General features: G+C 44.2%; 43 protein-coding genes, 1 tRNA gene and 1 pseudogene (2 of these 45 cut by a window edge). 20 read left to right on the top strand and 25 right to left on the bottom strand.

Annotated elements, in window-relative coordinates; genetic code table 11:
* The 8 genes from mmsB to ACSUPM_RS06110 form a co-directional block, all read right to left on the bottom strand.
* Positions 1-316 carry the 5' portion of a 3-hydroxyisobutyrate dehydrogenase gene (gene mmsB / locus ACSUPM_RS06145; protein ID WP_201567351.1) on the bottom strand. The gene continues 638 nt to the left of window position 1, outside the view, so 316 of the gene's 954 nt are visible here — the first part of the coding sequence; it begins with the start codon at positions 314-316; its stop codon lies off the left edge, out of view.
* Positions 317-412: 96 nt separating this feature from the next.
* Positions 413-1,681: an enoyl-CoA hydratase/isomerase family protein gene (locus ACSUPM_RS06140; RefSeq protein WP_227692077.1), complete on the bottom strand. Its 1,269-nt coding sequence runs from the start codon at positions 1,679-1,681 to the stop codon at positions 413-415.
* Positions 1,682-1,739: 58 nt separating this feature from the next.
* Complete coding sequence (locus tag ACSUPM_RS06135) at positions 1,740-2,522, bottom strand: enoyl-CoA hydratase (RefSeq protein ID WP_201616098.1); 783 nt, start codon at positions 2,520-2,522, stop codon at positions 1,740-1,742.
* A gap of 132 nt (positions 2,523-2,654) precedes the next feature.
* Positions 2,655-3,815: an acyl-CoA dehydrogenase family protein gene (locus ACSUPM_RS06130; RefSeq protein WP_436880272.1), complete on the bottom strand. Its 1,161-nt coding sequence runs from the start codon at positions 3,813-3,815 to the stop codon at positions 2,655-2,657.
* Between the two features lie 176 nt (positions 3,816-3,991).
* The gene (locus ACSUPM_RS06125; protein ID WP_201567332.1) at positions 3,992-5,476 is read right to left on the bottom strand and encodes a CoA-acylating methylmalonate-semialdehyde dehydrogenase; all 1,485 of its coding nucleotides are present in this window, start codon (positions 5,474-5,476) and stop codon (positions 3,992-3,994) included.
* Between the two features lie 272 nt (positions 5,477-5,748).
* Complete coding sequence (locus tag ACSUPM_RS06120; protein WP_201567330.1) at positions 5,749-7,794, bottom strand: propionate--CoA ligase; 2,046 nt, start codon at positions 7,792-7,794, stop codon at positions 5,749-5,751.
* A gap of 245 nt (positions 7,795-8,039) precedes the next feature.
* Positions 8,040-9,710, bottom strand: a complete 1,671-nt coding sequence (locus ACSUPM_RS06115) for a fatty acid--CoA ligase (RefSeq protein WP_201577849.1) — start codon at positions 9,708-9,710, stop codon at positions 8,040-8,042.
* Positions 9,711-9,917: 207 nt separating this feature from the next.
* Entirely contained in the window at positions 9,918-11,042 is a 1,125-nt protein-coding gene (locus tag ACSUPM_RS06110; RefSeq protein ID WP_436880317.1) for an MFS transporter, read from the bottom strand.
* A gap of 801 nt (positions 11,043-11,843) precedes the next feature.
* Here ACSUPM_RS06110 and ACSUPM_RS06105 point away from each other — a divergent pair.
* The 4 genes from ACSUPM_RS06105 to ACSUPM_RS06090 all read left to right on the top strand — a co-directional run bounded on the left by ACSUPM_RS06105 (position 11,844) and on the right by ACSUPM_RS06090 (position 15,370).
* Positions 11,844-12,776, top strand: a complete 933-nt coding sequence (locus tag ACSUPM_RS06105) for a dienelactone hydrolase family protein (protein ID WP_436880271.1) — start codon at positions 11,844-11,846, stop codon at positions 12,774-12,776.
* 106 nt (positions 12,777-12,882) lie between these two features.
* Positions 12,883-13,629: a hypothetical protein gene (locus ACSUPM_RS06100; RefSeq protein WP_436880270.1), complete on the top strand. Its 747-nt coding sequence runs from the start codon at positions 12,883-12,885 to the stop codon at positions 13,627-13,629.
* A 188-nt stretch (positions 13,630-13,817) separates the two neighbouring features.
* Entirely contained in the window at positions 13,818-14,564 is a 747-nt protein-coding gene (locus ACSUPM_RS06095) for a hypothetical protein (protein ID WP_436880269.1), read from the top strand.
* Between the two features lie 62 nt (positions 14,565-14,626).
* The gene (locus tag ACSUPM_RS06090; protein ID WP_352287062.1) at positions 14,627-15,370 is read left to right on the top strand and encodes a hypothetical protein; all 744 of its coding nucleotides are present in this window, start codon (positions 14,627-14,629) and stop codon (positions 15,368-15,370) included.
* 171 nt (positions 15,371-15,541) lie between these two features.
* Here the strand turns inward: ACSUPM_RS06090 and ACSUPM_RS06085 are convergent, their stop codons facing one another.
* The 4 genes from ACSUPM_RS06085 to ACSUPM_RS06070 form a co-directional block, all read right to left on the bottom strand.
* The gene (locus ACSUPM_RS06085; RefSeq protein ID WP_352287059.1) at positions 15,542-16,051 is read right to left on the bottom strand and encodes an Rrf2 family transcriptional regulator; all 510 of its coding nucleotides are present in this window, start codon (positions 16,049-16,051) and stop codon (positions 15,542-15,544) included.
* A gap of 85 nt (positions 16,052-16,136) precedes the next feature.
* Positions 16,137-17,378, bottom strand: coding sequence for an NnrS family protein (locus tag ACSUPM_RS06080; RefSeq protein ID WP_025650664.1), 1,242 nt, complete (start codon positions 17,376-17,378; stop codon positions 16,137-16,139).
* 192 nt (positions 17,379-17,570) lie between these two features.
* Positions 17,571-18,008, bottom strand: a complete 438-nt coding sequence (locus ACSUPM_RS06075) for a DUF3429 domain-containing protein (protein WP_025650665.1) — start codon at positions 18,006-18,008, stop codon at positions 17,571-17,573.
* 66 nt (positions 18,009-18,074) lie between these two features.
* A complete protein-coding gene (locus ACSUPM_RS06070) occupies positions 18,075-19,418 on the bottom strand; it encodes a DASH family cryptochrome (RefSeq protein WP_436880268.1) in 1,344 nt (447 codons plus the stop codon).
* 167 nt (positions 19,419-19,585) lie between these two features.
* On the opposite strand from ACSUPM_RS06070, the gene ACSUPM_RS06065 reads away from it, so the two are divergent.
* Positions 19,586-19,816, top strand: a complete 231-nt coding sequence (locus ACSUPM_RS06065; RefSeq protein WP_025650667.1) for a hypothetical protein — start codon at positions 19,586-19,588, stop codon at positions 19,814-19,816.
* Positions 19,817-19,968: 152 nt separating this feature from the next.
* Here ACSUPM_RS06065 and ACSUPM_RS06060 read toward each other — a convergent pair whose 3' ends face one another.
* Positions 19,969-21,453 carry an aldehyde dehydrogenase family protein gene (locus ACSUPM_RS06060; RefSeq protein ID WP_101212690.1) on the bottom strand — a complete coding sequence of 495 codons (1,485 nt, stop codon included), beginning with the start codon at positions 21,451-21,453 and terminating at the stop codon, positions 19,969-19,971.
* A 531-nt stretch (positions 21,454-21,984) separates the two neighbouring features.
* Between ACSUPM_RS06060 and ACSUPM_RS06055 the strand changes: the two genes are divergently transcribed.
* The 5 genes from ACSUPM_RS06055 to ACSUPM_RS06035 all read left to right on the top strand — a co-directional run bounded on the left by ACSUPM_RS06055 (position 21,985) and on the right by ACSUPM_RS06035 (position 27,061).
* Positions 21,985-22,587 carry a TetR/AcrR family transcriptional regulator gene (locus ACSUPM_RS06055; RefSeq protein WP_350587839.1) on the top strand — a complete coding sequence of 201 codons (603 nt, stop codon included), beginning with the start codon at positions 21,985-21,987 and terminating at the stop codon, positions 22,585-22,587.
* Positions 22,588-22,912: 325 nt separating this feature from the next.
* On the top strand, positions 22,913-24,124 hold the full coding sequence (locus tag ACSUPM_RS06050; protein WP_201577780.1) for an iron-containing alcohol dehydrogenase: 1,212 nt from the start codon (positions 22,913-22,915) through the stop codon (positions 24,122-24,124).
* Positions 24,125-24,438: 314 nt separating this feature from the next.
* Positions 24,439-25,500, top strand: a complete 1,062-nt coding sequence (locus tag ACSUPM_RS06045) for an NADP-dependent oxidoreductase (RefSeq protein WP_436880267.1) — start codon at positions 24,439-24,441, stop codon at positions 25,498-25,500.
* A 216-nt stretch (positions 25,501-25,716) separates the two neighbouring features.
* The gene (locus ACSUPM_RS06040; RefSeq protein ID WP_025650673.1) at positions 25,717-26,394 is read left to right on the top strand and encodes a type 1 glutamine amidotransferase domain-containing protein; all 678 of its coding nucleotides are present in this window, start codon (positions 25,717-25,719) and stop codon (positions 26,392-26,394) included.
* A 31-nt stretch (positions 26,395-26,425) separates the two neighbouring features.
* On the top strand, positions 26,426-27,061 hold the full coding sequence (locus ACSUPM_RS06035) for a glutathione S-transferase family protein (RefSeq protein WP_025650674.1): 636 nt from the start codon (positions 26,426-26,428) through the stop codon (positions 27,059-27,061).
* A gap of 270 nt (positions 27,062-27,331) precedes the next feature.
* Here the strand turns inward: ACSUPM_RS06035 and ACSUPM_RS06030 are convergent, their stop codons facing one another.
* A complete protein-coding gene (locus tag ACSUPM_RS06030; protein ID WP_201566913.1) occupies positions 27,332-28,666 on the bottom strand; it encodes a D-arabinono-1,4-lactone oxidase in 1,335 nt (444 codons plus the stop codon).
* Entirely contained in the window at positions 28,654-29,913 is a 1,260-nt protein-coding gene (locus ACSUPM_RS06025; RefSeq protein WP_173239335.1) for an alanine racemase, read from the bottom strand. The genes ACSUPM_RS06030 and ACSUPM_RS06025 overlap by 13 nt, the downstream gene beginning before the upstream one ends.
* Before the next feature lie 623 nt (positions 29,914-30,536).
* On the opposite strand from ACSUPM_RS06025, the gene ACSUPM_RS06020 reads away from it, so the two are divergent.
* Together ACSUPM_RS06020 and ACSUPM_RS06015 are read left to right on the top strand one after the other, a co-directional pair.
* The gene (locus tag ACSUPM_RS06020; protein WP_201566914.1) at positions 30,537-32,225 is read left to right on the top strand and encodes an MFS transporter; all 1,689 of its coding nucleotides are present in this window, start codon (positions 30,537-30,539) and stop codon (positions 32,223-32,225) included.
* A gap of 97 nt (positions 32,226-32,322) precedes the next feature.
* On the top strand, positions 32,323-33,648 hold the full coding sequence (locus ACSUPM_RS06015; protein WP_201566916.1) for an HlyD family secretion protein: 1,326 nt from the start codon (positions 32,323-32,325) through the stop codon (positions 33,646-33,648).
* Positions 33,649-34,156: 508 nt separating this feature from the next.
* Here the strand turns inward: ACSUPM_RS06015 and pdxH are convergent.
* The 5 genes from pdxH to cysS all read right to left on the bottom strand — a co-directional run bounded on the left by pdxH (position 34,157) and on the right by cysS (position 42,082).
* A complete protein-coding gene (gene pdxH, locus ACSUPM_RS06010) occupies positions 34,157-34,810 on the bottom strand; it encodes a pyridoxamine 5'-phosphate oxidase (RefSeq protein WP_201566958.1) in 654 nt (217 codons plus the stop codon).
* Between the two features lie 235 nt (positions 34,811-35,045).
* Positions 35,046-36,413, bottom strand: a complete 1,368-nt coding sequence (gene glmM / locus ACSUPM_RS06005) for a phosphoglucosamine mutase (protein ID WP_201566918.1) — start codon at positions 36,411-36,413, stop codon at positions 35,046-35,048.
* A gap of 196 nt (positions 36,414-36,609) precedes the next feature.
* Positions 36,610-38,082 (bottom strand): IMP dehydrogenase, encoded by a 1,473-nt coding sequence (gene guaB / locus ACSUPM_RS06000; protein ID WP_101212703.1) that lies wholly within the window; start codon positions 38,080-38,082, stop codon positions 36,610-36,612.
* 403 nt (positions 38,083-38,485) lie between these two features.
* Positions 38,486-40,492 (bottom strand): mechanosensitive ion channel family protein, encoded by a 2,007-nt coding sequence (locus ACSUPM_RS05995; protein ID WP_201566920.1) that lies wholly within the window; start codon positions 40,490-40,492, stop codon positions 38,486-38,488.
* A 129-nt stretch (positions 40,493-40,621) separates the two neighbouring features.
* Positions 40,622-42,082, bottom strand: a complete 1,461-nt coding sequence (gene cysS / locus ACSUPM_RS05990; protein WP_201566922.1) for a cysteine--tRNA ligase — start codon at positions 42,080-42,082, stop codon at positions 40,622-40,624.
* Between the two features lie 232 nt (positions 42,083-42,314).
* Here cysS and ACSUPM_RS05985 point away from each other — a divergent pair, with 232 nt between their 5' ends.
* Positions 42,315-42,953 carry a cob(I)yrinic acid a,c-diamide adenosyltransferase gene (locus ACSUPM_RS05985; protein ID WP_025650684.1) on the top strand — a complete coding sequence of 213 codons (639 nt, stop codon included), beginning with the start codon at positions 42,315-42,317 and terminating at the stop codon, positions 42,951-42,953.
* A 148-nt stretch (positions 42,954-43,101) separates the two neighbouring features.
* On the opposite strand, the gene ACSUPM_RS05980 is transcribed toward ACSUPM_RS05985, so the two are convergent.
* Entirely contained in the window at positions 43,102-44,082 is a 981-nt protein-coding gene (locus tag ACSUPM_RS05980; protein ID WP_201566924.1) for a hypothetical protein, read from the bottom strand.
* A 427-nt stretch (positions 44,083-44,509) separates the two neighbouring features.
* On the opposite strand from ACSUPM_RS05980, the gene ACSUPM_RS05975 reads away from it, so the two are divergent.
* From ACSUPM_RS05975 to ACSUPM_RS05945, 7 genes are all read left to right on the top strand, one after another.
* Positions 44,510-45,238 (top strand): glycerophosphodiester phosphodiesterase, encoded by a 729-nt coding sequence (locus tag ACSUPM_RS05975; protein ID WP_025650686.1) that lies wholly within the window; start codon positions 44,510-44,512, stop codon positions 45,236-45,238.
* Between the two features lie 302 nt (positions 45,239-45,540).
* A complete protein-coding gene (locus tag ACSUPM_RS05970; RefSeq protein WP_227675027.1) occupies positions 45,541-46,938 on the top strand; it encodes an acyl-CoA desaturase in 1,398 nt (465 codons plus the stop codon).
* A 282-nt stretch (positions 46,939-47,220) separates the two neighbouring features.
* Positions 47,221-48,687, top strand: a complete 1,467-nt coding sequence (locus ACSUPM_RS05965) for a protein adenylyltransferase SelO (RefSeq protein WP_201566926.1) — start codon at positions 47,221-47,223, stop codon at positions 48,685-48,687.
* A gap of 354 nt (positions 48,688-49,041) precedes the next feature.
* Positions 49,042-51,384, top strand: coding sequence for an NADP-dependent malic enzyme (locus tag ACSUPM_RS05960; RefSeq protein WP_198552018.1), 2,343 nt, complete (start codon positions 49,042-49,044; stop codon positions 51,382-51,384).
* Positions 51,385-51,550: 166 nt separating this feature from the next.
* Positions 51,551-52,753, top strand: a complete 1,203-nt coding sequence (locus ACSUPM_RS05955; RefSeq protein ID WP_201566928.1) for a tRNA nucleotidyltransferase — start codon at positions 51,551-51,553, stop codon at positions 52,751-52,753.
* 33 nt (positions 52,754-52,786) lie between these two features.
* Positions 52,787-53,593, top strand: a complete 807-nt coding sequence (locus tag ACSUPM_RS05950; protein WP_201566930.1) for a pteridine reductase — start codon at positions 52,787-52,789, stop codon at positions 53,591-53,593.
* Positions 53,594-53,676: 83 nt separating this feature from the next.
* A tRNA-Ile gene (locus ACSUPM_RS05945) sits at positions 53,677-53,753 on the top strand.
* Between the two features lie 54 nt (positions 53,754-53,807).
* Here ACSUPM_RS05945 and ACSUPM_RS05940 read toward each other — a convergent pair.
* The 4 genes and pseudogenes from ACSUPM_RS05940 to ACSUPM_RS05925 form a co-directional block, all read right to left on the bottom strand.
* Positions 53,808-54,647: an IS3 family transposase gene (locus tag ACSUPM_RS05940; RefSeq protein WP_265088546.1), complete on the bottom strand. Its 840-nt coding sequence runs from the start codon at positions 54,645-54,647 to the stop codon at positions 53,808-53,810.
* The gene (locus ACSUPM_RS05935) at positions 54,635-55,150 is read right to left on the bottom strand and encodes a helix-turn-helix domain-containing protein (RefSeq protein ID WP_201577444.1); all 516 of its coding nucleotides are present in this window, start codon (positions 55,148-55,150) and stop codon (positions 54,635-54,637) included. Before ACSUPM_RS05935 ends, ACSUPM_RS05940 begins: the two co-directional genes overlap by 13 nt.
* 214 nt (positions 55,151-55,364) lie before the next feature.
* Positions 55,365-56,324, bottom strand: a pseudogene (locus ACSUPM_RS05930) (NAD(P)H-dependent flavin oxidoreductase).
* Between the two features lie 63 nt (positions 56,325-56,387).
* Positions 56,388-57,671, bottom strand: partial view of a long-chain-fatty-acid--CoA ligase gene (locus ACSUPM_RS05925; RefSeq protein ID WP_201566079.1) — the 3' portion only. The gene runs 357 nt beyond the window's last position; only the last 1,284 of its 1,641 coding nucleotides appear in the window; the start codon falls outside the window, past its right edge; it ends in the stop codon at positions 56,388-56,390.

Raw genomic sequence — 57,671 nt, 5'->3', positions numbered from 1 at the left:
GCAATTCTGCTAGTAAGCCGTTATCTCCATCATTACCTAAATAGACAGAATGGACGTGCTTGCCCGCAGGCAACATGCTAATGACGACTTGTGCATTGCTCGCAGCATCTTTAGGGCTAGCAGCCACACTGGCACCTGCTTGTTGCAAGCGCTGGGTAGCGTCTTCAGACAAATCATAGACAGAGAGCATATAACCTGCCTTTAATAAGTTCTCTGCCATCGGTGCGCCCATATTGCCAAGCCCAATAAAGGCTATATTTGGCTTGGCAGTATTGTTTGACTCTTTATTGCTTAAATCTGAATCCTTTGTACCCATCTCATCGCTCCTTGATGATTGCTTATGCAGACAGTGCTACACATAGTTTTACGTTTTTTAGTTTATACCTGATTCTTATAATGAGCTTACAAGCTCTTAGCGCACAAGCTGGCTGCCTAAGGCTTCATCACCCAACCAATCGCCTAACGGATGCTCGCCTTTAGCATAAGGATTCACAAAGTGCTGATGTATATATTCCTGCCCTTCGGTGCTTAGGCAGTCTGCTAATGAACGCGACCATTGTGGATTGCGGTCTTTATCAATTAATAGCGCACGTACGCCTTCTTTAAAGTCAGGATTGGCCGCACAATGTACGGCTACGTTGGCCTCTAAATACAGAACTTGTTCTAGCGATAAGTCCGTGACTTTATGATACAGCGCATAGGTTAAAGCGGCGGTAACTGGGCAACCTTGACGATATGTGTCTGCTGCCCGCTGCGTCCAGCTGTCTGCTGCAAAGTCTGAGTTTAGCTTTGCTAGCGCTTCATCGCTCTGTAGAAGTGCATCGATATCGCCCAGTCCGCCGCTGTTCATCAACTGCTGGATAGGATGCCAATATGTCGCTAATTTGCTAGCAGGCAATTCGGCTACTGGTTGCGCTGCCAATGCACGGCTAACGATACTATGAGCGCTATTGTTGCGACATTTATCGGTGCTACCTGCTGCCACTTGCCAATCGCTCTGTTTTAAGCTTTGTATGATGGCATCATAATCACTACTGGCAACGGCATACTCTGCAAGATTAGATAATAGGGCATCATTGCCATTACACATCGCACCTGTTAGCCCTAAAAATAAACCCGTTTTTGCCGGCATACGCTGTAAAAACCAACTGCCAGAGGCGTCAGGGAACAGTCCAATAGTCACTTCTGGCATGGCAAAGCGGGTGCGCTCGGTGACCAAACGATGACTACAGCCAGCCATCAAACCCATGCCGCCACCCATAATAATACCGTCGCCCCAGAGGATTAAAGGCTTTGAATAAAAATGCATCTGCCGATAAAGACGATACTCATGACCAAAAAACTCTGTCGCATAAGGGTTCGGCAGTGGCGCACTGGTAGACATACTGTCATACAGCTTACGGATATCACCACCAGCACAAAACGCCTTGTCACCTGCCCCTTTTAATACCAATGCCACTATCTGATCGTCACTTTGCCACTGCTCTAGCTGCTGGGCTAACAACTGACACATCTCAACACTGAGCGCGTTGAGAGATTTGGGCGTATTTAGTGTCATTATCCCAATGAGGTGGCCACAATCTGTCGGCTCAGTATTGAACAATACCGGCGCTTCTTGTGTATTTTTTTCTACGGCTTTTTGATTATTAATATCGTCCGTCGCTGTCGTAGCTGCTGTCATAAAAGTAACCTAAAAATTAAAAGGAAAAATATTAGCGCTAAGTCTGATTTAATTTGGCCTATTTATTTTGCCAAGTGGGTTTACGCTTTTCTAAGAATGCTTGTACGCCTTCGCGCTGATCGTTGGTATCGAACAACTTAACAAATGCTTCGCGCTCATGGATAAGGTTTTGTGCGGGCGGAGTATTTCTTGCGGCTTGGATAAGCTGTTTAGAATAAGTGACGGCAACAGGAGATTGCTTAGCGACTTTTTGCGCTAATGCTTGCGCCGCTAGTAAACCGCCACCTTTTGCCGTGACTTCCTCGACTAAGCCAATGCGTAATGCAGTCTCGGCATCGACGCGCTCACCGCACAATATCATACGTTTCGCCCAGCCTTCACCAACCAGTAAAGGCAGATTCTGCGTACCGCCTGCACACGGCAATAAACCCACGCCGGTCTCTGGTAAGGCCATCTGTGCATGCGCTTCTGCGATACGGATATCACAGGCCAGCGCACACTCAAGTCCACCGCCCATTGCATAGCCGTTGATGACTGCAATACTGACACCGCGATACGCTGATAGCGCTTCAAACGCTTCGCCAAAAGCAATAGCCATGCTAATTGCTCGCCCTTTATCACCGTCTGAGAAGTTATTTAAATCCGCACCTGCTGAAAAGAACTTCTCGCCGTCGCCATGAATAATTAAGGCGTAAACTTCATCGTTGGCATTCAGGTCAGTGACCAGCTGTTTGAGCGCTGGCAGACTGTCCATCGTCCACGTATGGGCTGGCGGGTTATTCAGTGTTACGGTAGCAATGTGACCGTCAATTGATAACTTGAGATTGGTATAATCCGTCATAAATAATCCTTTATTTTATCTGAATTTGGTACGATTTATTGGTTAAGCGCTAGGTAAAATAGCCATAGAAAATCATAGCTAACTTAAAATATTGCTATAAAAATATTGTCATAAAATAGTTGCGTACTTCGATTAACGCAATTGACTCAGTGCATCATCTTGCATAAGCTGACGCGAGACAATCACTCGCATAATCTCATTGGTGCCTTCCAAAATCTGATGGACACGCAAGTCTCGTACATGGCGCTCAAGCGGATACTCATTCAGATAACCATAGCCACCATGTAGCTGTAAGGCCTCATTGGCAACATCGAAACAAAGATCAGTGGAGAGACGCTTTGCCATCGCACAGTAGGTAGAAGCTTGCCCATCATTGTTATCGACTTTATTAGCCGCTAAATAAAGCATTTGACGCGCGGTAATCGTTTGGGTGAGCATATCAGCAAGCTTAAACTGTACGGACTGTAAGCTGGCAATCGGGCTACCAAACTGGCTACGCTCTTGCACGTAATTGGTCGCGGTCTCTAGCGCTGACTGCGCCGTACCTACCGCACAGATACCAATATTGATACGACCGCCATCCAAGCCTTTCATCGCAATGCCAAAACCTTGGCCTTCCTCGCCGATGAGATTTTCAGCGGGTACTTTGACATCTTTAAAACTAATGGTGCGCGTCGGCTGCGCTTTCCAGCCCATTTTATGCTCGTTTTTACCATATTCGATACCGGCGCTGTCAGCGTCTACCACAAATGCTGAAACCCCTTTTGGCCCTGCACCGCCGGTACGTGCCATGACCACTAAGACGTCAGTCGAGCCTGCGCCCGAGATAAAGGTTTTTTCGCCATTGAGTACATAATGATCGCCTTGCTTATCAGCTTTGGTGCGTAATGAGGCAGCATCAGAACCGGCGTTTGGCTCAGTTAAGCAATAGCTGCCAAGCCATTCACCGCTGACCATGTTGGGTAAATACTTTTTGCACAAGGCATCACTACCATACTCACCAATCATCCAGCCCGCCATGTTATGAATACTCATATACGCGGCGACTGCCGTATCACCCCATGCCAGCTCTTCAAACACCATGGCAGAGTCTAAGCGTGGTAGCCCTAAACCATCATATTCTGGGTTGGTATACAGCCCCAAAAAGCCAAGCTCGCCTGATTTCTTGATGACATCGATTGGGAAATGTGAGGTACGATCCCACTCAGCCGCATTCGGCTTTAGCTCTTTTTGAGCAAATTGCCGAGCGGTTTGGCGAAAGGCAATTTGGTCTTCGGTCAATGAGAAATCCATAAGATCATCCTTGTGCTTGCAAAGCAAATATGGTGAAGAAAGTTTGGTAAGTCATCAGTTCAATATTGTTTATACAGTATAGCAGCGACATAACGACATTCTCAAAATTATGCTCTACTAGTAAAGCACATATTAAGTAAGATTGACGTTATATCGCAAACATAGTGAATGAACGATTACATTGAAATAGTGGTATTCACGCCGCGGCTTGCCTCATCATCGAACCAGCGGGCAGTGACCGTCTTAGTTTGAGTATAGAACTGTACTGCCTGCTTACCATAAGGACCGAGATCACCAAGCTTACTAGCACGTGAGCCTGAGAATGAGAACATCGGTAGTGGCACAGGAATTGGCAAGTTAATACCGATTTGCCCCACTTGTACATCTTGTTGGAATTTATGTGCAGCAGCGCCTGACTGAGTAAAGATAGCGGTACCATTACCATGTGGGTTGGCATTCAATAGCTCAATCGCTTCATCAAGGTCGGCTGCACGCATAATACATAGAACAGGGCCAAAGATTTCTTGCTGATAAATTTGCATATCAGCGGTGACGTTATCAAAGATAGTCGGTCCTACGAAGTTGCCTTTCTCATAGCCTTCGACAGTAATGCCACGACCATCAAGAATCAAGCTAGCCCCTTCTTCTACCCCTGTACCAATCAGATGCTCAACACGCGCTTTTGCTGCTGGTGAAATGAGCGGACCTAAATCCTTGTCGTTTTTACCTGCTGAGACCACTAAGCCTTCTGCTTTGGCTTTGATATCGTCAATCCATTCACCTGCTGCACCGACTAACACCACGACTGACAATGCCATACAACGTTGACCGGCGGCACCAAAGGCTGCACCCGCTAGCTGATTGAGTGTTTGCTCTTTATTGGCATCAGGTAGGATAACGCCATGGTTTTTGGCACCCATCATGCACTGGGCACGTTTGCCAGATTTACTAGCGCGCTCGTAGACATGCTTGCCGACGTTGGTAGAACCAACAAACGAAACCGCTTTGATGTCTGGATGATCACAAATGGCATCAACCGTCGCCTTGCCACCATGTACCACGTTGAGTACACCTTCAGGGACACCCGCTTCTACTGCCAGCTCAATCAAACGCATGGTGACCATTGGGTCTTGCTCAGAAGGTTTTAGAATGAATGTGTTACCCGTGGCAATCGCCATTGGGAACATCCATAGTGGAATCATCGCTGGGAAGTTAAACGGGGTGATACCAGCACAGACGCCAAGTGGCTGCCAAATGCTATAAGTGTCTACGCCTGAGGCGACGTTTTCAACGAAGTCGCCGATTTGCAGATTGGCAATACCTGCGGCATGTTCGACGACTTCTAGACCACGGAATACATCACCGCGAGCGTCAGCGATAGTCTTGCCCTGCTCTGCTGTCAGGATTTCTGCCAGCTCATCCATATGATCGCGTATGAGTGCTTGATACTTCAAGAAGATACGCGCACGAGTAGTAATTGGCGTTTTGCGCCACGTCTGAAAGGCTTTCTGAGCGGCAGCGACGGCTTGATTGATTTCATCATCAGTGGTTTGAGGGACTTTAGCGATAACTTCTTGCGTGGCGGGATCGGTGATATCAATCCATTCGCTGGTATTAGAATCAACAAATTGACCATTGATGAGCTGCTGAACGTGGTGCATAAGATATCCTTATCTTTTTTGCAAGATTACCGTTTGACGGTATCTTCATATCTATAAAGAGAATTAGAAACGATAAGTTTCTACGAATAAAGCTTTATTTTAAAGTGATTTATTTTGTATCATTATTGACTATAACAATAAATCAATTTTAGGGTCAAGTGTTTTATGTGTACTGCTTGTCTCTACATTTAGGCCAAAAAAAGCCCATGATTGTGCATGGGCTTTTTCGGTATCAAAGGTGGCTGGTTTTTTTCAATTGATACGCCATTAGATTAATAATCTTTCATAGACTGTTTAATGGCGTCAATGGCCGTTGGATTGTCAAGCGTTGACATATCTCCCGTTTCATTACCTTCCGCTAAAGCACGAATAGTACGACGTAAAATTTTGCCCGAGCGCGTTTTTGGTAGCGCCTGCGGGAAATAAATCGCTGCGGGTCTTGCGATACCACCAAGAGATTTTACCACTGCCCCAATCACTTGCTGCTCAAGACGGAAGCGGTTTTCGGTCGTCGCTACTTGGTCATGATCTTTTAGCACACAAAAAGCAATGGGCAACTCGCCTTTTAACTGATCCTGAATACCCACGACCGCACACTCAGCCATCTCTGGATGCATGCTAATTGCCTCCTCAATCTCTTGGGTGCCGATACGATGACCCGCGACATTTATCACATCATCGGTACGACCGAGAATATAAAAATAACCTTCTTCATCCGTTACCGCATAGTCTGAGGTGGAATACTGTTGACCATCAAACAGACCGAAATAACTGCTGACAAAGCGCTCATCATTACGCCATACCGTAGTAAGACAACCGGGTGGTAATGGCGCTTTAATCGCTAGCAAACCCTTTTCACCAGCCGCGCAAGGCTCGCCGGTCTCTTCATTGATGACGTGGGCATCATAACCATACATGGGATAACCGGGCGAGCCTTGTTTGTGCGGTTTATGATTAAATTTGGGCGTATTGCTTAAAATCGGCCAGCCAGACTCTGTTTGCCAATAGTGATCTAAAATCGGTACCCCTAAATGCTTGGTCAGCCAATTGGCCGTTGACTCATCAAGTGGCTCGCCTGCTAAAAAGAATGACTTGAGGCTAGAGACATCATAGCGTGTCATCCACGTCTCATCTTGCTTTTTCAGCATACGCACACCCGTCGGTGCGGTAAATAGGATATTAACCTTGTTGGCTTCAACAATCCGCCACCAGATACCAGGGTTTGGACGATGCGGCAAGCCTTCATACATCACACTGGTCATGCCAGCGAGCAATGGCGCATAAATGGTATAAGAGTGCCCCACTGCCCAACCGATATCGGATATTGCCCAAAAGGTCTCGCCGGCTTTGCCATCGTAGATATAATCTATCGACGTTGTTAGCGCCACTGCATGACCGCCGGTATCACGCTGCACGCCTTTTGGTGTACCCGTAGTACCAGAAGTATAGAGCAAATACGATGGCGTATTGGATTCTAACCACACTGGCTCGACAATCGCATTGGCTTCACAACTGATACGGCGTTGGGTTGCATAATCGACATCGATAGCTTTTGGCTCATAAGGCAAGATACCTCGATTGACGACCAGCACATGCTCAGGCTTCACAGTGGCTTGTTCAACACCTTGATCGACGAGGTTTTTATAGTTGATAACCTTGCCACCGCGCAATCCTGAATCTACCGTAATGACCATTTTTGCCTCAGCATCGTCCATACGAATCGCTAGGTTGTGCGCGGCAAAGCCACCGAAGACTACAGAATGAACTGCGCCAATACGAGCACATGCTAGCATCGCATAAGCGGCCTCCAAAATCATTGGCATATAGATAATGACACGATCGCCCTTCTCGATACCATGACGCTGTAGCACATCGGCGAAGTAATTCACTTCTTTATACAAATCGTTATAAGTCAGGCGGCGCTTGGTATAGTCGGTATAAAACTCGACGTTATTGCCTAAATCGCTAAAGGCATCGACGACTGCTGGGAATGTTGCTACTAACTCTTGGTTAATCTCAGAGGATAGCCAAATAAAGGCATCTTGCTCTGCACGCTCTGCCAGATGGCGATCGACACAGTTATAGCAAAGGTTGGTCTCACCGCCGACGTACCATTTGGCAAAAGGCAAATTGCTGTCATCGAGGATTTGCTCAGGCTCTTTATGCCAGTAGATACGCTTGGCTTGCTCTGCCCAAAACTGCTCACGGTCGTTAATAGAATCGTGATAAATATCAGCAAAGCTTGGAGTCTGAGTGACTTGAGTTTGGCCATTTTGAGAAGGTTGGGTTGTGGCTTGGTTTTTGATTGGGTCGCTCATAATAGCTGTCCTTAGCGTAAACAAGATATGATGCAATATAATTGTAAATATAGCGGTGATAAATAATATCGTAATAAGGTACTGGTCATCCGTGCCAGAACTGAAAAACCGATACATTATGTATCGGTTTAAAATGTAGCAGAGCTAACAATAAAGGTCAACTATTAAGCGTCTAATCTGTTTGATTATCATCAGCATTCAAATACCTTAACAGCCTATAGCTTTAAAAAAGTGGGCCAGTAACGTTATACCTCGGTCTGATCGGCATACATCTCACGCATGACTTTTTTGTCATGTTTGCCTACAGAAGTTTTGGGCAACTCATCAACGAACTTAAACTGACTGGGCACACCATATTTAGGAATGATACCGCGCTCTACCGCTTTCTCAGCGATGGCTTTGATGTCCTCCACCTTGGTATCTTGGCAATCAGGCTTGAGTACCACCAAGGCCAATGGACGCTCGCCCCACTGCTTATCGCGAACGCCAATAACTGACACATCAGCCACTGCTGGATGCAGAGATAAAATCGTCTCAATCTCAAGCGATGATATCCACTCGCCACCTGATTTGATCACATCTTTTAGACGATCGGTGATTCTAATGTAGCCATCAGGACGGACATAGGCGATATCTTGAGTATGCATGTAGCCGTTTTCCCACAGCTCTTTGCCTGCATCGTCATTTTTCAGATAGCTCTGGGTCAACCACGGTGCGCGCAGTACCAGCTCACCTGTATTTTCTTCACCCGTACCCACCGATTGATTGTTTTCGCCCCATACCTGTGCATCGACCATGACCACTGGCTTGCCCGTCATACAACGGCGAGCAATATCCTCTTCTTCCGTCATTTCTGGTTCGTTGAGGCTAAACTCTGTCAAGCTAATAAGCGGCGCCGTCTCTGACATACCATAGCCCGTATAGACTTCGATATCTTGCGCCAATGCAGACTTTGCTAAACCTTCGGTCAACCTTGAACCACCGATGATCATTTTTAGACCATTAAAACTGGCCCCACGATCTTGTGCTTCTTTGAGTACCATTTGCAAAATCGTCGGCACACAATGGGTGATACTGACTTTTTCGTTAATGATCAAATCCAGCAAGGTATCAGGCGCATAGCGTCCCGGATAGACCTGCTTGAGACCGACCATCGTCGCGGTAAAAGGAAAGCCCCATGCATGTACATGGAACATCGGCGTCATCGGCATATAAACATCGCCGTTACTCACGCCTTGTTTGTTCGGCAACATACCTAGGGTGGCGGCTTCTGCCATACTATGTAGTACTAGCTGACGATGGCTAAAAAACACACCCTTTGGATCGCCTGTGGTGCCCGAAGTATAAAAGGTCGTCGCAATGGTATTTTCATCAAAGTCTTGGAAGTCAAAAGTATCATCAGCGGCTTCTAACAAAGCTTCGTACTCACCCGTTACGCGCTTTTGATTGTCACCAAAGACCCCTTCTACTGTCATGCCATTGTCATCTAGCCAGATGATATGCTCGATACTAGAGTTCTCAAACTGATAATCCTTCACCAGTGCGGCAAACTCAGAGTTCAGCATCAGCACTTTTGGTTTCGCATGATTAATGGTGTACAGCACTTTTTCTGGTGATAAGCGGATATTGACGGTCTGCAAAATATACTGCGACATCGGCACTGCAAAGTAGGATTCTAAATAGCGATGGCTGTCCCAATCCATGACGGCGACCACATCACCAGTAGCGAGATTCAAGTCGGCTAAAACGTTCGCTAAGCGATTGATACGATTAAACAGATCTTTATAAGTAAAGCGTTTTTTATCCGCATAAACGATTTCTTGATCTTGTGAGACGGTTTTGGCACGGTTTAACAATTGCTTGATCAGAAGTGGAAACTCATAAGCAGCTGGTGCGCTGTGGTAAATATTTGACATAAATCTGACGTCCTTGTTGAGTATTTTTGATAATTTTAATGGCTATTAAAGGGTTTGAGGCAAACTAAAATTATTGTTTTAATAAAAGATATGTTCGATAAGCCTGATACTGATAGTAAGAAAAAACCGCTTATATGTAAAGGCTGCTTGCGTAAGTACTGAAACAGCAACAGTGATTTTCCTGCCCTTTTTTATTGGCTATATAGGTTAAGTAGTACGAGTTTTGGTTTTTATCATGCCAAAGCTAGCGACTAATAATGCCAATACTTGCACGAATAATAATAACCATACGGTAAGCGACCATTGACCGCGCGCATAGGCGATGCCGCACAGCCATGCCCCTAAGGTACCGCCTGTATAATAGGCCATATAGTATAAGCCAGAAGCCAGTGAGCGCCCTTTTTTCACATTGACCGCGATATAGCTGATGGTCGCAGCCTGCGTGACAAACACGCCCGAGGACATAATCGCCAGTCCTACGACAATACCCCAAAGTGGTGCCACAAGCGTCAATAATACTCCAAGCATTGAAACAACCACGGCCACCCGAACGGTTCGTGCTGAACCAAATCGTCTTAGCAAGGTAGAGGATAATGGCGTAATGACCACCCCAATTAAATATACCGCAAAAATATTAGCCAGCGCCCCAGTACTAAGCTCATAGGGCGTGCCTGCTAGGTACAAATTGATAAAGGTAAAACAGCCAACTAAGGAAAATAGCACACAGGAACCAAGTAAACAGGCAGTGACCACATAACGATTGGTCAGGTGCTCGCTAAGTGTCTGTATCGCTGAGCGAAAGTTCGGGTTGGCTTCAAAGTGACGTGACGATGGTAGTATCTTACCCACCCAAAGCGCACCAATCAGCGTCATCGCTGCCATTACATAGTAGCCTGCGCGCCAGCCGATAAGCTCGTGTAAATGACCGAGCAAAAACCGTCCCATAAAGCCACCAAACACTGAGCCTGAGACGTAAAAAGACATCAATTCAGTGACTGCCCGCCCCTCAAACTCTTCACCGATATAAGCAATCGTCACCACAGTGATACCGGGCACGGACAACCCTTGTATAAAGCGCCACATACCCATCCAGCCAATGCTAGGGCTTTGCGCAATTAACGCCGTCGGAATCGCTAAAAACAGTAACGCGCCAACGATAAATGATTTACGCCCCACGGCATCAGAGAGCATACCCAAAAACGGTGACATGATAGCAATCGCTAACACAGTTGCTCCAACGATCATGCCCGCTTGGACTTCAGTCGCCGCAAAATCTAGCATCAGGACGGGTAGCACCGCTTGAATAGAATACACTTGTAAAAAAGCAAACATGCCAATCAAGCCAAAGGTGAGTTTTAAAACCCATGACGTAGAATCATTTGGCGAAGTGGAAGGCTGTGGGGCGGTATATTGGGTCTGATCAGTAGAATGATTCACAAGGAGGCTGACTATATTGGTTATGCCATGACAGTGATAAATACCTGTTATTGACTTGGATGAAAGATGGTTGATACAGCTATAGTCAAAATATCCTAAAAACGCGACGGTATTGCTTGCTGATATCAATTTTTTGTAGCCTCTGTCTGCACAGGCACAGCAAGCAAGGAAAATGGATATCAGTAGTGCGTGATGGTTCGATATTACTTTTCACTGACTATAGATACTAAAAGCGTTATATGATAAATCTATAGGATAAAATGGTATTTTTAAATAGTAAATACCTCTTAAATACTAAACACCTCTTAAATGATAAATATTTATCCTAAAGACAAGCGAGTTATGTTACCACATCAGACCTCATACTCAGTTTTAGATGTGTTATTGGCGCTACATTAGCCTTGTTATTTGACCAAAAAATATTGCCATTTTTCTTTATATCATAGCGCCGCCATTTATAGAAATACCTTTGCTTAAAATTAGCCGCGCTACTTAACATTAGCCACGCTTTACCTTCAAATTGGCATTGTAGCCTAGTCGCATTCGATACCGTGCAGGCGGTTTATGGCTTTGACAATTAAAAGATTAATGTCTACTATTATTTTGCCTTATCAGGTATAGCGTCAAAAATAGAATAAAAAACCAATAGCTAAGCCAATCAAAATTATACAACCCTCACATACAAGAATGTTTATCATGATAAAAAATACTGGGCTTGCAAAAGCTATTATTGTCACGGGCGCGTTGTTTTTTTCTATGCCGACTTTGGCTGAACTCAGCCTATCTGAGATTACAGTTCATACAGTAAATGAAGCATTACCAGAAGTACCAGCGATGCCATCAGACTGTATTGCAGATAGCGCAATCACGGCAGATGCTCTGTCAGATACTCGTGATAATGGTCCCTTCTCTGTCCGCACCAAACGCGTTTCGCGACAGTCAGCAAAGGGTTTTGGTGGCGGTACGATTCACTACCCGACCAACGCTAGTGGCTGCGGTCTGTTAGGCGCTATTGCCGTGGTTCCTGGTTACGTTTCTTACGAGAATTCTATCAAGTGGTGGGGACCGCGTCTGGCTTCTTGGGGCTTTGTCGTTATCACTATCAATACCAACTCTATCTACGACGATCCAGATAGTAGAGCCACACAACTGAATGCGGCACTAGACCAGATGATTGCGGATGACACCGTCGGCAGTATGATAGATCCTAAGCGATTGGGCGCTATTGGCTGGTCAATGGGCGGCGGCGGCGCGCTTAAACTGGCAACGGAGCGCAGTACAGTACGAGCTATTATGCCACTAGCACCCTATCATGACAAAAGCTATGGCGAGGTAAAAACGCCAACCTTGGTCATTGCCTGTGAGAATGACCGGATTGCTGAGACTAATAAATATGCCAACGCGTTCTATAAAAATGCCATCGGCCCCAAGATGAAGGTTGAAGTAAACAATGGCAGCCACTTTTGTCCAAGCTACCGCTTTAACGAGATACTCTTAAGTAAGCCTGGCATCGCGTGGATGCAGCGTTATATTAATAATGATACACGCTTCGATAAATTTTTATGTGCCAACGAAAACTATAGCAAAAGCCCTCGTATCTCAGCTTATGATTATAAAAACTGTCTGTAAATCGGTGTATAGGAATGGTGACATTCGCTTTAAGTATGCCTTTATTTGCGTATATTAGATTTAAGTACATTCGAATTCAGCTATGATTCAAAGAGGATTATCTACAATGAAAGACCAGATACATGATTTGGGTGCAGGTTTTTGGAATATCCGCGGCTCGTTCGTCAGACAGGGCATGATCGATATCGGCAATCAATCAGCCTTAGTAAAGTTACACTCTGGAAAGTTTTTGCTTTTGGATAGTTATACGCTCACTGGTGACGTCCGCGCGCAAGTGATGGCGCTGACCAATAATGGACAAGATATAGAAGCGGTGCTCAACGTGCATCCTTTTCATACCGTGCACTGTGCGCGAGTGGCAAAAGACTTTCCGCATGCTTTATTTTATGGCAGTGCACGTCACCATAAGGAAGTGCCAGAAGTAAACTGGAGTGAGGATTACGTTGAAAGTGCAGCGGTAGCTGAGCGTTATCCTGAGCTTGAGTTTTCTCAACCAAAAGGCATTTACTATATTTCCCCTGATGATGCTGTGCACTCAGGCTCGCTTTTGGTATTTCATCCTGCCAGCCAAAGCCTATATGTCGACGATACGTTTGAGCTCCCACCTTCAAAACGATTTAATGCGGTACAAGCGGGTATAAACTTACATGCCACGACTATAAAAGCACTGAAAGATGAGCCAAATGCGGGCAAAACTTATTGCGATTGGGCAATTAATTTGGCACACGACTGGCGCGATGTGCGTCACTTTTGCGGTGCGCACTCAGGTTTAGTCATTTTTGAAAAAGGTGAGTTTGAAACGGCGCTACTGGCTACTATCGACAGCGCCCGTCCTGAGCTTGAGAAGTCTTAAATTACCTGAAGAATCACAAGAAACACTTATAAATAACAAGTACTAATTACAGCCACTAATTATAAGCATTAATGACAGCCGCTAATTACAGCCACTCATCACCAACAATAATTACCCATAATTATCTTACCAAAACAGCCCAATTAGATTGCCACACTTTATCATTGATCAATTAAGGAACCATACTCATGGCAGACAAAATAGTAGATTTAGGCTCAGGATTTTGGAACATACGCGGAAGCTTTCGCATAGGCGGTGTATTGAATATCGGCACTCAATGCTCACTGGTCAAGCTGGCATCGGGACGCTTTATATTTTTGGACAGCTACAAGCTCACGGGTGATATTCTCGCCAAGGTTATGGCATTGACTAATGACGGTCAAGATGTCGAAGCAATACTCAATGTTCATCCCTTTCATACGGTTCATTGCGCACAGATGGCAAAGGATTTTCCGCAAGCTATTATGTATGGTAGTAGTCGCCATCAGAAAAAAATACCTGAGGTCCAATGGTCGGATGATTTGGTAGAGAGCGAAGCGGTGGCAAAGCGCTACCCTGAACTAGGTTTTTCTTTATCTCAAGGTGTCCATTATATCTCTGCTAACGAGATGATTCACGCAGGCTCATTATTGGTATTTCATCCTGCCAGCAAAAGCTTACATGTCGATGATACTTTTATGAATCCACCATCGAAGTTACTGCGCGCTGTACTACCTGAGATAATGTTACACCCAACGACCAAAAAAGCGTTAAAAAATGAACCAAATGCTGGTAAACAGTATTGCGACTGGGCAACGAGCTTGGCTCATGAATGGCGTGATGTCCGTCACTTTTGCGCCGCGCATTCAGAGTTAATAACCTTTGCAGACGGTGAGTTTGAAAAGGCGTTAGTCAAGGCAGTAAGCAAAGCGCGTCCTAAGCTTGAGCAGGCGTAACGTCGTAGAACCGTTATGATTAGTACCGTTATGATAAATAAAAATGAAAAGGAATAATAACTATGTCAGACGAGATTCATGATTTGGGCTCAGGCTTTTGGAACATACGCGGCTCGTTTAAAATAGGCGGTGTCGTTAATATAGGCGCGCAATGCTCTTTGGTACGCTTACAGTCAGGAAAGTTTGTATTCTTGGACAGCTATACGTTGACCGATGAGGTTCGTGCTCAGGTCATGGCATTGACCAATGACGGTCAAGATGTCGAGGCGGTGCTCAATGTCCACCCCTTCCATACGGTACACTGTGCGCAAATGGCCAAGGACTTTCCAAAGGCTATATTTTACGGTAGTAGCCGTCATGCCGAACAAGTGCCAGAGGTAGCATGGGCAGATGATTTGGTTGAAAGCGAAGCAGTAGCTCAGCGCTATCCTGAGCTGGCTTTCTCTTTACCCAAGGGCATTTATTATATTGCGCCTGATGAAAAGATTCATGCTGGTTCGCTATTGGTTTATCATCCTGCCAGCCGCAGCTTGCACGTCGATGATACCTTTGTGACGCCACCTTTAAAGCTACTAGATGCCGTATTGCCTGACGTACTGCTGCAACCTGATACCGAAAAAGCGCTAAAGAATGAGACTAATGCGGGCAAACAGTATTGTGAATGGGCAACGAGCTTGGCTCATGATTGGGATGTCCGTCACTTCTGCGCGGCACATACTCATATGATTAAGTTTGAAGCAGGCGAATTCACCGCAGCATTGTTAAAGACCATTGATAAAGCGCGTCCTAAACTAGAAAGCGCTTAAAGCTTATCAGTATCTAAAGTTTTCAATGCAAAAAGGCCGCTATTATCAGCGGCTTTTTTATGAATGTATTATTACAATAGTTGTATCTTCAAAACCTTGAACAGAATGATTTCGTAAAAAAACTATCAAAGAGAAAACTGTCGAAAACAAAGATTTTGATGATAAAGCAATTTAAGACAATAATGCGGCCAACTCCGCTTCATTATTCATCACATCAGCCAATGTATAGCGCTCAAGCACCGCAATAAAGGCAGTCAGCGCTTCAAAAAACACCCCTTTTAATTGACAAACTGGACTAATCACACAGCCTACCTTAGAGATAGGTGCGGACTCATCTATTAGCGTAATGGGTAATCCTTTTGCATGCGCTTGGCGCTCGCCATTGGGCAAATGCGTCGCAAAACATTCTACTAACGCAAAATCTGGTTCGATCTGCTTAATCAATACACCCAAGTTGATGTCTTTTGGCGCGCATGCCAGCCGAATACCGCCGTTTTTGCCACGGACGCTATCGATATAGCCAAGCTGACCGAGCTGATGAATAATCTTGGTCAAATGACTTTTAGAGATATTATAGCTGTTGGCGATATCACTGATGTTGGCCAGTGAGTACTGATCTGGTTTCACTGCTAAATAAATCAATGAGCGCAGTGCGTAGTCACTATAATTGGTTAGTCGCATTGATTCGCGCTCCTGTCTAGTTTGAGATTATTAAAAGTTAATGCTTTCATATTATACGTTTTCGAAATTTTTGCTCTAATGCATATTATCCAAATAAGCCGTCTGGTCTTGGTCGTGCTAGCATCGGTAAATAACTGATGCAGAACAGTACAAAGCAAGCAATCCACGCGCTTTGTGCCACCATAATCCATAACAAATAATGATTCATATCAACCAGCGGTAATAACACTCGGCTGACAAATACCAGTATCATCAGAATGTATACGACATTCACGCTCTTTGGTGGCTGATGAATACTGCGGCCCGTGTGTCCAAGCGATACCCGCGTCATCATCGCCACCGTCATCATCCCAACCCCTGCAATGGCCAATCCGTGCAGCGCAATACTATGCGCGTAGCCCAGCCAAGGCTGCAAAGCGTAGAGCAGGAAACTCAGACACATTCCCAAAAAGGCAATATATAATGACCACAGCAGTGGCTTTTGCCAAATACCGCGATTATACCATCCCAACAAACGAATGATATTGACCACGGCTACGCCAAGTGCCGTGATCGTCAGCAAATACTTATTAGGATAAAACAAATCGGCCAAAAAGAAAGCGAAGAAAAAAGCCAAGCTGGCAATATCCTGAATTTTACTATTTCGTAGCGTTATAGTGCCAGTGCCAGCCCCACTTAATCCGCGCTCAATAAAGAAAGGGACTACTCGCCGCCCAATAGTTAGCACTAAGCCAATGATTAAGTAAAAGCCCAAGTAGATACCTACTCTGGTCGTACTCATGTCTGCGCTTATAATACCCCAGTAGCACAGACCGTTACCCAGTGTTAGTAGCGCCAGCTTGGCCAAAATTCCCATTTGTTTGTATTGTTTGACTTGTAGCACTGCGCGAAATATAACGAAAGCCATCGAGCCGACAAACAACAAATCAAATAATGCCGCTGCATATAATAACCATGCACTACTTCCTGCAATGGTGACGCCAAGCCCAAAAGCCAACCATCCTAAACGCGCCAGCAACCAACAAGCAAAGATTGCCAGTAGCGAATAACCATGCGGCATCATCACTCCTGTCCATGTCTTTACTGCCGTCAGTAAAAAACCCGCCACCACAGCGAGTGCATAACCATAAATCATCTCGTGACCGTGCCAGTACAGCGGGTTTAAAACCTGAGCATCGATGTCGGTATGTCCGGTAAACACAAACGACCACAACACCATCATGATAATCGCAAATACTGCCGCAGCACTAAAAAATAGGCGAAAGCTGAGGTTAAGAATAGGATGTGGAGAGTATGGTGCTTTACTCGGTAGCTTGATAGAGTGCATAGCAGTCTTCTTAGAATTGATTTAAATCGCTTACTTAAAAGTTCATATTAAATGAATGTTATAAATTATACAATATGCGCAATGCACTTGATAGCTTATAAAATGATGAATGCATACAACAAAGGCGACTAGAGTGATAGCCTTTTTTAATGTCTATTTGATAAAGTAATACAGATGCTAAGCAAGCAGCCTTTAAATTTGTATAGCGGCTACAAACAAAGAAAAAACCACGATTAGGGTCACGTACTTTCTAACTTTAAAATACTTATTATCAATAATATCAGCGCGACGTAAACCATAATCAATGAGCAGCAGACAAATGAAGCCAATTATAAGCAACCAGATAAAACCCGTCGTTGATAGGCTTAAAAAGCCAAGCCATAGCAGCAGCGCAATAATATTGCTGAGTATAGGTAGCTTGACAGCCCACGGATGGTTATCAGCCAACCCCAGATGATTGCCCCAATGCGCGCCTGCCATAAATGAGGCAATGACTAACCCATAGACTGAAAGAATCTGCGTGGTTGCGCCCAGTACCCGTATAGCGTCAATGCCCATAGTGATAAAGATGGCGCAGGCAACGAACGGAATGACACCGGCAAACGTTAAATAGGGACTGGGTTTTTTCATAAGGTAAATCAATCTTTTATTAAGGTTTTGTATTTGGACATTAACTAAATTTCTATGATTATAAGATTATGTCCATTTATCGATAAACTCATTTTTAGGATCATGCTGTTGGGTTTGTTTCTTCAGATTAAACTGTCTACAGCCTCTAGGATCTGCCCCGACTCCTGCTAAGTATTGCCAGTTGCCCCAGTTGCTTGCTACATCATAATCGATCAGATGTTGTTCAAAATAAGTCGCGCCATAACGCCAGTCAAGTCCCAACTCATGGATAAAGCAGCTGGCAACTATTTGTCTGCCACGATTTGACATATAGCCCGTACGTCTTAACTGATTCATGCAGGCATTGACGATAGGATACGGCGTCGTGCCGTTTTGCCATTGTGTCAGACGCTTATTATTAAAAGTTGTCGTTGGCGTTTGATCGCTAATTCCTTGAAACAAAAATAGTTTATGCTCATGCGTAACCGCATACCAATAAAAATACTCACGCCAGAGTAACTCAAACCAAATCCAGTACGTCGAGTCATTAGCGATCACTTCCTGCTCGTACTGACGCAAACGGTTTAATAAGACTTTGACCGATAGTGAACCGTTAGCCAGCCACGGCGAGAACTTTGTTGAGTCAGTCCAAGTATCGAGCGCATTACGAGTGGTCTTATAGCGACTTGGCGCATCCGACTTGAAATAATTGTTTAGATGTACAAGTGCCTGCCCTTCTCCGCCTTTGAAGTTTGGCTCTAACTGTACAGATTTATCAAATGTTTTGGATTCAAAAATATAATGGCTACTATCTAGCGTTTTAGGCATAGGTGGTAACTTAGTAGGGGTTTGACAAATGGCAAGATCGTCTTGAGCGCTCAATAGATTATGCTCATACTCTACTTTTTTACGAAACTGAGTAAAGCTTTTGGGTAGCTCTTGAGTTGGCATTGAGGCAAAAAGCGTTGCGGTCGATTGATAGTGCCAAATGATTTGTGGATACTTATTTCGTAGCGCTTTATAAGCCAAATTCTGAGCGTAGTCGGCGGTGTTACTAACGCAGATATCATTAACATTTTGTGATTCAATAAGCTGACAAAGCTGGGTAAACGCATCTTCGTCTGCTTTTTTATCTTGATTTAAGTGCAACAACCTATTGCCTAAACGCTGTAGCGATGACTCTAAATCTACCAAACTTTCTAATAGGAACTGCTGGCGCGCCAATCCTCTCTCATCAAAGTGATAAGCTTGCCCCCAGTTTGGCGTTTGACTATCAGCCAACTCCGACGCATAAACCATTATCAAAGACCCACTATTAGCCAACACTGCAGCGTGACTCAAAGTCGCATTGTCATGCACGCGCAGATCATTATGAAACAGCATTAATACTGTTTTTTCACCTGACTCATTAGCTACTAACTGATTGCTCATGCTTATCCTTTAGAATTTAAAAGCCCCTACGCTATGACTATAATATTTTAAAAAAAGCGATACAGTATAGGACGTGTTAAATACCTGCCTTTTTGCAGCTACTGTAATCGCTAGCATTGACTCTACTTGAGTGGGCTGATTAAATGGTGGACACTTAGGAGAATACTATGACTGAAGAAAATGCACCTGCTGAAAAGCGTAAAATCGTTAATAAGTTTTTGATGACGCTGACCAAAGAACAGCCGCAAATGTATTATGCAACGACATCTGAGATCTCCCGTAGCATCCATACGATGATAAAAGAACATACCAATCGCCTATCAGTAGAAGAGCAAGCGCTCGTTAGAAAGATAACTATTGAAGAGATTGAAGCTTTGCTAGGTTTTCATTCTCGATAGCCTGTTTTTAGATAAAGCGATTCACAATGACAGCTGACACTCACAAAAAAAAGACCGCTATAAAAGCGGTCTTTTTCATTATTAACAATTCTAACTCGACTAGAACATACTATTAAAACAGCTAGTTAAAAAGACTAGCTAAAACGGCTAAATTAGAATGGATATTGACGCGGTTCGTTTTGCATTGATATCCAATGCGTTCTGGTAAACTCTTCCAGTATCCACTCACCATTGAAGCGACCAATACCTGAGTTTTTTTCGCCGCCAAATGGCATGTTGCTCTCATCATTGACTGAGATATCATTAATATGGGTCATGCCCGCTCTGATACCGCGAGCAAAGCGCAGACCTTTTTGCATATCTGCTGTAAATACCGCACTAGATAAACCATACATGGAGTCATTGGCTATCGATAACGCATCCTCCTCATCTTTGGCACGAATAATACCAACCAATGGTCCGAACACCTCATTACGTGACAAATCCATCTCGCGAGTCACTTCAGTAAAGATATGCGGCGGTACGACTTGACCTTTAATCTCACCACTCAAAATCATTTTGGCACCTTCTTCCTGTGCTTTAGCGATTTTTTCTTTCAGCGATTTGACTTGTTTTTCATTAATAATTGGACCCACTGCCGTATCTTGCTTGTTCGGATCACCAACGTTTAAGGTTTTAACATGAGCTAAGAAGCGCTCTACGAAGTCATCATAAATCTCGTCTTCAACGATAATACGGTTGATAGCGAGACAGATTTGACCTTGATGCAGGAACTTACCAAAGGCGGCGGCTTTTACCGCTTGCTCAATATCCGCGTCTTTTAATACCACAAATGGGCTATTACCACCGAGCTCAAGCGCGACTTGTTTGATGTAATCACCACCATTGGCCAGCTCACCGATGTGTTTGCCTACCGACGTAGAACCCGTAAAGGAGACAAAACTTGGAATATCGTGGGTAACGATGGCATCGCCTATTTCGCTACCAGCACCGACGACGACGTTGAGCAAGCCTTTTGGCAGACCCGCCTCTTCAAATATTTTTGCAAACAATAGACCACCAGTAATCGGCGTATCACTAGCAGGCTTAAGCACCACAGCATTACCCAATGCCAATGCTGGGGCAATTGAGCGTTGGGTTAGATGTAATGGAAAATTCCATGGGCTGATAACGGCAATGACGCCCATCGGCTCACGATAAATATAGTTTTCTTTACCAGGGGTGTTAGAAGCGCGAATCTCACCATGTACACGGCTAGGAAATGAAGCGGACTCCAAAGTAATCGCGCGCGCATTGCTAAACTCTGCCATGGCTTTAATACGAGTACTACCCGACTCCTTGATTAGCCAATCTACAATTTCATCTTGACGTTCATCAAAGATATTAACGACTTTATAAAGCACTGCTGCACGTTCGGCGGGCGTTTGCTTGGCCCAAGCTTGTTGTGCCTTGTTGGCGGCTTGATACGCTTCATCAAGTTGTTTTTCTGTTGCTTGCTGAATTTCGACCAATGTATCGCCATTAAAGGGATTGGTGTTGGTATTGACGCTATCGTCTTTACCCTGCTGCCATGAGCCTGCGATATATTGCAGATGAAAATCATTGTAAGCGTTGGTTTTATTGGTATCAGTTGACATAATTGTCCTTATTTATCTTATGGTTATGAGGTAGAACGGTTGAGCTAGCAATATGATAGATAACTAATAATATTATTAATAAATGATGCCCTTAATAAGTAACGTCATCCAAAAAATCTATGTGAAAACATTTTTGATAAAACTTCATTATTGAACGCACTATTCTAAAAGATAACGAGTAGAGATTAAAAATCTCGTCAACGTCTTTAAAATTTAGTATCTGATAAAATCTCAATCATAATCAGTTATCAATCATCAGTTATAAGCCGTTATAAAACGCAACTTGCTAGACGACTGGTCTAATGCTACCATAGGCATCATGAAAACGAGAATAATTTATCATTAAAGATTGTTGAATAAACGTAACGCCAAATAAAATACGTTGAAAGAGAGCGTTAAAAGTAATGATCTATATCTCGCCCAAACCTACCAATGAAGCACTTTATAATCGAATATGCTATTTGCACAACTTATTTTGCACAAACTATTCCATCCCAATTATCAAAAAAATCTCAGGAGGACATTATCTTTATGTCTACTATTACAACGACCACTTCATCAGATACTAAAGCCCACCTATTAGCCACAGGCTACCAGCTTATTGCCAAAAAAGGCTTCACAGCCGTTGGTATCAAACAAATACTGGATACCGCAGGGGTGCCCAAAGGCTCCTTTTATCATTACTTTGAATCAAAAGAAGCTTTCGGTGAGGCAATCATCGGTGATTATTTTTTTAATTATAAAAATCGTTTAGAAACGATCGGCGAACAAGATGTAAGTGCCCAGCAAAAACTGTATAACTACTTTCAAAACTGGTACGACACTCAGCAAAATGGCTGTGACCATGGGAAGTGCTTGGTCGTCAAGCTTAGCGCAGAGGTGGCAGATATGTCAGAGACAATGCGTGAGGCCTTAAACGCTGGCTATCAGCAAACCGTCACTTGGCTTGCCACACAAATAAAGACTGGTTGGGCTGATGGCTCTGTACCACAACTCGACAATATCGCTGCTGAGAGTATGGCAAAGCGCTGGTACTTTGCGTGGCTTGGTGCCAGCTTAATCGCTAAAACCAGCCAAACCAATACCCCACTTGCAGAAGTCTGGCAAATGACGACGTCGCAACTGGGTCGCTAACTGTCAGCACGCACCATCATCACACACTGTCACTCACGGTGCTTTTTCAACGAAGCCGCCTGTTTTTCATGAAGCTGTACGTCTCTAATTAGGTCTATGCTTCTGATAAATTAGATTATACATTTTTGATAAAAACGCACCGTGGTTATAAATAGTCATTCGTTAGATTCATACCATCTGCTTTACGATAGTTTTGTAACCATTCACGGTCAAGCTATAGACGACCGGTCTAATTCATGTACAATGCGTGCAGATGTTTAGAACACGCATCACGAATTTTAGTTTTAAAACGTAAGACATACACTCTATAACCTTTAGGAAAATTATGAACAACTTCCAATATTACAACCCAGTACGTATCGTTTTTGGTGAAGGCCAAATCAAACAACTATCAGAGCTAGTGCCTAGTGATGCAAAAGTACTTATCACTTATGGTGGTGGCTCGGCTGAACGCACAGGTACTTTAGACGAAGTCAGAAAAGCGTTATCGGCGAGCGGAAATCGTGAAATTTTTGAGTTTGGTGGTATCGAGCCCAATCCAGAATTTGTGACTTTATTGAAAGCAGCTGACATGGTCAATGAACATAACATTGACTTCTTATTAGCAGTCGGTGGCGGTTCAGTCATTGATGGCAGTAAGTTTGTCGCGCTTGTGTCTTCATTAACTGAAGAAGATGGGTCTGTCTCACGTGAGCAAGCATGGGATGCATTGACCAGCTATTGCAGAAATATCGACTCTGCCGTTGATTTAGGTGCTGTATTGACCATTCCAGCAACGGGCTCAGAGATGAACTCAGGCGGTGTCGTCAACTATAGCGAACGTCAGGCAAAACTGCCCTTTGGTAACCCATTGGCCTTCCCTAAATTCTCAATCTTAGATCCAACGAAAACCTTAACATTGCCTGAACGTCAAGTAATGAACGGTGTTGCAGATGCCTTTGTCCATGTTATGGAGCAGTATTTGACTTACCCAGTCAATGCAAAAGTGCAAGATGCTTTCGCTGAGAGCTTACTAAAAATCTTGATTGAAGAAGGCCCTGCCGTCAAAAAAGATCCAGAAAACATGGAAACGCGTAAAAACATCATGTGGACCGCGACCATGGCATTGAACGGTCTGATTGGTACTGGTGTGCCACAAGATTGGACGACGCATATGATTGGTCACGAACTAACTTCATTGCACGCCATTGATCATGCACGTACGCTCACCATCGTCTTACCCTCAGTGCTACGTGAGCTAAAAGACAGCAAAAAAGACAAACTGCTCCAGTATGCACGCAATGTCTGGAACCTTACTGATAGCACTCAAGACGATGACACCATCATTGAGACAGCGATTGTCAATACTGAGAACTTCTTCCGCGAGCTTGGTTTACCAGTCAGTTTAGAAGATGCTGAATTAGACCAGTCAGCAATTGACCCTATTATTAAGCAGCTCGAATCTCATAAAATGGTCAAACTGGGTGAGCACGGCACGAATGATCTTGACGTATCACGTCGCATCTTAGATCGTGCAGTGACCAGCAAAGCTTCGTAACCAATCAACACAGTAAACGAATGCTGCCTGAGATTGAATGGTATTTGGCTGAAACAACAACGCTCAAAATATTGATAGCCAAAATACCACTTTTTAGAATACCAGTATCTTTAATGACTGCAGTAACAGTAGCTATTCAAATATGAGTAGTTACTGCCCTTTTAATCCGCCATTAGCTTTCAACAAGCAAAGAGTCAATAACTATTAAAAAACGACTATGCAATATCTAACCGTTAAACCGTTCACTTTCTAAATATTAGTAGTCAACTGACAATCAATATCTAACACTCTATAAATAAAAAAGGAGCTTTACTATGAGCTTTGACAATAATTTTAATGAGCAACAAAACCAAGCAACAAACCGTCAAATTAAACTGGCCAGTCGTCCTACTGGTGAGCCAAAATCTGATAACTTCGATATGGCTACCAGCGATATTCCGACGCCAAATGACAATGAGATGCTACTGCGTACGGTCTATCTGTCATTAGACCCCTATATGCGTGGGCGTATGAGCGATGCAAAAAGCTATACCGATCCATTGCAAGTTGGTGACGTCATGACTGGCGGCGTAGTGGCGCAAGTGGTCGAATCTAATGTTGATAACTTTGCAGTAGGTGACTTAGTCGTCGCCAATTCTGGCTGGCAGGATTACAGCGTCAGTGATGGCGAAGGCATTCTCAAGTTAGACAAAGACATGCCCAACCCTTCTTATGGTTTAGGCGTACTTGGTATGCCGGGCTTTACTGGCTATATGGGTTTAACTGATATTGGCAAACCAAAAAAAGGGGAAACGCTAGTCGTCGCAGCCGCAACTGGACCAGTCGGAGCCACAGTCGGTCAAGTCGGTAAGCAATATGGGACGCGCACTGTTGGTGTGGCTGGTGGTCAAGAAAAATGTGACTTCGCTGTTAATGAACTAGGCTTTGATGTCTGTATTGATCATTATGCCGATGACTTCGCTGAGCAATTACAAGCCGCCTGCCCTGATGGCATCGATATCTATTACGAAAACGTCGGCGGCAAAGTGTTTGATGCGGTAATGCCATTATTAAATGCTCATGCCCGTATCCCAGTATGTGGTTTGGTCTCACAATACAATGCCACTGAACTCCCTGAGGGTCAAGATCGCTTAAGTGTATTGACAGGACTTGTCTTAAGCCAGCGCTTAACTATCAAAGGTTTTATTATCTTTGAAGAGTATGGCGATCACTACCCTGAATTCTTAAAAACCATGAGTAAATGGGTAGAGTCTGGCGACGTCAAAACCAAAGAATACATCGCTGAAGGCTTAGACGATGCACCAAATGCTTTTGTTCGTATGCTCAATGGCGATAACTTTGGCAAAACCGTCGTAAAAGTAGCGGACGTCGAGTAAGTGACGTTAATTAAGTCATTAAATAACGACTTCACAACATAATTCGTTACGACAACTACTGAAAGTGACACATTAACCATGAATACTGTTAGCAGTCATTGCTAATGACAATATTAAATTAATTAAGTACGAATAATTAATTCAGTATAAATAGTTAAGCATGACTGCTAGTACTCAATAATTTAAAAACAACATCAACAATAAATAAGGACACTTATGAATATTTTAATGGTACTAACCTCACATGATCAACTAGGCGATACTGGTAAGAAGACAGGCTTTTGGCTAGAAGAATTTGCCGCCCCTTACTATGCGTTTTTGGATGCTGGTGTCAATGTAACCCTAGCCTCTCCTGCTGGCGGTCAGCCACCTCTTGATCCTAGTAGCGATACTGAAGATGCGCAAACGAAAGATACGACGCGCTTTAAAGAAGACTCTGAGGCGCAGAAGCATCTTGCCAATACCAAAAAACTTGCTGATATGAAAGCGGAAGATTTTGACTCAGTATTTTATCCAGGTGGTCACGGCCCATTATGGGATTTGGCAGTGGATAAAAACTCTATTAATTTGATTGAGACGTTTGTGAAGCAAGATAAGCCGGTTGCTTTTGTTTGTCACTCTCCTGCTGCCCTCAAAAATGTCAAAATCGATGGCGAATATTTAGTGAAAGGAAAAACAGTCACTGGCTTTACCAATTCAGAAGAAGAGGCGGTTGGCCTTACAGATGTGGTACCTTTCTTAGTAGAAGATGCACTGATAGCCAATGGCGGTAATTATGAAAAAGCAGCTGATTGGGAATCGTTTGTGGTAGAAGACGGCTTGTTAATCACAGGTCAAAACCCAGCATCGTCAGAAGAAGCCGCTAAGCGTTTGATCGCAAAGCTTAACGGTTAATCCAATTGACAAAGTAAAGAAGAGTACTATTATGATTCGACTGCATCATCTAAACCAATCACGCTCGCTACGCATTTTGTGGCTGCTAGAAGAGCTAGGCGAGCCGTACGAAATTATTAGTCATCAGCGCGATGCTAAAACGCATCTGGCACCTAATAGCTTAAAAGCCGTACATCCCCTTGGTAAGTCACCGGTCATCGAAATGGATGGTGAAATATACTCGGAGTCAGGGGCCATTACTGAGCTATTGATCGAACGCTTTGCGCCAGAGCGTTTGCGCCCCGCTACTGATAGTGTGGATTATGGACATTATCTACAGTGGATTGATTTTGCTGAAAGCTCGCTCATGCTGCCATTGATGCTTGAGTTGTTTTCTAAAAAAGCAGGTATCAATGACAACGAGTTTTTGAACGGTTATATAGAGACAGAAAAAACCAGACTGTTCAAGTATTTAGATGCAGCGGTCGAGGGTAAGTCTTATATCGTCGGCAACCAGCTTAGCGGTGCTGACTTTATGTTGTCATTTGACTTAATTATTTTGGCCAGTCGTCAGAAATTAGACAACTATCCAAATATTAAGCAGTATGCATTACACTTGGCCAGTCTTGATAGTCATCAACGTGCGATGCGCTTAGAAGCGGAACACGATGAATCAATCCAGTCTTAAACTATTATTAATTTTATAAAAAGCAGCTCTTTAACGAGCTGCTTTTTTATGTCATAAACGAAAGACGTGCGATTTGCTTATCGTCAGTGAAAAGTAATATCGATACATCATGCACTGCTGATATCAATTTTTCTTGCTAGCTGTGCCTGCGCAGACAGAGGCTACAAAAAACTGAAAACTGATATCAGCAATACCGTCGCGTTCTTAGGATATTATGACTATAAATGAACGCTTAATCGTTTGACGAGACTGATTCGAAAAAGTCTAAAATTAGCGGTTGAGAAACTTTTCTTCAAGCCAGCGGTTCATAAAGACATTATCGGGATCGTATTGACGGCGAATCTCCAAAAATCGATTTAGCTTAGGATACAAGTTTTGTAGTTCTATATGGCTCAGTTTATTGACCTTACCCCAGTGCGGACGACCTTCCCATTTTTTCATATAGTGGTATAACCATTCAAATAGTGGCTCATCATTCATTCCTTTATACACATGGAATGATAGGACAGCACAGTCTTCTCCTTGAGTTGGACTCAACATGCCTGTTTCGCCTTTATGGGTGCGCACTTCAATCGGAAAATGTGAGCCCTTATTATCTTTTAGTAAAAGGTGATTGACCTCCGAGATACATTCATCAAAGTCAGAGAGTTTAATAAAGTATTCTGATTCGTTGAATTTGACGCCGCGCGGTGTCGGAAACACCTCATAGCTATAGCCTTCGCGCTTGGTGTTCGGTATCGAGCTCGCCGATATTTCACTGACTTTTTTGGTGAGAGCGGGCTTCATACGTGCCAGCTCACAAAGCAGATAAAAAGCGCCATTGAGGGTCACGGCACTATCAAACTGATCTTTAAACTTCTGCCAGCCACTCATGGGTTTTGGCGCTATCACAGACAGCGTTTTTTGTTGGAGCTTATTGGTACCTGGAAATAAAAACCATTCCAGATGGCGATGACTGTGGGCGGTCTCATGAAATCTGGCCAAACCCTCTTCAAAATCCAATACTTCATTGCTCTCTTTTAGGCCATAAAGGTCAACAACTTTGATGGTGAGCTTGGTAAATATGCCGAGCATACCTAGACTGGCATGCAAGGCATTGCCTAAATCGTCAGTTTCGGGATCACCGCGGTGATGAGTATGCAGCTCCCCGCGCCCATCTACCCATTCCCATGTCACGACTTGATTGGCGATTGAGCCCAAGCTAATGCCTGTGCCATGGGTGGCGGTACTTGCTGACCCTGCAATGGTCTGTGCTTGCACATCACCCATGTTTTCTAGTGCCAAGCCGTGTTCTTTTAGCGCTTCCCCAATTTCAGATAAATAAGTACCCGCCTGCAAAATCGCTAATTTGGCCTCTTTATCTACTGAAACAAGTCCGCGCATATTGTGTAGGCTGACGGCAATCTCTTCTGGCTTTGCACAGCCACTAAACGAATGCGCCGCACCCGTGACTCTGACTCGCTTTTTGTTGGCGCGGGCACTTTTGACAATATCTTGCAGTTCTGCAACGGATGAGGGCGTGAGCTTTTGCTCAGGCTGCGCAGTCACATAACCGACCCAATTCTGCCAGTCGTGATTGCCCTGCCACTGTCTTAATGAAAACATTTACCCTCTCCTCGATAAGTGGTCATGGTTTGCTCAGCTTTTGTAGCGTTTGATAGTGCTTCAGTATTTGAAAAATGCGCAGGTGCAGGTATGTCAGATTTTCGATAACAGCTTAGCTCATTAAAGTGTTCACACAGCTCGCCCGCTTTTGCATGTCGACACCAGACAGCATCACCAATCTTTAGCTCATTTTTACCATTAGCAGATTTTTTACCAACTTTACTAGCCATCATCGGCGTTTGTACTTCGCCGAAACCTTCGTCAGCTACTATTGATAAATTGGATGGATAATACACCACAGGGGCTTTGTCCACTCCCGTGGCACCTGAAGCGATAAACCCGCCACCATGACAAGTAATTACGCCTTTTTCGGGCTGACGTGTGACGGGTAACACAAATCCTGCCGCTGGCTGAAATTCCATCATGCTGTCCATGTAGTCAAAATATGCAGGCTTATAATATGCCGAGCCAACAGTGATTTCGGTGATTTCAGGCTGGCGAGAAGTAAAGTCCATACTACCGCTGCCACCGCCGTTAACGATTTTTAGCTTATAACCTTGTTTTTTGAGCCAACTGACCAGCGAGCCACGCCGCTGACTGACTTGTTTTTTTGAGCGGTTTTTTAACAGCTTAATGGCTGGCGTTAGTAGCGCTTTACCTGGCAAATGCTCGGGCAGTCCAGCAATTTGTGCTTCATAACCCATCGCTGCACAGACATTGACATTGGCCAATTTTTTGATGTGTTTGATGAGTTTTTTAATGTCTTTTTTACTCATTAAGGCAGAACGCTTGGTGCCAAAATACAACGTTGGCAGCGGCATCGACATATTGATATCGAGGCAAATATCTACCACCACATCATGCGCCTTACCGACTTTATTCAGTGCCTCTACATGTTCAGGACGATCTACCATCCAAATCATGGTCGCGCCTTGTTTTATATAGGGAAAAGTTTGCGTGACGCTCGTCATATCTAATGTCGGATAGGCGCAGAGAATATTATCAAAGCCATTTTCTAACAGATAGACAGATTCGTCGGCAGCATAAGACATGAGGCCAATAAAATGAGGAGAGTGTTGTTTGATATAGTGTAAGACGTCAATCGAGCGCAGTGACTTGGTTGCCAAACGTAGGCTAACGGCTTGGGTTTTTTGATTGACCAGCTGAATGTTATGATCGAGGGCATCCATGTCGAGCCACGCACTCGGTGATTTGGGTGCTGTTATCGTTATCTGCGCAAAATCCATTTTGCTTCCTTATAAAAGTGAGTAATTACGCCTTTATAGACATTGCCTTGTGTCTTTTTTCTTTTTTTATTGCTTAGTGGTTTATTGATGGAAATTGATAAATAAGCATCACAGTTTGACCCGACAAAGTTAAACCGGCAAGCATCCTGTCTATAAAAATTCAACAATTATCAGTCATTGTGCTTATGGCTATTACACGTTATCCCATATTTAAACTCTCTATTGCCACTAATTTTTTAAAATTCAGCCATTTTTAGCTTATTTAAATAGGGTCAATTGAATTGAGGACATGCCCTAATAGAGATTCAAAGCAGCTACTGCCTATCTTGACCTTTGCTCAGGATTAACTATTACTGTTTATCCTTTATGATTTAGACGTTACCCCTTGTCCATAGTAATCTTATGCCGCTAATATTTTACTTCTCGTAGCAAGCGTACTCATAAATAAATGGGCGCTGTAAGATAACTCTTAATAGAATTATGATAAAATAGTTCAAACTCAGCTTGGGCTATTTTTCTCATTTTATCACTCTGATGATAGCGCTGCCCATTATGGGTAGCAATACCCCAGTCTTGTTTTGTCCAGTCTTGTTCTATCCAACCACGCCGATTATCTTACGCCCATGAATACTGAATACAAATTTAAGCCGCATGAACAGCCAATGATGGTTGGTTCTCCTGCCAACCCTGATCATCCTACACGCCGTAAACTATGTTATTTAATGATCGGAATTTTTATTGGGATAACCGCCAGCTTTCAAAATGGGCTATTGGTGGCAAACCTGTCCCAAATTCAGGGCGAAATGGGCTTAACACCAGTCGAAGGTGGTTGGATATCTGTCAGCTATAATATGACCAATGCTTGTATTACGGTGCTACTGTACAAAATTCGCCAGCAATTTGGCATGTCACTCTTTAGTAAAATCACCTTGTTTTTTTTATTGGCGGCCACGAGTTTGCAGTGGTTGGTCAGTAGCCATCTATTGAACGCTACCAGTATCCAAATTGATCCTTATTACTTAGAAATCATTGCTAGAGGACTCAGTGGTATGGTTGCTAGTGGCATGACCATATTAGGCTTATTCTATTGCTTGCAAGGTATGCCAACCGTCAAACGTACTAGTGGCTTGATATTAGGCTTTGGCTTGGTACAGTTTGGTATTCCCTTATCACGGATTATCTCACCCTATCTCGCTGTCGATGGTCAGCTTGAAAGCTTGTTTTTATTTCAATTTGGTTTGGCTTTGATTTGTTTTGGACTCATTAATATATTAGAGCTACCACCGGGCAATACTGAAAAAGTATTCGAAAAACTGGATTTTTTAAGCTTTGCTTTTTTTGCCAGTGGTCTTGCAGCATTGGCGGTGTTTTTAGTACAAGGCCGCATACAGTGGTGGACAACACCTTGGCTGAGCTACCCGCTCATCATTGCAAGCGTCAATATTAGCATTGCACTATGGATTGAGACTCACCGAAAAAACCCCATGCTACAGGTGCGCTGGATGCGTAGTCGCAACATTATTGCTTTTATGACAACGGGTGCGGTCATGCGTATCTTGCTATCCGAGCAAAGTGTTGGCGCTGCCGGACTACTGGCCAATCTTGGCTATGGTAATGATCAGCTGGTCACTTTTTATGCTGTGATATTAGCAGCCAGTATCTTGGCATTGGTCATTAGTATTTTTAGTACCAATCCAATAGATTTGCGTCGACCTGTTATTTTTGCAGTGGCGCTAATCGCTCTAGGTTCTTGGCTGGATACGGGTGTATCGATTAACTCGGCGCCGACGATGTTTTATTTTAGCCAATTCCTCATTGCTTTTGCCGCAGTGTATTTTATGGGTCCTCTGGTTTTTGAAGGGTTTTTACGAGCCATTGCCAGTGGCCCTGCGTATATTATTAGTTTTTCAGTGATTTTTGGTATTTCGCAGACGGTGGGCGGGCTTGCAGGAGCGTCGGCTATTCAAGCTTTTACCACTATTCGCACGCAAGTGCACTATGCCGATATGGTCAGCTCACTCAACTTAGGGGAGCCTGAGTTAGTAGCACAAGTGGCAGGCGCAGGTAGGGCTTTATCAGGTCAAATAACAGATTCTACCCAAGCCAACGTTGCTGCCATGGGACAAGTTCTGCAAGGCATCCAGCGGCAAGCTACCGTCGCAGCTTACGATGACTTGTTTTTTCTTATGGCCAGTATTGCGACTTTGTCGGCTGTTATTTTATTGATAAATTATCTCTATAACCGTTATCACAAACGTAATCCCCTTGCTAAAGAGCTGGCTGTCATTGCCAAAATGCGTGAAGGAAAATAACGGCTTTAAATGCCTTAATTTTTGCTCGCCATCTTGCATAACATCATCGAAATATCGAACATAATTGTTATATTTATTCAAACTTTAGGAGCGCGTCATGAGCCAAGAAAACCCCAGTGAGCTTAACCAAAAATCTCAGACGCCAACTGACGCGCTGCTTAATACGACCCTTAATACAGCTAAAGTAAAAGTAACTGCCTCTCCAAAAAATAATAACGAATCAGTAGAGCCTGAAATTGCCGCTACCGACTCGAATAAAAAAGCGGATATCAATACAAATAAAAATACAGATAAATCGGCTGTCGATAGCCAAAATACCAGTGATAAACCACCAATGCCGCCCAAAGAGCCGATTGTGGCAGCCACTGGCTGGTCACCTATGAAAAAATCCTACCTAAATCTAGGTTTATTGATTGCCTTAATACTCATTGGCGTGGCATTGATTTTATATGCATGGAAGCTACCGCCTTTTACCCCGACTTTGCAGCAAACGAACAATGCCTTTGTGAAAGGGCAAACAACCATTATTAGTCCGCAAGTATCTGGCTATGTCACCGAAGTAGCCGTACAGGATTTTGCCCAAGTAAAAGCGGGTGATTTACTAATAAAAATAGACGATCGCGCGTTTCAACAACAGCTTGAGCAGGCGCAGGCCAATATTGAAGTGGCGATTACCAACCGCTCTAGCAATGCTCAGGACACACAAACCAGCCAAGCACAGATTGAAGCACGCGAAGCGGATTTATATAGCGCCAAAGTGAGTGTCGATAGTGCTCGTGAAGATGTCAATCGCTATCAGGGTTTAGATGCCATCGGCGCGGTATCAAAGGCAGAAGTGGCTCATATAAAAGCACAACTTGCACAAGCGCAGGCAGGCGTTCAACAAGCTGAAGCGAACTTACAAGCAGCTCGTGAAAACCGTAAAAAGACCAGTGGTAGCCGCGCTTCGCTCGATGCCAATATAAAAAATGCTGAAGCAGCTCTCAAGCAAGCGCAGATTAATGTAGACAACACCATTATCACCGCCCCTGAAGCCGGACAGTTGAGTCAAGTCAGTGTCAAAGAAGGGCAATATGTCAGTGCGGGTACACAGCTCATGTATATCGTACCCAAAGGCATTTGGATTATCGCAAATTTTAAAGAAACGCAAGTTGCTAATATGGCTATTGGTGAACCTGCAACCATCCATGTTGACGCGCTGGGTGGTGCCAAATTTAGTGGTCATGTCAGCAACATCTCACCAGCCACTGGCAGTGAATTTAGTGCTGCAGCTGCCAACCCTGCGACGGGCAACTATATTAAAATTGCCCAGCGTATCCCCGTGCGCATTAATTTAGACCAAAATCAGGCTGCCCTTACCCAATTACGTCCCGGTATGTCTGTTTCGGTCGATGTCGATACCAATATTAAAGCAAAAAACTAGGGTCTGTTGAACATTCAAATATTAGGACTGCTGATTGCTAAAATCGTCCCAAACCTTTTATCAAATCAGGCGTAAACCGACGATAATGTCGAGACCTTAGCTAGGTTTACAACAACGTTTGGGGTGATTTTAGTATCAGCCTTTCAGGGCAGGGCTATTTTTTGCCAATACATAGCGAAATTATCTAACCTAGAACGACTAGGCGTCAAAAATTTCACTGCGTATTGTCTAAAAAATAGCCACTGCCAGTGCCACATTTGAATGTTCAACAGACCCTAAGACTGCTGATATCCATTTTTCTTGCTTGCTGTGCCTGCACAGACAGAGGTCACAAAAAAATGATATCAGCAATATCGTCGCGTTTTTAGTATATCTTGACTATAGAGCATAGTGAATACACTCCAGCATAAAAAAACCACTTTAAATACCAATATAACTGGATTTAAAGTGGTTTTTTTAGCATTAAAACAAGCTGAAATATATCAGTCTTACACTTATTCATTTAACTTTATGGTAGTAAACGTTTAGTTGTCCAACTGGCATTATTCTGTTTGCTATCTTGGGTATACACAATGCGGTCATGCATACGATTGGCACGGCCTTGCCAAAACTCAACTTGCTCAATGGTAATCTCATAACCACCCCAAAATGCTGGCACTGGCACTTGGCTATTGTCTGGATAGTCAGCTTGTAGCTGATCAAAGGTCTGTTCCATGACGTCACGGCTGGCCACTTCACCGCTCTGTGGTTGGCTGACCCATGCGCCTACTTGGCTATCGTGTGGACGCTTTTGAAAATAAGCAGCGGATTTTGCAGTATCAATCTTAGCAATAGAACCACTGATACGAACTTGACGTTCAAGCTCATGCCAAAAAAACAGCACTTCTGCATTGGGGTTTTCAGCGATATCTTGACCTTTAGCACTTTCATAATTGGTATAAAAAATAATGCCATTATCGGTAATCTCGCGCAGTAATACGATACGTACACTGGGCTTGTTGTCTGCCCCACATGTTGCCAAACTCATGGCGTATGGTTCTTGCACTTTTTGTGCTAGTGCCTCATTCATCCACGCTTTCAATAGCTCAAATGGTGAGGTGGGTATTGACTGTTGATCAAGCGCGCCCTTCTCATAGGAGAGACGTTGATCGGTAAAGTCCATGCTCATAACTATTCCTTGATTGCGTTATATTATTAAGCCCTTTTTCACGATCTATTTATCGAGATTATTAAGCCATGTCTTCATTTCAAAAATGGTGATAAAAATGAGATAAATTGCTGTCAAACAAGAAAAATAGCGCAGATAATATCGAGATATTAACCAGCTATTTGACGATGTTTGGCAAGATTTAGCCATTTTTAGCCCATTTAGACGACTATCGAATGAATTACATGTCCTAGCCCAATACCTTCTTAATCTGCTCAGCTAAGTCATTGGCCATAACATCACACTCTATCTCATCGTCTGACTCGACCATCACTCGAATCATTGGCTCGGTACCCGATTGACGAATCAATAGACGACCACGACCTTCTAGAGTGGCACGGGCTTTATCAAAAGCGGCGACCAGCTCTTCATGCTCAAAAGGATCTTGCATGGTAGACAAGCGCACATTGACCAGTTTTTGTGGCAAAATTTCAAAGCCTTCCATGAGGTCACTCAAGGCTTTATTCTGTGCTTGCATAACGGCCAATACTTGCAAGCTTGCGATAATCGCATCACCGGTACGACTTTTGTCTAAGCACAATATATGCCCAGATGGTTCACCGCCTAGTATCCAGTCATGAGCGGCAAGCTCTTGCATGACATAACGGTCACCTACCTTAGCCCGAGTAAAGGCAATACCGGCCTCTTTTAGTGCCAACTCCAGCCCCATGTTAGTCATGAGAGTACCAACCACTCCCACTGCAGGCGTCTTTCCCTGAGTGGCAAGCACGTATAAAATGCCATCGCCATCAACTAAATTACCTGCCTCATCAACCATCACGATACGATCGCCGTCACCATCTAAGGCGATACCAACATCTGCTTCGTGCTCAAGCACTGCTTTTTGTAAACTCTCCGGATGGGTCGAGCCGCAGTCAGCATTAATATTGATACCATCCGGCGTATTATTGATAGCAATCACGTTGGCACCCAGCTCACGCATGACTCTTGGGGCGACGCTGTAGCCTGCACCATTGGCACAATCGACAACGATAGTCAGATGATCTAAGTCATACTGATAAGGGAAACTGCCTTTACAGAATTCAATATAGCGACCCTTGGCATCGTTGATACGGTTATTTTTACCTAATTGTGCTGGATCAAGAATAGGCATGAGTACATCGCCACTATTAGAGTCGCTCATGATAGCTTTTAACTTATCATTAATCGCTGCTTGCATCTCATCAGTGAGTTTTTTGCCGTCAGCTGAAAAGAACTTGATGCCGTTGTCATAGTATGGATTGTGCGATGCTGAGATAACGACGCCTGCATCCGCATGGAAGCTACGGGTTAGATGCGCGATAGCGGGTGTTGGCAATGGGCCAAGCATATGTACATCGACCCCAGCTGCGTTAAAGCCAGCCTGAAGTGCTCCCTCAATGACGTAGCCTGATAGACGAGTGTCTTTGCCAATCACTACGCTCGGTTTACGAGTAGGATTGTCATTTTTTTCTATGAGCACCAGTCCAGTCACATAACCTAACTTCAAAATAAAATCAGGGGTAATCGGCAACTCACCAAATTTTCCGCGAATACCATCAGTGCCAAAGTAGCTCATTATAAATGTTCCTCAAGTCTAAAAATGAAACGCCAGACGTGCGCGTAGGCAAGGCAATAACCAGTATATTCTATTTGTGTATTTTACAAAAAAAACAGCCAACAATGACGGGGCATTGTTGGCTGTTTGTATCTTGATGTCACTATCCTACTGTCTGTCAGCAATTATCAACGTCAGTAGGACTACAGAATATGAATTAATCTACTCGATAGTTCGGGGCTTCTTTGGTGATTTGCACATCGTGAACATGCGACTCTTTCATCCCCGCAGACGTCACCTTAATGAACTGTGGTTTGGTACGCATATCTTCGATAGTCGCACAGCCAGTATAGCCCATTGATGAGCGTAAACCACCAACCAACTGATTGACGATGCCTGCCACTGGTCCTTTATAAGGAACGCGACCTTCGATACCTTCTGGAACCAGCTTTTCTACCCCATCTTTGGCATCTTGGAAATAGCGATCTGATGAGCCGTTTTGACCTGACATCGCACCTAAGCTACCCATACCGCGATACGCTTTATAATAACGACCTTGGAATAGCTCAACTTCGCCTGGCGCTTCTTCGGTACCAGCCATTAGTGAGCCGACCATGATACATGAAGCACCGGCCGCGATAGCTTTTGCCATATCACCTGAGAAGCGAATACCACCATCAGCAATCAATGGAATACTGTCTTTCAGGGCGCTGGCTACATTATCAATGGCCGAGATTTGTGGCACACCAATACCCGCGATAATACGGGTGGTACAGATAGAACCAGGGCCAATACCGACTTTTACTGCATCAGCGCCCGCATCACGTAATGCTAGAGCGGCATCACCGGTTGCGATGTTGCCACCGATGACTTGTACGTGAGGGAAGTTTTTCTTGATCCAAGAGACTTTTTCAATCACGCCTTTTGAATGTCCATGGGCGGTATCGACCACGATAACATCGACGTCAGCGGCGATTAAGGCTTCAACGCGCGCTTGCGTATCTGCGCCAGTGCCGACAGCAGCGCCAACCCGTAGGCGACCTTGCTCATCTTTACACGCATTTGGATTATTCTCAGCTTTGGCAAAGTCATTGACCGTAATCAAACCGCGCAGACGAAAGTCTTCATCAATCACGATCACTTTTTCGATACGGTGCTCATGCAGCAATTTTTTGATATTTTCATTGCTTTCACCTTCTTGCACGGTGACTAGCTGCTCTTTTGGCGTCATGATATGGCTAACTGGTAACGACAAATTGGTCTCAAAACGCCAGTCACGATGGGTCACGATACCAACGACTTTATCAGTACCCTTCTCTACCACTGGTACACCTGAAATATTATTGTCTTGAGTCAATCTTAATAATTCACCAATCGTCATTTCAGGGTGAACGGTAATAGGATCAACCACGGTTCCTGCTTCGAATTTTTTGACGCGGCGTACTTGCGTGGCCTGCTTATCGATATCCATGCTTTTATGCAAGATACCCAAACCACCTAGCTGTGCCATGGTAATAGCCATTTCAGATTCGGTGACCGTGTCCATAGCAGCCGAGATTAATGGCAAATTCAGTGTGATACTTTTGGTCAGACGCGTGGACAGATCAGCAGATTTTGGCAGGATTTCAGAGTAGGCTGGTAACAATAAAACGTCATCAAAGGTAAAGGCTTCATCGACAATTCGTAACATACAGACCCCTAGTGGTGGTTATTTTGATGGGTGGGATTTTCGCATTAAGACAATCAATCAAGATCACCATTATGACTTTACGACGTTCAACCCTTATTTATGAAAGGCTTTGAATCATAGAGCTTTAGATAATAAGCAATGTACCAGTTGTTATTTGTCATTAGATATTTTTTATCAGTAAACAAAAGCACTGGAAAACAGCTATTGATTTATCAGTGGTAAGAAGACACAAATACTGCAACCTCTTATCTTTAATCGCTCAGTTATCCCTTAAAAATAACGCCATATTATAACAAATAAACAAGCAAATCGCATGCTTATTTGTTAGCTTATTTTAACATCAATAGTTTGTCTGTTTTTGCCACTTTGCTTGCTGTCCACTATACCTATTGACCGTTCCAACTTATACGCTAGTGTCTTTAAATATCAAGCGCTCAGCGGGGAGATAAGCTTGCTGTTCAGCATATAAATAACTTAACATCTGCTCGCGTACCTGACACTCCAACCGCCAAGCGTTGATAGGACTATCAGACGCTTGGCTACAGCGTAATTTTATGGTGTTTTCGGACACGGATACTGTATACATTTCAGGCTCAGTTTCACCGTCCCATAAGTCGTTCGCTTTGACCAGCTTGATATATTGTTGCCTGATTGCTTCGACATCAGCACCATAGTCGACGTAGAGATAAATCACACAGGTTTGATGCGAGTCTGTATGCGACCAATTCTCTACGATTTCGGTGACGAAGTGGCGCATTGGAATAATCAACCGGCGCTCATCCCAAGTCTGCAGAACCGCATAGGTATAGCCCAAATCCTCTATCGTCGTCCACTCACCTTCCATCATGACCGTATCACCAATACGCACTGGCTGAGTGATGGCAACCTGCATACCAGCAATGACATTACCCAATATCGGCTGAGCGGCGATACCGATAACGGCACCAGCAATACCTGCGGAAGTCAGCAAGGTCTTACCCAATCCTTGAATATTGGTGAACTCACTGAGGCCAATCCAAATACTACCAAGGATCATGACGAAGATAAAAATGCGGCGAAATATAGAAACGTAAGTACGGCGACGACGACCTTTATCAAACTGCTCGTCGCCTAGATTTTCAATCTGCAAATCTTTGTAGCGATTGGCAAAAAAATTAATCGCTCGAATACCCAGCCACAACGCGCTAAAGACCAATCCCACCCAAATGATCGGACGTGTCGATGAAGCGACCGCATCCAAGTAAGGAAAACCGCCCGATACCAAGGTAAATACCGAGGAAAAACTGATGGTAAAGGTCAAGGGTACCGTCAGCTTATTGACCAAATCTTCCACGCTATTATGGTGAACCGTACCCAGCCGATTGCCTTCTTTATCTCTAACATACCAATTAAGGAGCTTGCCTGCGCCTTTACTCAATAACCAGCCAACCCCCATGGTAAATGAGAAGAAGATAAGTAATGCTAAAAACTCCCAGATGGCGATACTAAATAACTGTAATTTTGTCCACGCCGGTAAATAACGCTCAAACTTTGCAGGATGATATTGCTCATAGAGGTTATCGATATTACCAACCGTTTGGGCAGAAAATATCCAAAAAGGCGCACTATCATCAATGCGCACACGCTCCAAATATATCGGTACGCGACGTTCACGATAATCGATATAACCAAGCTGAATGGAGCGTCTAGGAATCCCTTGAATACTGTTGGTGCTGCCAAGCGGTGGCTCAATCAAACCATCAGGACGGTCTGGCAATTTATCAAAAACATAGAGTTTTTTTTCAACCAACAAAAAATCAAGCTGTTTGGCCAGCTCAATCGCCCGATTACGCTGCAACTTGTCATCAATGAGGTTCATATTGAGTGCATAAGCGGCCAAGTCATACTGCTGCTTCATGACGGCTGACTGAAAAAACTCTAATGTGGCAAGCGGCGTAGATAAATTCGGTGGTTCAGCTAACGGCGGCAATCCTGCATTTAGCTTGTTTAAGGAATAATAGCTTTCGTTATAATCACCAGTGAGACCAGTATCTCCTTGCAGTATGCCTGCCTGCTGCACGGCATCCTTGTCTAAAGGATTGAAGGTTTCTTCTGCAATATCTGAGACACTAATGCCGTCTTGTTTGAATTGATCAATTTTCTGCGCTGTATAATCTATCAGGTTTTCTGGCTTTGCCATCTCAGTATTTTTTGTAGTGTCTTGCCTATCAACTGTTGTATCGCTACCGGTTGCCGCAGTTGCTGGAATATAAAACACACTGCACAACATGACGAGCATACTGAGTAAAAATGTCAGTCCACTATGATGACGCACAACATTGTCATCGCTAGCAGAACCCTCAATAACATTAGCGTTATGATTGACGTTTTTAACGTGGGTCGTATTTAGAGAATTAAGGGAGTTTTGCATACGAAAAATCTTGGCCTCGGTGTGTTTCTAACCTAATGCAGTCTACAAAAAAAAGCCAGCGCAATGCTGACTTAATTTATTAGTTGACGTACTTTATTGTTGATAGCTTCTATATTCAGCAAAGCACTATTAAGCACGGCGCCAAGTCGTACCAGCTCGGCTGTCTTCAAGCTCAATGCCCGCCGCTTTTAATTGTTCACGCACCTCATCGGCACGCGCAAAGTCTTTGTTGGCTTTAGCCTCTGCACGCTCAATGATTAGACCATCAATAGCCGCATCGCTTAAACCATTATCCGCTTGATCGCCAATGACAGCTTGCAAAAACTGTGATACTGGTTGCTGCAGAATATTTAATACCTGTGCCAAGGCTTTGAGCTGCTGCGCCAACTGCCATGCAGTATCTACCTCTTCAGCTTTGATCGCTTTATTGATATCACGGGCCAACCCGAACAAGACACTAATCGCCGTTGAACTATTAAAATCATCATTCATGGCTTTGATAAAATCTTGTCCAGCAGGGCTGCTGTAAGCGTCATTTATTAAAGAATCATTAATCGTCAATTCCTCACCTTTTTGCTGTTCAGCAACTTTGAGCGCTTGGTATAGTCTGCTTAGGCTATTATGAGCCTCATCTAACGCACTATCCGAGAAGTTTACTTGGCTACGGTAATGGCTGGATAATAAAAAGAAGCGCAGCGTTTCAGGATGAAAATGTGCAATAACATCACGAATTGTGGAAAAATTACCCAATGACTTAGACATTTTTTCGCCATCGACATTGATAAAGCCCACGTGCATCCAATTGCGGGCATATTCGCAGCCGGTTGCCGCTTCTGACTGGGCGATCTCATTTTCATGGTGTGGAAATTGTAAATCATGACCACCGCCATGAATATCAAAGGTATTGCCCAGGCACTTGGTCGACATCGCCGAGCATTCAATATGCCAACCTGGACGTCCTTGACCCCACGGTGATGCCCATTGCGGCTCATGAGGTTTAGCCGCTTTCCATAGGACAAAATCAAACGGGTTGCGTTTGTCGTTTTCGACATCAACGCGCGAGCCTGCCTGCATATCATCGAGATTACGTTTTGATAACTTACCATAATCTGCAAAGCTATCTACAGCATAATAGACATCGCCGTTATCGCCAGCATACGCATAATCGCCGGTAACTAACGTCTCAATCATTTGTTGCATCTCATCGATATGGTCAGTCGCACGCGGCTCGGCATTAGGCGTCAAGCAGCCAAGGGCTGAGAAGTCCTCATGCATTGCTTTAATAAAGCGCTCAGTCAATGCACTGATAGCCTCGCCGTTTTCATTCGCGCGCGCGATGATTTTGTCATCAATATCGGTGATATTGCGCACATAATTAACGTCATAACCGAGTTGCGTCAGCCAGCGTACCACCATATCAAAGCCAATCATCATCCGCGCATGACCAATATGACAATAATCATAAACGGTCATGCCGCACACATACATACCTACTTGCCCGGCTTTAAGTGGTACAAACTGACGTTTACCGCCCGTCAGTGAATCATAAATGGCAAGCTGAGACATCGCATCGGCAAGAGGTGTGGTCATGGTATAAAAGCCTTTTAATTAGAACAAGATAGATAAATTGAGATGACGATAAAATATGAGTATCGTACTATTAGCCACTAACCGCGACTAATAAGATTATAAACTTGAAAGTTACCGCTTTATAAACGCTTTATAAAACTTAACCCATTATCTTAGCGAAATCGGCTGGAAAATACTACAATGAGCGCGCAACTAACCCTATTCAATGATAAAAACCGTTAAGGATGTAGAAATGGCCAATCGCTTAAGCAAAATATATACGCGCACCGGAGATGATGGTAGCACCGGTATGGCAGATGGCAGTCGCGTAAGTAAAGCCGACAATTTATTTAGCGTAATGGGCGATATCGATGAGCTCAACTCACACATCGGCTTGGTACGGGCACACTTAACACAAGCTACTGATAATGAAAACGCAAACCAACAACATCTGCCTGAACGCTTACAACAGCAAAAAGAGTTAGACTTTGCTCAAGCCTTGGTCATAATTCAGCATTTATTATTTAATATCGGCGGTGAGCTCGCCATGCCAGAATATGAAGGCGTTAATGCCAGCCATATTGAATGGCTAGAACAACAAATTGATGCGATGAACACAACTCTGCCACCGCTCAAGGACTTTATCTTGCCGACAGGCTCACTATTGGTCAGTCAACTACACGTCGCGCGTACGGTTTGCCGCCGCGCTGAGCGCCAAGCGGTACTATTGCAGCAAGAGCGTCCAGCAGCGATTCGCAGTACTGCCGTTAGCTTTATCAATCGCTTGTCTGATTGGTTGTTCGTTGCCGCGCGTTTTTGTACCGACCCTGCCCAAGTCTCTGAGGTGCTGTGGGACAATCAAGTCTTGCAAGATTTTGCTAATGATAAATAGTCACCCATAGCATAAAGGCAAATGATGTAGTTTTACTATAGCAATCCCACCTTATCCAAAAAGGTTAGTTCTATAAAAAAGCCCACTACGTTAATGTAGCGGGCTTTTTTATAGTTGTATCACGTAGCAACTGCTGCGTTTTTATGACTTAATAAGTAGCACTGTCATCTTCAATGATGACCATATCAATGCTCTCATCATTAGGTACTAATTTTGGCGAGGTTTGGGTTGCCGGTTTTTTGGTGTCAGTGCTTGGCGCTGCTTGATTATTTTCTGTAGCACTGCTCTGACTGTTATTTTGGCTATTACTTGGATTGTTAATGGTCGGTGGCGTAGCAGGCTCAGCTGGACGAGCAGGGGCCGTCGGCGTCACAGTTCTTGGCTGACGGGTTGGCGCTGATTGATTGTTGTTATTATTGTTCTGTGCAGTGTCACGGCGACGCTCAGCCTGTTGAGCGGCACGCTGGGAACGTTGCTCATCAACTGCTGACTTAAATGCAGATCCTGCCATCATATCTGCCACCACAGTCAATAATGCCGGTTGTCCAGCAATACGGGTACGAACTTGACCACCTTGAGTACCGACGACATAAGTAAAGGCGTCGTCAACGAGCATATTATTATTGATACGAATATTGTTTTGCGCTAAGCGAGACTGCAAGCTTGGCTGGTTACCGGCCGCTTGTACTTGACTGGCCTGATACAAATCTTCGCTTGGCAGAGTCATGCTAACGCTTGCCTGACAAGTGGTCATGCCGTTGTTATTGGCTTCTTGTAAGATCGCTGCATTTTGTACGTCAATGACAATACCATTGATTTTGTCAGTGACAACACCACTATTTAGACTGATTTCTGCCTCATTGGCATAATTGGCAGCCAACGTTTGAGCCTGCTGATTGAGCGTGTTTTTTAGCGCGGATTTCAAGCGGTCTTGTACCATCGGATCATCACAACTGACGGCAGGCGTGATGACATTATCGTCAACTGCTGGCTGTTCTACTGTTGCCTCTGTCGTCTCAGCGTTATCGTCTTTATCTGAGCGATCACAACCTGTCACGGCCAAACCACATATCAGACTAATACCGGCGACGTGCTGCCATTTGATCCACTTGCTTTTTGTTGCGCTCATACTCAATTTGCTCCCAATTTACTAATTCTTACCGTCAGCGATGGACAGTATTTGACATTCAGATCGCAACACTTGCCGCGATAGATTTGAAAATCACATTATTATAAGGTGTTTAAATGAGATGGTCATTAGTGTGACCCCTTGCTGTACAAATAATGTCTTACATTGTGCCCAAAACCTATGTTTGGTTGCAAAAACATAACAAATACATACTTATATCATCGCTAAGAATATTTAAACAAGGGCTTAATTCTAGCGGAAACTTGCAACAAACTATTCCTGAAACAACTTTCAAATATTAGCTTACTTTTCAATATCACAACCCTCTAAGACGGTATTTAATCCAAAACTATTTTGCAAATTTCGTTAGATTCTGTCGGTTGGACGCTATATCATTACTCGTAAAAATAGCCGACAGTTCCTCATTATGATAAATCTTAACAATACACTTTTACTCGGTCATCGCGGTGCGCGTGGTGAAGCAGTCGAGAATACCTTAGCAGGTTTTGAACACGCTCAACGTCTCAATCCTCAAGGTTTAGCAGGGGTTGAGTTTGATGTACAGTTGAGTGCGGATGAGCAATTAATCGTATTCCATGACGACAATCTACAACGCATGTGTGGTCAGCAATCGCGCATCGATCAATTAACGCTCGCTGAGATTCAGCGCTATCGTCAGGATAAACACCCACTTATTACTTTAGACCGCGCATATCAAGCATTGACCAATTTTAGCTATATAGAGCTTGAGATAAAGACTCATGAGCGTACCAATTACACGCAGTTGGTACATGCATTGACACGTAATCTCCTTGACACCCCGATTGCTAGCTTACCTATTGTCCTGACTAGCTTTGATGTCGAATTACACGCGCGGCTGCAACGCAATAAAACCTTACAACATATTCTGCGTGGCTTACTGATTCGCACCCCTAAAACTTTGCTAAGCGCACCACAAACTGCCCTGCAACTTGGCTGCGTCCAGCTAGGTATTCACTATCCATTGCTGACTCAAGCAGTCATTAAGCACTGTCATCGTTATCACCTGCCAGTCAGCGCGTGGACCGTCAATGATAGCGAGACGATTAAACAGCTTATTACGTGGCAAGTCGACGTCATCATTACCGATTATCCAACCTATTTTCTCACGCGCTAAGTAAGTGAACTTCTTACCTATCTTTTTGTCATATTTCAAAAAACTTGCTTGAAAATGGCTTAAAAAAGCCAGCTAATTAATTGGCTCGATAGTCATTTGTACGTTTTTATCGCACACATATTTATCTTTTTACTTACACTTTCACTTAATTGCTGATAAGTAAGGGATTGTTTGGGTTAATCACTACCATAACTCCTACAAGTTATTGTTATTTAGCAATATTTTTCTAGTGTATGACTGTTCACTTTACTAGTCTTTTAGGGTAATATGGAGGCTGAAATTAATATCATTAGGAATATTACATGATTGCTAAAAAAGTAATAGGCTTACCACTTAAGGGCTTGCGTTTTGCCATGAAGTCGGGTGATACGCTTATACAGCATGCTGGCACTCAGGCGCTGCGCGTGAAGACGTGGCTTGATACTGGCAAAAGCAAAACTGATGAGGCTGCCGATACGCAGTTTGCGACGACGAGCGGTTATAAAGATGCCAATGCAGTCGCTAACTATGAAGGTATCGATCCGCTTGAGCTTGAATTTCAAAAGTCGCCCATCAATCTGGTTCCAGCGATTTTTCTGATTACAACGCCTATTGCTGCTGCCGTCATTACGCCATGGTACTTGATGACCCATCAAGTTAGTGCGCCGGTTTGGGGCGTGTTTGGTGCCTTTATGGTGTGGACCGGTATTAGTATCACTGCAGGCTATCACCGCCTATTGTCGCATCGCGCTTATAAAGCCCATCCCTTGGTAAAAAACTTCCTATTACTTGGCTCAACCCTTGCGGTTCAAGGCTCTGCTTTTGACTGGGTATCGGGCCACCGTACGCATCATCGTCATGTTGATGACCGCATGGAAGATCCTTATTCAGCAAGACGTGGTTTTTGGTTCAGTCATATCGGTTGGATGTTACGCAATTATCCTAGTGGTCGCTTTGATTATAAAAACATTCCTGATTTGACCAAAGATAAAGTGCTACAGATTCAGCATAAATACTATGGTTTATGGGTACTGGCTACCAACGTTGCGATGGTTGCGGCAGTTGGTTGGTTAATCGGTGACGTTTGGGGCACGCTCGTATTGGCAGGTCTACTGCGCTTGGTATTGACCCACCACTTTACTTTCTTTATCAACTCGTTATGCCACATGTTTGGTACGCGTCCTTATACGGATACCAATAGTGCGCGCGATAACTTTTTCCTTGCTATCTTTACGTGGGGTGAGGGTTATCATAACTATCATCACTTCTTCCAATACGACTATCGTAATGGCGTGAAATGGTGGCAATATGATCCAACCAAATGGTTGATTGTAGGTTTATCGAAGCTTGGTCTGACAACAGATCTACGTACGGTAGATGACACGACCATCAAACATGCTGAAGTGCAAATGCAGTTTAAGGCAGCACAACAGAAAATTGAAACAGCCACTGCAGGCGGACTTGATATTCCGCATGCGATGAAAAGTTTCCAAGATCGTATTAAGTTTGAATTTGATGCATTCACCCAGACGGTAGAAGAATGGCAAGCGCTAAAAGCCAAAACTATTGAACTGAAAAAGATTGAGCTTGCTGACCGTTTGCATGAAGCTGAAGAGACATTGAAAAATGATTATGCTAAGATTGAGCAAAAAATCCTTGAGCATAACAGTAATTTAAAGACAGCATTTCGCTCTATTGGTCACAGCTCCAAAGCCGCTTAAGCGTTAACAGCAGACCCGTAATGTGACGTTAATGTGACTTTCTTATTTTTGCTTTTCTCCTTCCCTTTATCTGTAATAGATAGAGGGATTTTTTTGTTTAGCGTTTATTCACAGCACTTATTTATCTGCAAGGCGCATGAAATCGGACAGGATTAATTAGGCAAAATTTGAAGGTATAGATTACAAGAGATGGACAGAGCGAAACGCTGCAATGGTAAGGCTATGCTATAGTAAGTTACTCACTTTATAATTCGATTTTATCAGCCGATGGGAAAGCCTTGTATGCGCTATCAAAACACCTACGTCAATCTAGACACACGTCTCTATCACAAACAACCTCCTACACCGCTAGAAAATCCACGGATTGGTCACTTCAACCTGCAGGTGGCACAGCAATTGGGCTGGGCAGATGATGAGGATTTAATGGCGCGCTGGGTTGAGATACTCGGTGGTCAATACTTGCCAGCAGATTTTGAACCCTTAGCCATGGCTTACGCGGGTCATCAGTTCGGGCAATGGGCAGGCCAATTGGGTGATGGGCGCGGCTTACTGATGGCACAAGTGCTCGATAATAATGATACGTTGCAAGACTTACATCTTAAAGGTATCGGCCTGACGCCTTATTCGCGGATGGGTGATGGGCGCGCCGTGTTACGCAGTACTATTCGCGAGTATTTATGTGGTCATGCCCTCACTCAGCTAGGTATCCCGTCTTCCAATGCCTTGGGCTTTGTGGTATCAGATACCAAAGTGCGCCGTGAGCGTATGGAAGCTGGAGCGGCATTAATGCGCGTTGCTGACAGTCACATTCGCTTCGGTCATGTTGAGTGGATTGCCAGCTTTGCACCTGACCTGCTCGGCGAGTTTACCGACTATATGATTGATACGTACTATCCAAAGTGCCGCCAAAGCGAGACACCCGTGTTGGCATTTTTGACCGCCGTGGTTGAGCGTACCGCACGAATGATTGCGGACTGGCAGCTAATCGGCTTTGCTCATGGCGTGATGAATACCGATAACTTATCCATTACAGGAAGTGCTTTAGACTTTGGGCCGTTTGGCTTTATGGAGCGCTTCGATCCGGCGTGGATTAACAACCATTCTGACCATACTGGGCGTTACGCTTATCAAAATCAGCCTGCTATCGGACATTGGAATCTCAATACTTGGCTACCGCATTTTATGCGCCTAGAAGGAGTCACCCGTGAGACATTGGCTGACTGTTTGGCGCCTTACGAGGCGACCTTTATGCAGCACTACCAACAGGGACTGTGCCGTAAGCTCGGTCTGCCGCACGAAAAAGAGAGCTTAACCTTGGCCTTTGAATGGCTCACCTTGCTCGAAGATAACTTACTCGATTATACCAATAGCTTTAGAGCATTATTGGCTCTCGTAGCACCAGATGATTATCCTCATGAGCAGCAGCTACTGTCTACCCTGACAGCAGAACTCACCGATGAGGCAAGTAAAGTTTGGCAAGATTGGTCGACGCGCTATCTGGCCCAATTACGGTCAGTGTCTGTCAAACAAGCGCTCGATAGCATGCGAGAGAATAATCCCGTTTATGTGCTGCGTAATAGCATGGCTCAGCGTGCCATTACTGCCGCTGAACAAGGTCAATTTGAAGAAGTTAATCGGGTGTTCGAGCTACTCGCCGACCCTTATAATGTTCAAGATATCGCTATCGAACTGGATAGTAAGCCGCCTACGCCTCATGCACCGCAAATGCCCATTAGTTGTTCGTCTTAATAAGCCTGCTATACTGTAATATTTTGAAACATAATAGGAATGGGGTTGATATTTGACTCCAATCTTTGGCATTATCAACGGGCTAAATGATGAATATCATTTAATTATATTATTCGCATAATTCACAGCTGTTGACTAGGCAGTGAAATGCCAATAATGCTAGAATGACTATTTTGCAGGATTGCTTTTTTTCGCTGCTATCTAAGCGCCGATACTTATCTTTTGCCGATACTTATTTTTTTAGTGTGACTTTACCCTCTTCTCATCATATCTCATGGTTTTTTGAGGGTTAGGCGTTAGTTTTTTTTATCACCATTTAATCTATTCCAATTTATTCCAACCATGGCAATTATTATGAATGACGATATCACTTTGAATACGGATAACCCTACTACGGAAAAAGAGCAGTTTGAACGAGCTGCCCTCCATTATCATGAGTTCCCAAGGCCGGGTAAAATCTCAGTTACGCCTATCAAGCAATTGGCCAATCAACGTGATTTGGCACTCGCCTATTCACCAGGTGTTGCCATACCCTGTCTTGAAATTCAAAGAGACCCAGCCTTAGCTGCCAAATATACCGCGCGTAGCAACTTGGTCGGCGTCATCACCAATGGTACTGCCGTACTGGGTCTAGGTAATATCGGGCCATTGGCGTCAAAACCAGTGATGGAAGGTAAAGGCGTTCTATTCAAGAAGTTCGCGGGTATCGATGTTTTTGATATTGAAATTGCCCAAAACGATCCAGATAAGTTCATCGAAGCCGTCGCTTCTCTTGAGCCAACATTTGGTGGTATTAACTTAGAAGACATCAAAGCACCAGAATGTTTCAAAATCGAACGTGAATTGCGTAAGCGCATGAACATTCCCGTATTTCATGACGATCAACATGGTACTTCAATCATTGTTGCCGCTGCCATGCTCAATGCGTTGATTATCACTGACAAAAAAATTGAAGATATCAAAGTCGTCTGTTCAGGTGCTGGCGCAGCAGCAATCTCTTGCTTAGACATTATTTGTGCACTTGGTGTCAATAAAAACAATATCATTGTGTCAGATTCACGCGGTATCATTAGCACCAGCCGTGAAAACCTTGACGAAACAAAGCAACGCTACGCTCGTGACACGACCGCGACTACTATCGATGAAGTGATGGATGATGTCGATATGTTCCTTGGGCTATCTATGCCAGGAACTTTATCAGAAGATATGGTTCGTCGTATGGCAAAAGACCCTATTGTATTTGCCCTTGCCAACCCCACACCAGAAATTATGCCAGAGTTGGCACATGCTGTGCGTCCAGACGTCATTATGGCAACTGGTCGCTCGGATTATCCAAACCAAGTCAACAATGCCTTATGTTTCCCTTATATCTTCCGCGGTGCATTAGACGTCGGTGCCACAACTGTCAATGAAGAGATGAAAGTTGCCTGTGTACGTGCGATTGCTGCCATGGCGCACGTTGAAGCGACACCGACCACAAACGTAAGAAACATCGAATCGATGAAAAGTTTTGGTCGTGACTACTTAATCCCCGGTCCACTAGAGCCAAACTTAATCATTGAAATCGCTTCTGCGGTTGCCAAAGCGGCGATGGATTCCGGTGTTGCCACGCTCCCTATCACAGATCTTGCGGCGTATCGTCAACGTCTATCTGAGTTTGTCTATAACTCAGCCTTCGTCATGAAGCCTATTTTTGCTCGTGCCAAAGCCGCACCAAAACGCATTGTTTATTGTGAAGGCGAAGACAATAACATCTTACTTGCGGTTCAGGTCGTCGTCGACGAAGAGCTGGCGCAACCTATCTTGGTTGGTCGTCCTTCAGTTATCGAAGCCAATATCGAAAAACTGGGCTTGCGTCTAAAAGATGGCGTGAACATCACTATCGTCAATCAAGATGACGACCCACGCTATAAAGAGTACTGGCAGGGTTATTATGAGAAGAACAAGCGTAAAGGCGTTAGTATTGAACTTGCCCGCCGTGATGTTCGTCGCAAGACCACATTAATCGGCTCACTATTGGTCGAAAATGGCGATGCCGATGGTATGATATGTGGTACGTTTAGCCATTATCAATTGCATTTAGACTACGTACAAAGCGTCATTGGCAAAAAAGAAGGCGTCAAAGATTTTTATGCGATGAATGCCGTACTTATGCAAGATCGCAATATTTTTATCGCTGACACTTATATCCATGAAGATCCAACAGCTGAACAACTGGCTGAAATGACCGTTCTGGGCGTTAATCAATTACGCCGCTTTGGGATCACGCCACGTGTTGCGCTCGTATCACATTCTAACTTTGGTACCTCAAACCGTGCCAGCGCGGTCAAAATGCGTAAAGTGTATCAATTACTAACCGATATGAATGTTGATTTTGATTTTGAAGGCGAGATGCAAGGTGATGCTGCTCTGAACGAAGCGATTCGTCTAGAAGATATGCCATCAAGCCCATTAAAAGGTGCCGCAAACTTGCTTATCTTGCCAACGCTTGATTCAGCAAACATCGCCTTTAACCTGCTCAAAACAGCAACTGGTAGCGCCTCTATTGGTCCTATTTTGCTCGGTGCGAATAAACCAGTCCATATCCTAACGCCATCAGTTACCGCTCGTCGTGTGGTCAACATGACTGCGCTTGCCGTGACGGAAGCTCAAGATCTAGAGAATGAAGCTCAGGATTTAAAGGACGAAGCTCAATGATAGTATGAGTACACTATTGAGACCGTCGCTATAATTTATTTATCGCGACGGTCTGCTATACTAAAACCAGTCAACGCTTTTAATAAAGCATTGACTGGTTTTTTTTGCTCAGTACCACTTCTATTCATGCTATGAATGCCAATTGGGTCAATACCTAGGGAATATTATGCAAGTTTATCTCGTCGGCGGCGCAGTACGTGATCGACTGTTAGGTCGTCCTATCAAAGACAAAGACTTCGTCGTCGTTGGGGCGACAGTAGCTGAGATGATAGCTGCTGGGTTTCAACAAGTCGGCGCAGATTTTCCTGTGTTTTTGCACCCTACCAGTCATGAAGAGTATGCGCTAGCTCGTACCGAACGTAAGCAAGGTCAAGGCTATCAAGGCTTTAGTGTTCATGCCAGTCCTGATATCAGCTTAAAAGACGATCTACAACGTCGCGACTTGACCGTCAATGCCATGGCAATCGAAGTTACTAGCCTCACTGACGCCACCCCTATCAGTGGCGAAGTGGTCGATTACTATGGTGGACTGGATGATATAAAAAGCAAAACCCTACGTCATGTCTCTAGTGCTTTTAGCGAAGACCCATTACGTGTTCTGCGAGTCGCGCGCTTTTATGGACGGTATTATGACTTGGGCTTTATCATCGCTGGCGAAACACTGGAATTGATGCGTCAGTTGGTCAGCTCGGGCGAACTAACACATTTAAGTAGCGAGCGCATTTGGCAAGAATCGAGCCGTGCAATGATGCAGGTCTCTCCTCAGGTATACTGGCAGCAACTGTTCGAAATCGATGCTTTAACAGAATACTTTGCGCCCTTACATCAGACGTGGAGCATTAACGGTCACATAAGAGAGACGGTACAGACCGCACTGTATTTCGCGGGTCAAATGCAATTCAACTTATCACAACGCTGGGCGTTATTACTGTCGAGCCTTAATCCGGCGTTATTCGGTTTAGTACCCAGTGAAACGATGTCTGCCACAAAAGCCATTATTGAAATAGGCAACACCGCCAAAATACCAAAAGCCCAAACTCAGTTTGCGACTTTATTCGTGCAACAAGGCGAAAAATTAAAGCGTATAAACGAGTTGAGCCCGAGCGAAAAAATAGACCTTATTCAAGCCTGTAGTGCTCATAAAGAGCCTGATAAGCTCTCGCAACTGCTAGTAACCAGTCACGTGTTACAGCTCGCCTCTCAGCACCGTGAGATGATGTTAGCTCTAGGCAGCTTCCATGCTATTGGCGTCAAAGATATCGAATCAGACCTCAAAGGTCCAGCGATTGGTGCTGCATTGCGACAAGCCAGAATTGAACACTTACAAGCGCACGATATGTCATCAATACCTTCTGAAAAGATGGCTTAGAAATCACTCTTCAATGTCTATTAAAACCTAACTATGAATCAAAAACTTAAGATATCTTTAACAGAAAATACTGTTGCACCAGTGATGCTGGTGACTGGCAGCGCCAAGCGTATTGGTGCCGCTATTATTCGTGCCGCACACTATCAGGGCTATCGGGTGATTATCCATTGTCATCATAGTAAGAATGCAGCAAATACCCTAGCCAATGAGCTAAATGAAAATCGAGCCGATAGTGCCGTGGTAATCGTCGCTGATTTGGCAATCGTTAATGACAGCTCGGCTCTTAGCCAGTTCATCCAAAATATCATAGGAAGTTTTGGTCAGCTCGATGTGCTGGTACATAATGCGTCACGGTTTTATCCGAGTCCGCTTGGTAGTATCGAAAACGCGCAATGGGACGAATTGTTTTTGACTAATGCAAAAGCGCCCTTACTATTAAGCCAAGCGTTATATCCCTATCTTAAAGCACGGCAAGGTTGCATCATTAGCCTACTCGATATCCATGCACACAATAAGCCATTCAGCACTTATACCATCTATAACATGGCGAAAGCCGCTCACCGAATGATGGTACAATCTCTCGCACTCGATATGGCACCTGATGTACGCGTCAATGGCGTTGCCCCTGGAGTCAATATTTTGCCTGAGACTGATAGCGATCAAGCGCTTGATGATGAGCAACAACAAAGCATCGTTAGCTCCATTCCCATGCAAAGAATAGGAATGCCTGATGAAATTGCACATTGCGTGCTATATTTGGCTAAAGCAAGTTATGTAACCGGCGAGATAGTCGCGGTAGATGGTGGACGTAGTTTGACGCTGGCCGGTGGCAGTTATTAACAAGCCGTCAAATACTCTACGCGATTTGCTAACTTTTACTTGAAAAATAAAAAAAATCAGGTATCATTGTGCGTCTACCGTTAGGGCCCATAGCTCAGTTGGTTAGAGCAGAGGACTCATAATCCTTTGGTCGTAGGTTCAAGTCCTACTGGGCCCACCAAATTTAAACCCTTACAGTCATTGTGAACTGACCCCCGAAACTTGGACGGTTTAATTAAAGATAGTACTGAGCTCTGTATTGTACAGGGCTCAGTCCTTTTAGTTTAAGCTGAATTCTCTCATGATTATAATAATGCATATACTCATGAATCTGTTTCTCTAAATCTTCAATGGTTTTCGGCTTCTTAATATAAATCGTCTCACACTTTAAAGACCCAAAGAAGCTTTCCATCAATGCATTATCTAAACAGTTCCCTTTTCGGCTCATACTTTGCTTAATGTTATTCTCTTTAAGCGTATTCGCAAACGCTTTCATCTGATAATGCCATCCTTGATCTGAATGCAGCGTGAGCTGCTCGGTGCGCTTTGTTGGTATGCCCTTAAGCGCACGATCAAGCATCTGTTTGACCAAGTCATATACCGGTCGTTTTGATAGCTGGTAGCTGACAATCTCATTATTAAAGCAGTCAAGTATCGGTGACAGGTACAGCTTGTCATCGCCGACTTTAAATTCAGTAATGTCTGTCAGCCATCTGCGATTGGGCGCACCCGCCCGAAACTTGCGCTTGACTCTATTCTTAGCAATGACGCCGCACGCTCCTTTATAGGATCGGTACCTTTGTCGTCTGATTCTCGCTGTCAGCTTAAGCTGTCCCATCAGCCGTGCAATCAGTTTGTGGTTATGAATGAGACCCTCATTCTTAAGGGTTTGGGTGATTCGACGGTAGCCATACCGACCTTTATGCTGATGATAGATGTCACTAATACGCTGTTTAAGATCGGCGTATTTATCTTGACTACTAAGACTCGCCCTACGGTAGTAGAAACTACTCCGCGCAAGCTTTGCTATGCTGAGTAAGTCAGATAACGTGTGCTTTAGTCTCAATCCTTCGATGAGCCTTGCTTTGTCGCGGCTTGTTCCCTTTCCCGAAGCAAGGCATCGAGCTTTTTTAGATAGGCATTCTCCGCTCGTAGATATGCGTTTTCACGTTTGAGCTCTGCTAGTGTCTTTTCATTATCGGGTTTGTCTGTGATAGGAGAGGTCATGGGATGACTACCTTTATATTTGGATGTGAGTCCAGACATACCATGGAGCCTGTAAGCTTTATGCCAGTGGCTAATAAGCGCAGGTGAGCTGATATTAAACCTAAGGGCAGTTTCAGATTGGCTTAATCCTTCTGCTAACATCACAGCGATCACTTTATACTTAAAGTCGCTACTGTATTTAGTTTTATTAGTCTTAGGTTTGATGGCGTCTATACCACTATGCTGATACTGCTGAACCCACTTAGATACCATTTTGTTATCAAGTCCAAACTTCTCACCTGTCGCACCGCTACTATGTCCTTGACGGTAGTATGCTATGACTTTGATCTTAAAGTCTATGTCGTATTTCATAAAATAACCCCCAGAAGTTGTGTCCAACTTATGGGGGTCAGTTCATTAGGCTTGAAGGGTTTTTTTGTTGTCTAAGTTTTCGGAAAATCCCTACATGCTATTACTTGCATAGCATGTAGGGATTAGGTATGAATTTTAACTTTCTCAGGTGATGTTGTTAATATCAGGGTTTACCATTATTCAAACAAATTAATATGGCTTAACTTTATAGATTTTACTTCATCCAGCTTGAAGCAACAGATAAGCGCTCACCACACTCAGCGACGATACGTTCAATGAGCTCGGCACAAGTAGGGATATCGTCGATAAGACCGACAACTTGACCTGCGGTGATAACCCCGTTATCCACCTCTCCTGAATTCAGTGCGGCTTGACCACGCGCACCAGCGACTAGCGGACGTATCTCAGCAAATTCAACGCCGCCTTCTTGATACTCCATTGAGACAACTTCATCTGAAATAGCGTTTTTGAGGACGCGGACCGTGTTATTTAGGCTTCTAAAAATAAGGCGAGTATCACGCTCTGAGGCGTTGACTAACGCTTGCTTAATATTATCATGCATGGGCGCCTCGACAGTGGCACAAAAGCGCGTGCCCATGTTGATGCCTTCTGCACCCAATACTAAAGCGGCGGCCCGATACCGCCAGAGGCGATGACAGGGATTGATAGCTGTTTGACGGCAGCTGGGATGAGCACCAAGCCACCGATATCTTCCTCTCCTGAGTGACCAGCACACTCGAACCCATCAATAGATATTATATCGACACCGTGGCGCTCAGCAGATAAAGCATGACGAACCGACACACATTTATGGATAGTAATTAAGTTGGCCGCTTTGGGTTTTGCCATAAAGTCTCTGGGATTATTGCCAGCGATTTCTAAAATCTTGACCCCACTTTCGATAATGGCGTCCATATACTCATCGTAAGGCGGCGGATTGATAGTAGGATAAATGGTTAAATTAACGCCAAAGGGCTTATCCGTCATCTCACGGCAACGGGCAATCTCTTTGGTCAGCGCTTCAGGCGTCGGCATCGTGAGGGCGGTAACCATGCCTAAACCGCCAGCATTTGATACAGCGAGCGGCCGCCATGTCCGCAGTGCCCACCCACATCATGCCGCCTTGGATAATAGGGTATTTAATATTGAGCATTTCGGTGATTCTGGTTTTCATAACAAGTCCATTTAGAGTTTATAAATATATATTGATACTAGGGAAACTAGCGCTTCACTTTAATTAATCGATCAAACCGCGCTCAATGAGATGATTTTCATACTGTTCACGCATATCCTTTTTGAGCATTTTTCCAGTGCCATTCAGCGGAACAGTGTCTACAAAGACTACGGCGTCCGGAAGCTGCCATTTTGCAAGCTTTCCCTCATAATGAGCGATTAAGGCCTCCTCTGTTAACTCCTCGCCAACTGCTAATTGAGCAATAATTATTGGACGCTCATCCCATTTTGGATGCTTAGCGCCGATGACCGCTGCCATAGCCACCGCCGGATGCGACATAGCAATATCCTCTAGCTCTACTGAGGATATCCACTCACCACCTGATTTTATTAAGTCTTTCGCACGGTCGCGAATGCTTAGATAACCGTCCTCATTGATGGTTGCAATGTCACCCGTATCAAACCAACCGTCAGCCTCAAGTGCCGACTCTGCACTATTGAAATAACTATCGACAATCCAATATCCTCGAATTTGTAGATTGCCTGAGGTTTTACCATCATTAGGCAGTAGCTTATTGTTCTGATCCTTATCAACAAGACGAATCTCCACTCCAAATGGCGGACGACCCTGCGACAGACGCGTCTTTAGCTTATCGTCTGCTGATAACTCGCTATGTTTGGCTTTGAGCTGATTGGCGGTCCCTAGTGGACTGGTCTCCGTCATACCCCACGCATGTAAGGTCTCGCAATCAAACTCATCACGAAAAGCTTTAATCATGGACGATGGACAAGCTGAACCACCAACGACGTTACGTTTAAGGCTAGGCAGCTTAGTCCCCGTCTCTTTGGCCGCTGCTAGTAAGGTTTGCCAAATAGTCGGTACGCCAACCGCCACATTGACCTTATACTCATCGATCATATTGGCCAAACTGTGTCCATCTAAATTTGGCCCTGGTAGCACCACTGAGGTCCCAATCATCGCCGCCGCATAAGGCAAACCCCATGCATTGGCATGAAACATCGGTACTACAGGCAACACGATATCTTGTGACGATAAATTCATTGAATCAGGTAAGCTGGCCGCGAAGCTATGTAGCACCGTACTACGATTGGTATATAACACGCCTTTAGGATTGCCCGTGGTACCTGAGGTGTAGCATAGCGAGCTTGGTGCATTTTCATCAAGCTCAGGCCATTTATAGTCATCTGACTCTTCATCTATCAGCTCATCATAGAATAGAACATTAGGGAGTTGCGCTCTGACCTCTTCGTCAGCCGCGGTCATACAAATGAAATGCTTAACCGTGTGCAGATGGTCTTTAACCCCTAATACCAGCGGTAAAAACGT

This window comes from Psychrobacter okhotskensis, assembly GCF_965638355.1.
In the GTDB taxonomy this organism is placed as follows: Bacteria; Pseudomonadota; Gammaproteobacteria; order Pseudomonadales; family Moraxellaceae; genus Psychrobacter; species Psychrobacter okhotskensis.
Note: the sequence above shows the minus strand (reverse complement) of the source record. Positions and strands in the feature narration are given on the sequence as shown.

Excerpts from the sequence above, each read along its gene's own strand:
- ACSUPM_RS05985 (WP_025650684.1), top strand. The coding sequence starts at position 42,315 with ATGGCCAATCGCTTAAGCAAAATATATACGCGCACCGGAGATGATGGT.
- ACSUPM_RS05935 (WP_201577444.1), bottom strand. The coding sequence starts at position 55,150 with ATGAAATACGACATAGACTTTAAGATCAAAGTCATAGCATACTACCGT.
- ACSUPM_RS06095 (WP_436880269.1), top strand. The coding sequence starts at position 13,818 with ATGGCAGACAAAATAGTAGATTTAGGCTCAGGATTTTGGAACATACGC.
- ACSUPM_RS05955 (WP_201566928.1), top strand. The coding sequence starts at position 51,551 with ATGCAAGTTTATCTCGTCGGCGGCGCAGTACGTGATCGACTGTTAGGT.
- ACSUPM_RS06100 (WP_436880270.1), top strand. The coding sequence starts at position 12,883 with ATGAAAGACCAGATACATGATTTGGGTGCAGGTTTTTGGAATATCCGC.
- ACSUPM_RS06035 (WP_025650674.1), top strand. The coding sequence starts at position 26,426 with ATGATTCGACTGCATCATCTAAACCAATCACGCTCGCTACGCATTTTG.
- ACSUPM_RS05960 (WP_198552018.1), top strand. The coding sequence starts at position 49,042 with ATGAATGACGATATCACTTTGAATACGGATAACCCTACTACGGAAAAA.
- ACSUPM_RS06015 (WP_201566916.1), top strand. The coding sequence starts at position 32,323 with ATGAGCCAAGAAAACCCCAGTGAGCTTAACCAAAAATCTCAGACGCCA.
- ACSUPM_RS06120 (WP_201567330.1), bottom strand. The coding sequence starts at position 7,794 with ATGAGCGACCCAATCAAAAACCAAGCCACAACCCAACCTTCTCAAAAT.
- ACSUPM_RS06080 (WP_025650664.1), bottom strand. The coding sequence starts at position 17,378 with ATGCACTCTATCAAGCTACCGAGTAAAGCACCATACTCTCCACATCCT.
- ACSUPM_RS05980 (WP_201566924.1), bottom strand. The coding sequence starts at position 44,082 with ATGAGCGCAACAAAAAGCAAGTGGATCAAATGGCAGCACGTCGCCGGT.
- ACSUPM_RS05965 (WP_201566926.1), top strand. The coding sequence starts at position 47,221 with ATGCGCTATCAAAACACCTACGTCAATCTAGACACACGTCTCTATCAC.
- ACSUPM_RS06105 (WP_436880271.1), top strand. The coding sequence starts at position 11,844 with ATGATAAAAAATACTGGGCTTGCAAAAGCTATTATTGTCACGGGCGCG.
- ACSUPM_RS06135 (WP_201616098.1), bottom strand. The coding sequence starts at position 2,522 with ATGACGGATTATACCAATCTCAAGTTATCAATTGACGGTCACATTGCT.
- ACSUPM_RS06075 (WP_025650665.1), bottom strand. The coding sequence starts at position 18,008 with ATGAAAAAACCCAGTCCCTATTTAACGTTTGCCGGTGTCATTCCGTTC.
- ACSUPM_RS06115 (WP_201577849.1), bottom strand. The coding sequence starts at position 9,710 with ATGTCAAATATTTACCACAGCGCACCAGCTGCTTATGAGTTTCCACTT.
- ACSUPM_RS06085 (WP_352287059.1), bottom strand. The coding sequence starts at position 16,051 with ATGCGACTAACCAATTATAGTGACTACGCACTGCGCTCATTGATTTAT.
- ACSUPM_RS06130 (WP_436880272.1), bottom strand. The coding sequence starts at position 3,815 with ATGGATTTCTCATTGACCGAAGACCAAATTGCCTTTCGCCAAACCGCT.
- guaB (WP_101212703.1), bottom strand. The coding sequence starts at position 38,082 with ATGTTACGAATTGTCGATGAAGCCTTTACCTTTGATGACGTTTTATTG.
- cysS (WP_201566922.1), bottom strand. The coding sequence starts at position 42,082 with ATGACCACACCTCTTGCCGATGCGATGTCTCAGCTTGCCATTTATGAT.
- ACSUPM_RS06125 (WP_201567332.1), bottom strand. The coding sequence starts at position 5,476 with ATGCACCACGTTCAGCAGCTCATCAATGGTCAATTTGTTGATTCTAAT.
- ACSUPM_RS06045 (WP_436880267.1), top strand. The coding sequence starts at position 24,439 with ATGAGCTTTGACAATAATTTTAATGAGCAACAAAACCAAGCAACAAAC.
- ACSUPM_RS06065 (WP_025650667.1), top strand. The coding sequence starts at position 19,586 with ATGACTGAAGAAAATGCACCTGCTGAAAAGCGTAAAATCGTTAATAAG.
- ACSUPM_RS06055 (WP_350587839.1), top strand. The coding sequence starts at position 21,985 with ATGTCTACTATTACAACGACCACTTCATCAGATACTAAAGCCCACCTA.
- ACSUPM_RS05975 (WP_025650686.1), top strand. The coding sequence starts at position 44,510 with ATGATAAATCTTAACAATACACTTTTACTCGGTCATCGCGGTGCGCGT.
- ACSUPM_RS05950 (WP_201566930.1), top strand. The coding sequence starts at position 52,787 with ATGAATCAAAAACTTAAGATATCTTTAACAGAAAATACTGTTGCACCA.
- ACSUPM_RS06090 (WP_352287062.1), top strand. The coding sequence starts at position 14,627 with ATGTCAGACGAGATTCATGATTTGGGCTCAGGCTTTTGGAACATACGC.
- pdxH (WP_201566958.1), bottom strand. The coding sequence starts at position 34,810 with ATGGACTTTACCGATCAACGTCTCTCCTATGAGAAGGGCGCGCTTGAT.
- ACSUPM_RS06110 (WP_436880317.1), bottom strand. The coding sequence starts at position 11,042 with ATGTTTGCTTTTTTACAAGTGTATTCTATTCAAGCGGTGCTACCCGTC.
- glmM (WP_201566918.1), bottom strand. The coding sequence starts at position 36,413 with ATGAGCTACTTTGGCACTGATGGTATTCGCGGAAAATTTGGTGAGTTG.
- ACSUPM_RS06060 (WP_101212690.1), bottom strand. The coding sequence starts at position 21,453 with ATGTCAACTGATACCAATAAAACCAACGCTTACAATGATTTTCATCTG.
- ACSUPM_RS06040 (WP_025650673.1), top strand. The coding sequence starts at position 25,717 with ATGAATATTTTAATGGTACTAACCTCACATGATCAACTAGGCGATACT.
- ACSUPM_RS06020 (WP_201566914.1), top strand. The coding sequence starts at position 30,537 with ATGAATACTGAATACAAATTTAAGCCGCATGAACAGCCAATGATGGTT.
- ACSUPM_RS06050 (WP_201577780.1), top strand. The coding sequence starts at position 22,913 with ATGAACAACTTCCAATATTACAACCCAGTACGTATCGTTTTTGGTGAA.
- ACSUPM_RS06030 (WP_201566913.1), bottom strand. The coding sequence starts at position 28,666 with ATGTTTTCATTAAGACAGTGGCAGGGCAATCACGACTGGCAGAATTGG.
- ACSUPM_RS06025 (WP_173239335.1), bottom strand. The coding sequence starts at position 29,913 with ATGGATTTTGCGCAGATAACGATAACAGCACCCAAATCACCGAGTGCG.
- ACSUPM_RS06070 (WP_436880268.1), bottom strand. The coding sequence starts at position 19,418 with ATGAGCAATCAGTTAGTAGCTAATGAGTCAGGTGAAAAAACAGTATTA.
- ACSUPM_RS05995 (WP_201566920.1), bottom strand. The coding sequence starts at position 40,492 with ATGCAAAACTCCCTTAATTCTCTAAATACGACCCACGTTAAAAACGTC.
- ACSUPM_RS06140 (WP_227692077.1), bottom strand. The coding sequence starts at position 1,681 with ATGACAGCAGCTACGACAGCGACGGACGATATTAATAATCAAAAAGCC.
- ACSUPM_RS05970 (WP_227675027.1), top strand. The coding sequence starts at position 45,541 with ATGATTGCTAAAAAAGTAATAGGCTTACCACTTAAGGGCTTGCGTTTT.